Annotated in this window: 49 protein-coding genes, 1 tRNA gene and 3 pseudogenes (1 of these 53 only partly in view); 29 read left to right on the top strand and 24 right to left on the bottom strand. The window is 63.6% G+C overall.

Features of this window, described 5'->3' with window-relative positions; all coding sequences use genetic code 11:
- Positions 1–743, top strand: the 3' portion of a protein-coding gene (locus AB3X89_RS29530; protein ID WP_368586439.1) for an acetyltransferase. 238 nt of this gene lie to the left of the window's left edge; 743 of the gene's 981 nt are visible here — the last part of the coding sequence; its start codon lies off the left edge, out of view; its stop codon occupies positions 741–743.
- 312 nt (positions 744–1,055) lie between these two features.
- Positions 1,056–1,745 carry a CBS domain-containing protein gene (locus tag AB3X89_RS29525; protein WP_368586438.1) on the top strand — a complete coding sequence of 230 codons (690 nt, stop codon included), beginning with the start codon at positions 1,056–1,058 and terminating at the stop codon, positions 1,743–1,745.
- Here the strand turns inward: AB3X89_RS29525 and AB3X89_RS29520 are convergent.
- Positions 1,709–2,095, bottom strand: coding sequence for a hypothetical protein (locus AB3X89_RS29520; RefSeq protein ID WP_368586437.1), 387 nt, complete (start codon positions 2,093–2,095; stop codon positions 1,709–1,711). The two genes, AB3X89_RS29525 and AB3X89_RS29520, sit on opposite strands and share 37 nt — an antisense overlap.
- A gap of 32 nt (positions 2,096–2,127) precedes the next feature.
- The gene (locus AB3X89_RS29515) at positions 2,128–2,649 is read right to left on the bottom strand and encodes a universal stress protein (RefSeq protein ID WP_368586436.1); all 522 of its coding nucleotides are present in this window, start codon (positions 2,647–2,649) and stop codon (positions 2,128–2,130) included.
- 182 nt (positions 2,650–2,831) lie between these two features.
- Here AB3X89_RS29515 and AB3X89_RS29510 point away from each other — a divergent pair, with 182 nt between their 5' ends.
- From AB3X89_RS29510 to AB3X89_RS29500, 3 genes are all read left to right on the top strand, one after another.
- A complete protein-coding gene (locus AB3X89_RS29510) occupies positions 2,832–3,509 on the top strand; it encodes a phosphoribosyltransferase (RefSeq protein ID WP_368586435.1) in 678 nt (225 codons plus the stop codon).
- A 55-nt stretch (positions 3,510–3,564) separates the two neighbouring features.
- Positions 3,565–4,014, top strand: a complete 450-nt coding sequence (locus AB3X89_RS29505) for a CBS domain-containing protein (protein ID WP_368586434.1) — start codon at positions 3,565–3,567, stop codon at positions 4,012–4,014.
- Positions 4,015–4,165: 151 nt separating this feature from the next.
- Positions 4,166–4,735, top strand: coding sequence for a hypothetical protein (locus tag AB3X89_RS29500; protein WP_368586433.1), 570 nt, complete (start codon positions 4,166–4,168; stop codon positions 4,733–4,735).
- 49 nt (positions 4,736–4,784) lie between these two features.
- On the opposite strand, the gene AB3X89_RS29495 is transcribed toward AB3X89_RS29500, so the two are convergent.
- Positions 4,785–6,506, bottom strand: a complete 1,722-nt coding sequence (locus tag AB3X89_RS29495) for a ShlB/FhaC/HecB family hemolysin secretion/activation protein (protein ID WP_368586447.1) — start codon at positions 6,504–6,506, stop codon at positions 4,785–4,787.
- Positions 6,507–6,885: 379 nt separating this feature from the next.
- Between AB3X89_RS29495 and AB3X89_RS29490 the strand changes: the two are divergent.
- Positions 6,886–7,137 (top strand): annotated as a pseudogene (locus AB3X89_RS29490) (endopolygalacturonase); the annotation flags it as partial.
- 78 nt (positions 7,138–7,215) lie between these two features.
- Here AB3X89_RS29490 and AB3X89_RS29485 read toward each other — a convergent pair.
- A complete protein-coding gene (locus tag AB3X89_RS29485) occupies positions 7,216–9,969 on the bottom strand; it encodes a putative bifunctional diguanylate cyclase/phosphodiesterase (protein WP_368586432.1) in 2,754 nt (917 codons plus the stop codon).
- A gap of 327 nt (positions 9,970–10,296) precedes the next feature.
- Between AB3X89_RS29485 and AB3X89_RS29480 the strand changes: the two genes are divergently transcribed.
- Positions 10,297–10,866: a cytochrome b gene (locus tag AB3X89_RS29480; protein WP_368586431.1), complete on the top strand. Its 570-nt coding sequence runs from the start codon at positions 10,297–10,299 to the stop codon at positions 10,864–10,866.
- Positions 10,867–10,888: 22 nt separating this feature from the next.
- Here AB3X89_RS29480 and AB3X89_RS29475 read toward each other — a convergent pair whose 3' ends face one another.
- The 8 genes from AB3X89_RS29475 to AB3X89_RS29440 all read right to left on the bottom strand — a co-directional run bounded on the left by AB3X89_RS29475 (position 10,889) and on the right by AB3X89_RS29440 (position 17,892).
- Positions 10,889–11,602 carry a cytochrome c gene (locus AB3X89_RS29475; RefSeq protein WP_368586430.1) on the bottom strand — a complete coding sequence of 238 codons (714 nt, stop codon included), beginning with the start codon at positions 11,600–11,602 and terminating at the stop codon, positions 10,889–10,891.
- 34 nt (positions 11,603–11,636) lie between these two features.
- Positions 11,637–13,022 (bottom strand): cytochrome C, encoded by a 1,386-nt coding sequence (locus tag AB3X89_RS29470; RefSeq protein WP_368586429.1) that lies wholly within the window; start codon positions 13,020–13,022, stop codon positions 11,637–11,639.
- A gap of 305 nt (positions 13,023–13,327) precedes the next feature.
- Positions 13,328–13,858 (bottom strand): cytochrome b, encoded by a 531-nt coding sequence (locus tag AB3X89_RS29465; RefSeq protein WP_176385292.1) that lies wholly within the window; start codon positions 13,856–13,858, stop codon positions 13,328–13,330.
- A 64-nt stretch (positions 13,859–13,922) separates the two neighbouring features.
- Entirely contained in the window at positions 13,923–14,360 is a 438-nt protein-coding gene (locus tag AB3X89_RS29460; protein WP_368586428.1) for a DUF6691 family protein, read from the bottom strand.
- 1 nt (position 14,361) lies between these two features.
- Positions 14,362–14,907, bottom strand: a complete 546-nt coding sequence (locus AB3X89_RS29455) for a YeeE/YedE family protein (RefSeq protein ID WP_368586427.1) — start codon at positions 14,905–14,907, stop codon at positions 14,362–14,364.
- Entirely contained in the window at positions 14,834–15,637 is an 804-nt protein-coding gene (locus tag AB3X89_RS29450; RefSeq protein WP_368586426.1) for a sulfite exporter TauE/SafE family protein, read from the bottom strand. The genes AB3X89_RS29455 and AB3X89_RS29450 overlap by 74 nt, the downstream gene beginning before the upstream one ends.
- A gap of 31 nt (positions 15,638–15,668) precedes the next feature.
- Positions 15,669–16,976, bottom strand: coding sequence for an FAD/NAD(P)-binding oxidoreductase (locus AB3X89_RS29445; protein ID WP_368586425.1), 1,308 nt, complete (start codon positions 16,974–16,976; stop codon positions 15,669–15,671).
- Positions 16,977–17,010: 34 nt separating this feature from the next.
- Positions 17,011–17,892: an MBL fold metallo-hydrolase gene (locus AB3X89_RS29440; protein WP_368586424.1), complete on the bottom strand. Its 882-nt coding sequence runs from the start codon at positions 17,890–17,892 to the stop codon at positions 17,011–17,013.
- 258 nt (positions 17,893–18,150) lie between these two features.
- Here AB3X89_RS29440 and AB3X89_RS29435 point away from each other — a divergent pair, with 258 nt between their 5' ends.
- The 3 genes from AB3X89_RS29435 to AB3X89_RS29425 all read left to right on the top strand — a co-directional run bounded on the left by AB3X89_RS29435 (position 18,151) and on the right by AB3X89_RS29425 (position 21,837).
- Positions 18,151–19,566, top strand: a complete 1,416-nt coding sequence (locus tag AB3X89_RS29435) for a sigma-54 interaction domain-containing protein (RefSeq protein WP_368586423.1) — start codon at positions 18,151–18,153, stop codon at positions 19,564–19,566.
- A 173-nt stretch (positions 19,567–19,739) separates the two neighbouring features.
- On the top strand, positions 19,740–20,057 hold the full coding sequence (locus AB3X89_RS29430; protein ID WP_368586422.1) for a hypothetical protein: 318 nt from the start codon (positions 19,740–19,742) through the stop codon (positions 20,055–20,057).
- Positions 20,058–20,256: 199 nt separating this feature from the next.
- A complete protein-coding gene (locus tag AB3X89_RS29425; protein ID WP_368586421.1) occupies positions 20,257–21,837 on the top strand; it encodes a response regulator in 1,581 nt (526 codons plus the stop codon).
- 39 nt (positions 21,838–21,876) lie between these two features.
- Here the strand turns inward: AB3X89_RS29425 and AB3X89_RS29420 are convergent, their stop codons facing one another.
- From AB3X89_RS29420 to AB3X89_RS29410, 3 genes are all read right to left on the bottom strand, one after another.
- Positions 21,877–24,699 carry an ATP-binding protein gene (locus AB3X89_RS29420; protein ID WP_368586420.1) on the bottom strand — a complete coding sequence of 941 codons (2,823 nt, stop codon included), beginning with the start codon at positions 24,697–24,699 and terminating at the stop codon, positions 21,877–21,879.
- Positions 24,696–25,829 (bottom strand): substrate-binding domain-containing protein, encoded by a 1,134-nt coding sequence (locus AB3X89_RS29415; protein ID WP_368586446.1) that lies wholly within the window; start codon positions 25,827–25,829, stop codon positions 24,696–24,698. The genes AB3X89_RS29420 and AB3X89_RS29415 overlap by 4 nt, the downstream gene beginning before the upstream one ends.
- 256 nt (positions 25,830–26,085) lie before the next feature.
- Positions 26,086–26,553 carry a hypothetical protein gene (locus tag AB3X89_RS29410; protein ID WP_368586419.1) on the bottom strand — a complete coding sequence of 156 codons (468 nt, stop codon included), beginning with the start codon at positions 26,551–26,553 and terminating at the stop codon, positions 26,086–26,088.
- A 105-nt stretch (positions 26,554–26,658) separates the two neighbouring features.
- Between AB3X89_RS29410 and AB3X89_RS29405 the strand changes: the two genes are divergently transcribed.
- Both AB3X89_RS29405 and AB3X89_RS29400 read left to right on the top strand, forming a co-directional pair.
- Positions 26,659–28,083, top strand: a complete 1,425-nt coding sequence (locus tag AB3X89_RS29405) for a homospermidine synthase (RefSeq protein WP_368586418.1) — start codon at positions 26,659–26,661, stop codon at positions 28,081–28,083.
- A gap of 25 nt (positions 28,084–28,108) precedes the next feature.
- Positions 28,109–29,419, top strand: coding sequence for an NAD(P)/FAD-dependent oxidoreductase (locus tag AB3X89_RS29400; RefSeq protein ID WP_368586417.1), 1,311 nt, complete (start codon positions 28,109–28,111; stop codon positions 29,417–29,419).
- A gap of 165 nt (positions 29,420–29,584) precedes the next feature.
- Here the strand turns inward: AB3X89_RS29400 and AB3X89_RS29395 are convergent, their stop codons facing one another.
- On the bottom strand, positions 29,585–29,968 hold the full coding sequence (locus AB3X89_RS29395) for a hypothetical protein (RefSeq protein ID WP_368586416.1): 384 nt from the start codon (positions 29,966–29,968) through the stop codon (positions 29,585–29,587).
- 243 nt (positions 29,969–30,211) lie between these two features.
- Between AB3X89_RS29395 and AB3X89_RS29390 the strand changes: the two genes are divergently transcribed.
- From AB3X89_RS29390 to AB3X89_RS29375, 4 genes are all read left to right on the top strand, one after another.
- On the top strand, positions 30,212–30,655 hold the full coding sequence (locus AB3X89_RS29390; protein ID WP_368586415.1) for an Hsp20/alpha crystallin family protein: 444 nt from the start codon (positions 30,212–30,214) through the stop codon (positions 30,653–30,655).
- Positions 30,656–30,681: 26 nt separating this feature from the next.
- Positions 30,682–31,089, top strand: a complete 408-nt coding sequence (locus AB3X89_RS29385) for an Hsp20/alpha crystallin family protein (RefSeq protein WP_368586414.1) — start codon at positions 30,682–30,684, stop codon at positions 31,087–31,089.
- Positions 31,090–31,157: 68 nt separating this feature from the next.
- A tRNA-Lys gene (locus AB3X89_RS29380) sits at positions 31,158–31,230 on the top strand.
- A 160-nt stretch (positions 31,231–31,390) separates the two neighbouring features.
- Complete coding sequence (locus tag AB3X89_RS29375) at positions 31,391–31,573, top strand: hypothetical protein (protein ID WP_368586413.1); 183 nt, start codon at positions 31,391–31,393, stop codon at positions 31,571–31,573.
- Positions 31,574–31,623: 50 nt separating this feature from the next.
- Here the strand turns inward: AB3X89_RS29375 and AB3X89_RS29370 are convergent, their stop codons facing one another.
- Complete coding sequence (locus AB3X89_RS29370; protein ID WP_368586412.1) at positions 31,624–33,387, bottom strand: ATP-dependent DNA helicase RecQ; 1,764 nt, start codon at positions 33,385–33,387, stop codon at positions 31,624–31,626.
- Between the two features lie 360 nt (positions 33,388–33,747).
- Between AB3X89_RS29370 and AB3X89_RS29365 the strand changes: the two genes are divergently transcribed.
- The 6 genes from AB3X89_RS29365 to AB3X89_RS29340 all read left to right on the top strand — a co-directional run bounded on the left by AB3X89_RS29365 (position 33,748) and on the right by AB3X89_RS29340 (position 41,372).
- Positions 33,748–34,956, top strand: coding sequence for a zinc-dependent alcohol dehydrogenase (locus AB3X89_RS29365; protein ID WP_368586445.1), 1,209 nt, complete (start codon positions 33,748–33,750; stop codon positions 34,954–34,956).
- A gap of 78 nt (positions 34,957–35,034) precedes the next feature.
- Positions 35,035–36,099, top strand: coding sequence for a cytochrome c oxidase subunit II (gene coxB, locus AB3X89_RS29360; RefSeq protein WP_368586411.1), 1,065 nt, complete (start codon positions 35,035–35,037; stop codon positions 36,097–36,099).
- The gene (gene ctaD, locus AB3X89_RS29355) at positions 36,096–38,723 is read left to right on the top strand and encodes a cytochrome c oxidase subunit I (protein WP_368586410.1); all 2,628 of its coding nucleotides are present in this window, start codon (positions 36,096–36,098) and stop codon (positions 38,721–38,723) included. The genes coxB and ctaD overlap by 4 nt, the downstream gene beginning before the upstream one ends.
- A 14-nt stretch (positions 38,724–38,737) precedes the next feature.
- A complete protein-coding gene (locus tag AB3X89_RS29350) occupies positions 38,738–39,067 on the top strand; it encodes a hypothetical protein (protein WP_176122875.1) in 330 nt (109 codons plus the stop codon).
- Positions 39,064–40,014, top strand: a complete 951-nt coding sequence (locus tag AB3X89_RS29345; RefSeq protein WP_368586409.1) for a cytochrome c oxidase assembly protein — start codon at positions 39,064–39,066, stop codon at positions 40,012–40,014. Before AB3X89_RS29350 ends, AB3X89_RS29345 begins: the two co-directional genes overlap by 4 nt.
- Positions 40,011–41,372, top strand: a complete 1,362-nt coding sequence (locus AB3X89_RS29340) for a cytochrome c (protein ID WP_368586408.1) — start codon at positions 40,011–40,013, stop codon at positions 41,370–41,372. The genes AB3X89_RS29345 and AB3X89_RS29340 overlap by 4 nt, the downstream gene beginning before the upstream one ends.
- An 18-nt stretch (positions 41,373–41,390) precedes the next feature.
- On the opposite strand, the gene AB3X89_RS29335 is transcribed toward AB3X89_RS29340, so the two are convergent.
- The 5 genes from AB3X89_RS29335 to AB3X89_RS29315 all read right to left on the bottom strand — a co-directional run bounded on the left by AB3X89_RS29335 (position 41,391) and on the right by AB3X89_RS29315 (position 47,881).
- Complete coding sequence (locus AB3X89_RS29335; RefSeq protein WP_368586407.1) at positions 41,391–42,143, bottom strand: endonuclease/exonuclease/phosphatase family protein; 753 nt, start codon at positions 42,141–42,143, stop codon at positions 41,391–41,393.
- Positions 42,140–44,419, bottom strand: coding sequence for a VTT domain-containing protein (locus AB3X89_RS29330; RefSeq protein WP_368586406.1), 2,280 nt, complete (start codon positions 44,417–44,419; stop codon positions 42,140–42,142). Before AB3X89_RS29330 ends, AB3X89_RS29335 begins: the two co-directional genes overlap by 4 nt.
- A gap of 154 nt (positions 44,420–44,573) precedes the next feature.
- A complete protein-coding gene (locus AB3X89_RS29325) occupies positions 44,574–45,539 on the bottom strand; it encodes an aliphatic sulfonate ABC transporter substrate-binding protein (RefSeq protein ID WP_368586405.1) in 966 nt (321 codons plus the stop codon).
- Between the two features lie 4 nt (positions 45,540–45,543).
- Positions 45,544–46,872: an LLM class flavin-dependent oxidoreductase gene (locus tag AB3X89_RS29320; protein ID WP_368586404.1), complete on the bottom strand. Its 1,329-nt coding sequence runs from the start codon at positions 46,870–46,872 to the stop codon at positions 45,544–45,546.
- 205 nt (positions 46,873–47,077) lie between these two features.
- A complete protein-coding gene (locus tag AB3X89_RS29315; RefSeq protein ID WP_368586403.1) occupies positions 47,078–47,881 on the bottom strand; it encodes a gamma-glutamylcyclotransferase family protein in 804 nt (267 codons plus the stop codon).
- A gap of 294 nt (positions 47,882–48,175) precedes the next feature.
- Here AB3X89_RS29315 and AB3X89_RS29310 point away from each other — a divergent pair, with 294 nt between their 5' ends.
- A complete protein-coding gene (locus AB3X89_RS29310) occupies positions 48,176–48,664 on the top strand; it encodes an NUDIX domain-containing protein (protein WP_368586402.1) in 489 nt (162 codons plus the stop codon).
- Positions 48,665–48,756: 92 nt separating this feature from the next.
- Here the strand turns inward: AB3X89_RS29310 and AB3X89_RS29305 are convergent, their stop codons facing one another.
- Together AB3X89_RS29305 and AB3X89_RS29300 are read right to left on the bottom strand one after the other, a co-directional pair.
- Positions 48,757–50,115 (bottom strand): 2-hydroxycarboxylate transporter family protein, encoded by a 1,359-nt coding sequence (locus AB3X89_RS29305; RefSeq protein ID WP_368586444.1) that lies wholly within the window; start codon positions 50,113–50,115, stop codon positions 48,757–48,759.
- Between the two features lie 582 nt (positions 50,116–50,697).
- Positions 50,698–50,979, bottom strand: a pseudogene (locus tag AB3X89_RS29300) (DUF3579 domain-containing protein); the annotation flags it as partial.
- Positions 50,980–51,601: 622 nt separating this feature from the next.
- Between AB3X89_RS29300 and AB3X89_RS29295 the strand changes: the two are divergent.
- The 6 genes and pseudogenes from AB3X89_RS29295 to AB3X89_RS29270 all read left to right on the top strand — a co-directional run bounded on the left by AB3X89_RS29295 (position 51,602) and on the right by AB3X89_RS29270 (position 56,946).
- Positions 51,602–52,729 carry a porin gene (locus AB3X89_RS29295; protein ID WP_368586401.1) on the top strand — a complete coding sequence of 376 codons (1,128 nt, stop codon included), beginning with the start codon at positions 51,602–51,604 and terminating at the stop codon, positions 52,727–52,729.
- A 124-nt stretch (positions 52,730–52,853) separates the two neighbouring features.
- Positions 52,854–53,075, top strand: a pseudogene (locus AB3X89_RS29290) (methyl-accepting chemotaxis protein); the annotation flags it as partial.
- A 248-nt stretch (positions 53,076–53,323) separates the two neighbouring features.
- Entirely contained in the window at positions 53,324–53,470 is a 147-nt protein-coding gene (locus tag AB3X89_RS29285; protein ID WP_368586400.1) for a hypothetical protein, read from the top strand.
- Positions 53,471–53,699: 229 nt separating this feature from the next.
- Entirely contained in the window at positions 53,700–54,020 is a 321-nt protein-coding gene (locus tag AB3X89_RS29280) for a transposase (protein WP_368586399.1), read from the top strand.
- Between the two features lie 165 nt (positions 54,021–54,185).
- Positions 54,186–55,253 (top strand): purine nucleoside permease, encoded by a 1,068-nt coding sequence (locus tag AB3X89_RS29275; protein WP_368586398.1) that lies wholly within the window; start codon positions 54,186–54,188, stop codon positions 55,251–55,253.
- A gap of 502 nt (positions 55,254–55,755) precedes the next feature.
- Entirely contained in the window at positions 55,756–56,946 is a 1,191-nt protein-coding gene (locus AB3X89_RS29270) for a sulfatase-like hydrolase/transferase (RefSeq protein ID WP_368586397.1), read from the top strand.
- Positions 56,947–57,036: the final 90 nt, after the last annotated feature.

Raw genomic sequence — 57,036 nt, 5'->3', positions numbered from 1 at the left:
ATCATCATTTCTCGGGCCCGATACCCGCAAACGCATTGCTGACGACGCATATCGATACCTCACCGGATATCTGCACGGCGCTGCTCATGGACCGCCATCTGCAAGGCCGGTACACGCGCTGGGCGGTGGTCGCGGCCTATGGCGACAATCTGTATCCGGCAGCGCACCGGGCCGCCGCTGCGTGCGCGATGAACCCGTCCGACGAGCGCAAACTGCGCGAACTTGGCGAAGCAATCAACTACAACGCGTACGGGGATAGCGTCGCCGATCTTGCCATCGATCCCGTCGACATGTATCGCTCGATCCAACCCTATGCGGACCCGCTCGAATTCATTGCGTCGACCAGCGTGTTGCCCGAACTGCAGGCGCGGCGCACGGAAGACCTCGAACTGGCCTTGGGACAAGTGGAAGTCCGGCGGCTCGCCAATGCAACGCTGCACATTCTTCCCGACGCGGCGTGGGCGCGGCGCGTGCGAGGCGATTTCGCGAATCTCGTCGCGCGACGCGACCCGGCGCGAGCGCACGCTGTACTGACAGCCGGCGCCGATGGCCGATACACGGGCAGCGTACGGGCTCCGCTCGATTGCCCGCGAGGCGCCGACGTCCTTTGCAGAAAGTTCGGCGGAAACGGCAGGGTCGCTGCCGCCGGTATCGATGGGCTCGATCGCGGGCGGCTCGACGAATTCGCGGCAGCGTTCAGCATCGCGTTTTGCGGCGATTCTCGGGGGGCGGGCGGCCGGTAACCGATTGCTGCATCGTCGGTTGGTCAGCGGGGGCGGGCTTGATGCAGGTCAACGATTGCCGGCCGCTGCGCATCGATCATTGGGCTGTACTGGAACCGGGGGCTGATCATCAGTGGCCGGTTCTTTGCGATACGCGCATCGCGCGGCGGAATCGACGCGTTGCAACGACGGGTCGACATGCCGGGCGAGCGGATTCGAAGTGGGTGCCGAAGGGAACACGGCGACGCGTCCTTCAGCGCCTGTCCATTGCGTCGCCTCGTGCCAGCCTGCATCGATGTGCGGCAGCGCAAGGCACTCGATACGGAGATCACTATGCAAGCCTCGGACATCATGACGACCCAGGTCGTGTCGATCGCACCGGACAGCTCGGTCTACGACGCGGCAAAGCTGCTGGCCGACAGCAAGATCAGCGGCATGCCCGTTCTCGACGACAAAGGCAGCGTGATTGGCATCGTCAGCGAGGGCGATCTGCTCCGGCGCGTCGAAACCGGCACCGAAACGCCGCGGCGCTCGTGGCTCGCCCAGTTCATCGCGCCTACGCGTCAACTCGCGGTCGAGTATCTGAAGGAGCGTTCGATTCGGGTGCGTGACGTGATGAGCGCCCCCGCCGTCACCGTCGACGAATCCGCGCCGCTGACGGCGGTCGCCGAACTGCTCGGGCGCAAGCACATCAAGCGTCTACCCGTCTTGCGCGACGGCAAGCTCGTCGGCATCGTCAGCAGGGCCAATTTGGTGCGCGCGCTCGCGAGTTGCGCGCCCGCGCAGCTCGATTCGCAACCGTCGGACGAGCAGATTCGCGCCGCGATCCTGAAGGAACTCGAAGGACAGCGTTGGGCGCTGGACGCCGACGACCTGATCGTCACGGATGGCGTCGCTCATTGCTGGGGGCCGATACGCTCCGAGGAAGAGCGCCAGGCGATCCTCGCCGCCGCCGCGCGCGCGCCAGGCGTAAAAGAAGTAAAGGATCATCTGGAGTATCCGGTCCCATTCACGCCGATGTGAACAGGGTCGCTTCGGTCACGCCACTGGGCCTCGCTGTCGAGCAGCGCGTCGAGCTTGTGAAGGCGCATCTCCCAGATCAGGCTCAATACATAAAAAGAGTCTTCCAGTCCTTGCAGGCAGTGTCGCGCAATGGGTTGATCGACTCTGCCAACGGCAAGTCCATGCACAAGCGCGCGTTGCCGCAGCAGACGTCGATGTGATATGGCGACCCGGGCCCGTGTGGCGGCTTCGTAGCGCAGCGCCGCGGACAGCTCCGGCGATTGCGCGTCGCTACGCGCAGTCGTGTCCGCGGCGCAGGCGAATGCATGATCACGGAGTTCGGTAACTTCTCCATTCATGACGGCATCCATTGTCTGTTTTGCGGATCATGCAGTGCACGTGGTCAGCCCCGAGATTGCCCGATACCTGAATGTGTCGTGGCGGCGGCGTCCGTCTGCTCCTCGGAGACTGGCGCGGTTCGGCGCGCGGGAATTGCCAGCACCGGGCGTGTGGTGCTGCGCAGTATCTGTTCGGCCACGCTACCCAGCGGTGCGTAGCCGGGGCCGCGTCGACCGTGCGTGCCTATCACGATGACATCGGCCTGCAGCTTCGCCGCGGCGACTTCGATGCGGTGGGCGACGTCCTCCTCGGGGCGCACGAGATCATCGATTTCCGGCGTGCCCTGCACACCGTGCCGCGCCATGGTCCCGACGCAGTGCTTCATGATCCGTTCGCCGTCCTGCTTGAGCGACTCGCGCATGGCTGCCGCGTTGATGCCCGGCACTTCAGGAAGCATGACCGGCAAATCGATGACGAACAACGGATGCAAGCGTGCGCCGGTATCAGAGGCGAACTGCAGCGCTGTCTCGAACGCCTGGGCGGCGCTCTCGCTGCCGTCCACCGCGACCAGAATGTTGGAGAACATCGTCGGCCTCCGGGTCTCGCGTGTTGTCGGTATTCATGATCAGCCACGGGTTCCGATCAACTACTGACCTACGTCAATCGAAATGCGCTTTGATTGCCCTGCGTCGAGGTACGCTTGATGCTGCCGATCGATGGCATAGTGATCGAGGCAACGCGCCCCGGCGTTGCGAGGGAGGAAAAGTGATGGGCAACCGGTTTCGCGACCGCGCCGACGCTGGCAGACAGCTGGCCCACGCGCTGCGCGACTATCAGGGGCGCGGCGATCTGGTCGTGCTGGCCCTGCCGCGCGGCGGTGTGCCGGTCGCGTTCGAAGTCGCGCGGGAGTTGCGTGCGAAGCTCGACGTTCTCGTCGTCAGAAAGCTTGGCGCGCCGCAAGACGAGGAACTGGCGATGGGCGCCATCGCCTCCGGGGGCGCCCTTCACCTGGAAAGGTCGGTACTTCGCGAACTGCAAATCAGTGACGCCCAATTGACCGCTGTGATCGCGCGCGAAAGGGCGGAACTCGCGCGCAGGGAAGTGGCGTACCGTGGGGACAGCCCCCCGGCGGCAGTGCAGGGCAAGACGGTGATCGTGGTCGACGACGGCATCGCGACGGGGGCCTCGATGCATGCGGCGATCGAGGCGCTCCGTGGCAGACATCCTGCCCGGATCGTGGTGGCGGTCCCGGTGTCGCAATCCGATGCGGCGATGTCATTCGAAGGAATCGCGGACGCGTTCGTCAGCGTATTGCAGCCGGACCTGCTGATGGGGATCAGCGGGTTCTATGTGAATTTCGACCAGACGACCGATGAAGAAGTCCGCGCGTGTCTCGCTGCGGCGCGCGGTTGGGAGCCCGAGCAGAGCTCGGACTCAGTCGGGTGACGGTGCAGCGAACGGATACACGGCGGCAGGCCGTGTCGAACCTGGGGCATGTATCGTGAATTCAGGAACCATTTGTACGCGGGACGTCACCGCCTGCCGACGGCAAGCGACGATTCTCGAGGCCGCGCAGCTGATGCGCGAACAGCATGTCGGCGACCTCGTGGTGGTGGAGACGATCGGCGGACACAGCGTGCCTGTCGGGATGCTGACCGATCGCGACATCGTGCTGGCGATCGTGGCCAAGCAGGCCAGCCCCGAGAAGATCTTCGTGAACGACGTGATGTCGTCACCGCCCGCGCTCGTCGCCGAGGGGGACGATCTCTGGCTTGCCGCCTCGCGCATGCGTCTGAACGGCGTGCGGCGCCTGCCGGTCGTGGACAGCGCTGGCGCGCTTACCGGCATCGTGTCGCTCGACGATCTGCTCGAGGCGCTGGCTGGACTTCTGACCGAGCTATCGCTGGTGACGGATCGCCAGCCCCACATCGAAGAGAAGAACCGCGCGTGACGCCGACCCGATGCACGCATTGACCCGGATCAACATCCGCGCGGCGAGGCGCCGTAGGCTTGTAAGTGGAACGCCGGTCGGACAGCGGCCAGCAGGACGACGCGATTGACCGGATGCGATTCGACTGTCTTGATCGAAGGCACCGCAAATCATGGAAGACGCACTCGAAAGGCGCGCGCTGCTGCTTCATCTGGGGCGCGTGATGCAATTGATCGTTCGGCTCGACGATATGGCGCCGGGCGCGGCAACCATTGGCGAGCTGATCGCGCGATACCCGATTCTCGATGACGAGCCGCTGCTCGCGCAGCTGCGCCCCGATATGCCCGTGGACGCGTTCAGAACCCGTGCGCTTCACGCCTTCTGCCTGTGGCCGCAACAGTTGCTTGACAACCCGCTCGACCGGGAGGCGCTGGCTGCATCCGTGCGCGCGTCCCTGTTCAGTGACCATCCGCGGGGTTGGCGTGCCTACGTGGTCGGCTTGCGCCGCGACATCGCGTGGTTCGACGCGAAGCCGGCTAAGCGGCGCGCTTCGCGTGGCGTCGCGGACGTGGCGCCGTCGCTTCCGGACGACGGCCCGCCGGCACTCGACGCGCCGGCTGGCCGAGGCATCGCGACGGACATCGAGCGCGGCTTCGGCGCCGCGGGTCATCCGATTGAAAGCGTGGAAGGGGCGAAACGGCTAGACGAAGGCCGCGCCGACGAGCAACGGGGCGCGCAGTGAGACTAGTGCTCAGGCATCGTCGACTGTCGGGAGATGACGTGTCGATGGCTCATGTTCCGAGCGACACGTACAAGAGCACGATAGGTGCCTTCGAACCATTCGGCGTCGCCGAGCGTAATGGCGCGCCGTAGGTGCAGCGAAAATCGACGAATCTCGACCATTGGAAGCGCACGCCGGCGCCGACGCCCGCGAGCAGACCGGGATTGTTCTCCGCTGGCTGATCGATGGTGGTCCATACGCGGCCGGCATCGAAAAACACAAAGGGTTGCACGACTGCGTTGCTCGCGCCGAGAGCGATCGCAGGCGTGCGCACCTCGGTCTGGATGTTCCAGCCGCGATCGCCGAGCGTCACGTACGGGTCGTAGCCTCGCACACTGGACTCCCCGCCGAGCCCCATCTCCTCGCTCGGCAATAACGTGTTCGGCGTCCACTGCAACGTTCCGTTCGTGACCAGTGTGAAGCCCGCCCCAAGCGCGGTGGCGCGCGACGCAGTCAACTGCATATAGATGTAGCGGGCCGTCGCGCCCTGCCGCGCGGCGTTGAATGCCGCGTCCTGGTTGCTGCCATCCCATCCACCCGGACTGGCGACGAGTGTCGCCGCGGCATGCGCCGTGCCCGCCTCGGTCGGTTTGCTGATGTTGTAAGCCAACACGAACTGATGGATGTGCGTGTTCGAGTTGAAAACCTGGGAGCCGCCGAATTCCAGATCGTTGTTGCTCCGCTTGAAGTCGTATCCGATCTGGACGAGCTGGGTCGTGTCCGTGATCGTCGGCAGTCGCAAGTCATAACGGAAGCTAAGCTGCGCGGAAATGCCCGTTTGCCCATACGTGTCGGGCAGGCGTGGCGTGCTCTGCGCGTACACGCCGAACAACTCGATCGTGTCGAGCCAGGGCAGCGGCGCTGCGTAGTTCAGCGCGTGCGCGGTGAAGCGGGCGCGGTTCGGGCGGCCTTCGATATCCGGATTGCCGCTGAAAAAATCGTTGCTGGCCGTGAATTGATAGGCGATCTGCTGATCGAGCCCGAACAGGTTGCCGTAGCCGATGCCCGCAAAGAACCGGTCACGGCCGAGGTCCGGCACGCCTTGATTGTCGTAACCCGCGCTGACCCGAAACGGCAGACGGTCTTCGGTTTGCAGCACGACGTCGGTCGTGTCCGCTGCTTCACCGGGTGCAAACACTGCATCGACCCGTCGATAAGGATTCGCGTTCAGCACAGCGAGTCCCTTCGAGACCGTCGCTTGCGGGATCGGTGCGCCGGGTTCGAGCGGCATTTCACGTTCGAGAAGCCTGCTCGAAAAGTAGCTGTTGCCGCTGGCATGAACCCGCCCGAGCTTGAACTCCGCAACGGCGATACGCACGACCCCCGAGCTGACGTCCTGTTCCGGCACGTAGACGTCGACGAGTGGCTTTCCCGCCGCCCGATACCGCGCGACCACCGCGCGGCGAATTTCGGCGAGGCGGCCGAAAGTCAGCGGCTTGTCCAGGTCCGTGGCGAAGCTCTCCAGGAACGCGTCGTCGAGTACGGGCAGTCCTTGCGCGACGATGCGTTGTTGCTGCGTCGGTGATGCCGTCGCGTGCTCACCGGCCGGTTCGAAGACGAGCCCGGCAAGCCGCTCGACTGCGATCCGTGCGGAGTCCGCCTGGCTTTCCGGGGAGGAGGGCGGCGGCGCGCTTCGCGGCGCCTGCGGGGCGGGTTGAGGCGCGACATCGCGCCATGCCTGTGCCGCTGCGGGCGAGGTCTGCATGATGGCCGCAACGCACGACGCGATCATCAGGACAGCAGTGCAGTCGGCGGATCGCGGTTTCATCGATCGTCTGGCTGCAAAGCGCTGAACCCAGTGACAGCGGACTGCGGCGACCAGGCGCGCGCGTCGCGCTGCAAGCGATGCCATCGCGCATGTAATACGAGCCTGCCGTTGTTCATCGCGATACCTGTTGACGGGTGTGGTGCATCGAATGCGGAGCCGCGCGTCGAAATCATTCTAGTCGAACCGTCTGGCGCGAAATTCCAAAAGAATCGGGAATCCTCTGAATGCCGCCAGCTACTTCCTGCCGCGTCTTGGGTATGCAGGAGACATTCAGTAAGGGTATCCACCATGTGTAACTGCTGCTGATCTTGTCCTTACTCTTCCAGACTTGTCATGCAACTATTCGTGTTTCCAGGCCATCGTTGCACAAGGTCCAGTCGCGTTCGACTACAACGGTCCGGCGCCTGCGCCGACCGTCCCGGCAATCACCGGAGTGACGATTTCCAACTGTGATTTCGGCACGCCCGCTGCCGCGGGGCCTGCTAGCGCCAGCACGCCGGGACCGATCTACCTCTACAACGTGCACGACATCACGTTGCAGAACGTGGTCATCGCTGGGCAGACGCTCAATCAGACGCTGTCGGATCCGCGTTAAAGGCGACGCGCCAAAGAGCGGCGAGGCGCCGCTCTTTGGCGTCGCAAAGCCGAAGTGAAGCCGTCGCGTGCGGGGCTCTCACGACGCGGTGTTCTGCAACTCGTGCGACTCGCCGAGCAGACTCGCCGCGTAGGCTGGAACATTCGCCGCTGGCAGTGGCGCGGCGAAGTAGTATCCCTGAACGATCTCGCAGCCGGCCTCGGCAAGAAAAGCCAGTTGCTCCGCTCGTTCGACGCCTTCCGCGACGACTTCGAAACGCAGGTTGCGGGCAAGTGCGATGATCGCACCGATGATCGTCTCATCCGCACGACTGCTGCCAATGCCGCGGATGAACGACATGTCGATCTTCAGACGGTCGGCGTGGAAGCTGCGCAGATAAGCCAGGCTCGAGTAACCGGCGCCAAAGTCGTCGATCGCTATGGACACGCCAATGTCGTGCAGCGCGCGCAGCGTGGGCAGGGCGCCAGGGGCAACCAGGCCTCCTTCGGTAATCTCCAGTTCCAGCCGGTCCGCGGCCAATTGCGACGCGGCCAGAGCACGGCGCACGACTGCGCCGAAATCGCTCAACGTAAGCTGGCTCGGCGACACGTTGACCGACATGCGCAGCCCCGGCAGCACTTCTTCCCAGCGCTTTGCCTGTGCACAGGCAGTTTGCAGCACCCATTCTCCGATTGGCGCGATCAAACCGATGTCTTCGGCCAAGGGGACGAACGTCGTCGGGCTGACCGTGCCGAAGTCCGCGTCGTGCCATCGGATCAGCGCCTCGACTCCGCTCAGCCGGTAACTGCGTATGTCCACTTGCGGCTGGTACACCAGCTCGAAGCCGTTCTGCTCGACGGCATTGCGCAGCTTGTGAGATAGCGCGATGCGCTGAGCCGCTTCATGTGCGAGCGAAGGCGCAAATCGCTCGACGCCGTTACGCCCGCCTGCCTTGACGCGATACATCGCGAGGTCGGCGTGTTTCAGCAGGGTTTCGCAGTCTGTGCCGTCCTGCGGATAGCAACTGACCCCAACGCTCATCCGGACCCGCAGTTGCATGTCGTCGATTTGCACCGGCTCGTCCAGCGTTTGCGTCACGCGCGCCAACAGCGCGCAGAGTTCGGCATCGCCGGTTGAACCCTTCAGCATCGTCACGAACTCGTCGCCGCCATAGCGGGTGACCACGCCATCCGATCCGACCGAGGCCGACAGCCGCCGCGCAACTTCCTGCAACAGGCGATCGCCGGCGCCGTGGCCCAGGCTGTCGTTGATGTCCTTGAAATGATCGAGGTCGATGAACAGCAGCGCGAACTCGTGACCCTCGAAGATCGCCGTGTCGATCAATTCACGCAGCGTCACGCGGTTCGGCAAGTCCGTCAGCGCATCGCGGCGCGCCTGCCTGACCAGCAGATCCCGCGACTCGATGAGCTCCGTCAGGTCGCTCACCACGCTGATGTGATGCGTCACCTTTTCCGACTCGTCGCTTACCTGTGCAACGTAGAGCTGATACCAGAACTCCGTTCCGTTCGCGCGACGGCTTTTCGTCAGCGTGGTGGCCTCGCGTTTCCCGGCAATCGCCGTACCGATCTGTTGCCACAATCCGGGTGTTTCCGGCCGCGCTGAGTGATCGCCTGCATTCTGCGGGCGCGCATAGCCAGTTATTTTCTCGAATGCCGGGTTCGCGTATTCGACCACGTCGCCGCTCGGATCGGGTCGCGTGATGAGCACGCCGTTGCCGATCGCGTCGAGTGCACGGCTTCGCAGCAATAGCGCGAGTTCGGCATTCTTTCGCTCCGTGACGTCGACGGCCGTGATGAAGCACGCTCGATGACGGCCATAGGTGAGGAAGTGGTACGACAGTTCGACGTAGACGGGCGTGCCGTCGCTGTGCCGATGCCGGCATACACCGGCCGAGCCGCTGGTGGTGGCCGCAGCCAGCTGCGCGTGCAGATCGCGCAGAAATGACGGCAGGTCGGCTTGCGCATACAGGGCGGCCATGTCGAGCGAGCATAGCTGACGGCGCGTGCGTCCGTACTGGGATGCGGCGGCGCGGTTCGCAGCGAGAATCGATAGCGTCTCGACGTCGAAAATCAACATCGGCAGTGGATGATGATCGAAGTACTGACGGAACCGGCGCTCGCTTTCTGATGCGATGACGCGCGCGCTTTGCCGCGCGAGACGGGCGCGATAGTGAGCAATCAATGCATAGCAAAAGAGAAAACAGGCCGCCAGCGCCGTGGTCGCAAGCACGGTCCGTTCTATCACCAGGTGGCGCGTCGCGCTGTCGGATGCAGCCCTCAGGGAAGCGGTCTGCGCGTCGCGGAGGGTCACCAGCTCGGTGACGATGTTCGCCAGCATGCGGTTCGCTGCGAGCAGCTCGGGGCTGTCCACCGAGGCGTGGCCATCCGCGACGTGCGCACGTACCGCGATGTCGGCCAGAAGCCACGCCCAGCCGGCCGTCTCACCGCGCAGACGCCGTACCGCCAGTTGGCTTCGCGGGTCGCTCGCGTAACTTTGTTCCAGCCGGTCGAAGCAGGTGGCGGCCAGCACGACACGCTGCACCGGCCACGCGAAGGATGCCACCCGTGCACTGTCGAGCCCCACCAGGAAGTCGGCGTTCGCCTGAATATGCACTGCTTGCAGCGTTTCGATGTCATCGCGGGCACGCAGCGCGTGAATGCGCTCTGCAACGGACCGCTCGTGCCATATCAGCGTGTAACCAATGCCGACAGCGAAAATGACGAGGCCGGTCAACACCAGTGCGACGGTGATGATCAGTTGCCGGTCGACGCCATGTCGCCGCCTCCACCGGCCTATGACGCCAGCGATGCCGAAGCTTGAAATATATTGCATCGATTCAGAATCAGCGCGCGTGAGTGCAGAACATTGATACTCGACGGCGGCATGGCTGTGCGTCAGCATCTTTTACCGGTTATTGCGCGCGGTAACCGGGCTATTGTCTCCTCAGTGAAGGTATCGGCAGCGAGACGAAGAACTTGAGAATCAAGCTGCTTCGGCCGTAGTTTCGACGACCGGCCGTTCGACGGAGAACGTTCAACAGTCACCAGAGAAAAACGCGCAGAGTTTGAGCGTAGAATCCATTCTCGAATCCAGCATGCCAGCGTACGGCCTGTGCTAGTGCCTGGCGTTCGTCGAAGGTCGGATAGGGGAGACGCTATTGTGAAAAGCTCTGCCACCAGCTACGGTTCGATTGCCCAATTCCTTCACTGGTGCACGGCGATAGTCGTGCTCGTAACGTTCATGTATGGGCCCGGCGGACATGAGCAGCGCGTTTATTCTGCGGCGCACGATTTCGACCGGCAATTGCACGAGACCTTGGGTCTATGCGTGTTCGCGCTCACCCTCATCCGCCTGCTGTGGCGGGCGTTCGACACCCAACCTGAGACACCTCCGATGTCTCGCTGGATGGCTGTTCTGGCAACAACCGTTCAGTGGTTGCTGTATCTGCTTCTCCTCGCCTTACCGCTTACCGCCATCTCGGGCGCGTGGCTCGAAGGGCATCCTCTGACGCTCATCGGTGGTCACGAGATTCCGTCTTTACTCAGTACATCGCATGCAGCAGGCTCAGCCATCTCATCGCTTCACACATGGCTCGGCGACGCCATTATGTGGCTTGCAGGGTTCCACGCATTCGCGGCTATTGTTCATCATGTCCTCCTTAAAGACGACGTCCTGGTCGGCATGCTTCCGCGCTGGTTTCCGACCGGACGGGCGCGTACTGGCCGATAAGCCCGATGGCAAGACTGCCCGTTTAGCGGTCCACAGCGGGATCGGCCGCCGCCTCAGCCTCTGCGGGAAACGCCTCCATGAAGGCAGCAACGGCTCGAATGTCCCGATCCGACAAGTTGTCGGAGATAGTCTTCATCACTTCGCCACGCGGGCGTAGCCCGGCGCTCCGGAACACCAGGATCTGTTTTTCAACGTAATCCGCGTACTGTCCGGCGAGGCGAGGAAATCCCCCTGTCCCTTCTCCATGCTGGCCGTGACAGGTACTGCATGCCGGTACGCCTTTGTCCGGAATGCCCAACAAAAAGATCGTCCTGCCCGAATCGATGAGCCGATGATCGGCCGTCGCTCGTGGTACCGGAGGCGGCTGGCTGGAGAAGTACGCGGCGAGTTGCTCGATTTGCGTTTCACTCAGATGCGTGAAGCCCCACATGAATCTTCTGGCATTCGGGTCGCTTCGCACATGAGCCTTGAAGTCCGTTAGCTGATTGACGAGGTATTCCCGTGGTTGGCCCGCGAGTTTCGGAAACGTGGGAGATACCGAAACGCCATTTACGCTATGGCAATTCGAACACACCTGCAATGCGATCGTCCTTCCGGCGACGGCGGGATTGTCGATCTGTCTGGACTGCTCCAGGTTGTGGCAGCCGGTTGCGCCGAGCGATAGCGCGACGAGGATCAATCGCGCACGTGGCCAGCGGCACGTTGAATCCTCAATGGAATGCGCGGGATGTTTCATCGATGGGCCTTCTAAAAAACGTGAGCCGATACCGTCACCAGTACGCGGCCCAGAGGTATAGAAACAGCGTGTCGTTGTCGCTTGCATTGCGTCCATGGCCGTCGTAATTCGACCGTGCGCCGAGGTATTTGGTGAAATGCGTGTATTGAAGACCGACGCGGATGTTCTGCACAGGAATCCAGAAGATCTCGGGCATCCACCCTTGCGTGGCCGGCGACGAGTTCGCGCTGCTGGCGTACGCCACGCTATCCGTGGTGCCGGTCACGTTGAAGAACGAAAGGCTCACGCCATATTTGGCCTGATAGATGTACGAGGCTTTCAGGCGTAAGGAATTCAGATTCGCTGACTGGCTGTTGCCAAACACGAAGTTATTCGGGTCGCTGATGTTTTCATGGATGTAGCGCGCCTGTGCGGTAACGGTGTTCGGCTCGAGGATGTACTGATACTGCGCATCCACACCGATGTCGCGATAGCGGGTGACGCCCTGGGTGAAGATCGGCATCGAGTTCGCGTCGTTCGGATAGACGTTCGCATTGATGCCGAAGGTCCCCACCATGACGTTGTGCGGACCCCACTCATGAGTCAGGGCCAGACGCCAGTACGGATTTTGACCCTTCAGATAGATCTGCGGGTGGTTGGGGTCGCCGGCCTTGTTGCCCTTGCTCATGAACGACCAGATGCCATCAGCGGTGCTATACAGCGACACCTCCGCATAGACTGTCCGGTTCCAGTACAGGTAGCCGCCCGCACCCACGACCTGCTGCGCGAGCGTGCCTTCGAGGATCGGCAGAAACTGGGGTGAGCCGACCGTGCTGATCGAAGAGGAAATGTACGGGTAACTCCATGCCGGAGAACTGTTCCACACATCCTGCACGGTCGGATTGTTGTGCAGGGTGGTGCCGAGAATCAGGTCGCTGGCGTTCCCGATGATCCTGTCCACATAACGGAAATCCATGTTGTCCGATGCCCAGTGGCCGATCCAGTGTCCGTCGCTTCCCTGATGGTCGTAGTTCGAGTAGGTGAATTGCGTGAACGCACCGATCCTGTCGGTGATCTTGCCGGCGAGGAAGATGCTGGCTGAATCGAATATCGGCAGACCGTCTTTGGGCGACACGATATTGCCGCTGGCATCGTGGTTGAGCCTCGTCCTGGTCATGTCGAGCATCGCCATCACGGCGATTGGAACCGTACGTTCGCCGAAGGTATAGCCATTGAGCTTGAACATTCGGCCGTACGGCGTCAGTTCAGGAAACTGTCCGCCCGCGTGACACGCGACGCAGCTTTGCCCTGTTTGACGGGCGAATATAGGCAGCGCTCGAACGACTGGAGCAACCACCAGGCAAAGCACGGCGAGCGCCAGCATCCAGATGGGACCCGTCAGCCGATGGGCGGCATCATCGCCTGCAAATGCCTTTGACATGTCCGTCTCCCCGACGGCCAGTTCCGCATTCGGTCATGCGCAGCGCGCACGAACCCCTGCCCACTGCGGAAACTGGGCGACAGCATCGCACTTCGCGCTCGGCATGACCGGCGTCGCGTTTACATCGGCGTAGTGGGGCAAGCTGATGCCGCGTTGCGGTTGATGCTTGCCTGCGCGGAGCGCTTTCTCCAGACTCCAGAACGAGCGCGCACGCCGATTTATTCCCGCGCATGCGCTTGAACGCGCAAGGCGGGAGATCGAGAGGGACCTTGTTGAGTTGCCGCGGCTTTGGCTATACGCGATCGCTAGATCTTCATGCGCTGTAGAACGCGGTCGCCGGAGACGAACTGATGAAACATTGCCGCAGCGATATGCAGGCAGATGACACCGAACAGCACCCACGCGAGAACGCCGTGCACATCGCCCATCGCATGCCCGAACGAGGAGCCCGGTGCCGACAGTGAAGGCAACGAAACAAGGCCGCCGAGGCGGACCGTCCACGTGCGCGACGAAGCGTTGATCCAGCCGAGCAGCGGCACCAGCACGAGCAGCACGTACAGCGCAAGGTGGGTGACTTTTGAAGCGACGCGAAACAGCGGCGGCAGATTGTCCGGCGGCGACGGGTGAGTCACGCGCCACAGCACCCGCAACACCATCGCGGCGAGCAATGCGGTGCCGACGCCAAGGTGCCAGGCGATTTCACCGTCCGGCACCGTATCGCGGTGCACGTCCGGCATCGTCCAGCCGATCACGAACTGCGCGGCAACCAGCCCGACGACGAGCCAATGGAGCAAACGTGCGACGATGTCATAGCGGTGTTCAGTCGAGACTTGCATAGGGGGCGCCTGTGAGTTGGTTTCTGGTGAAACAGATCGTACACTGCCGCGCCTTAAGCTCAGGTTAAGAACCCGTCGCCAAGGCCGTCTGCCTGCGCCGTTCGAATAACTCGAAGATGGCCATTCCCGCGATCATCGCGGCCACGAACACCCACGCTTTGGCCGACCCGAGCCCGAGCGCGACGAGCGCGGGGCCGGGACAGAACCCGGCAATTCCCCAACCGACGCCGAACGCGGCACTGCCCAGCACCAGTCTTGCCGTGACGTGGGTCGACGTGGGAATCCGCATCGGCGATCCGAGCAGCGACTTGTCGCGGCGCTTGGCGATCGCGAAACCGATTGCCGCGACGGCCACCGCGCCCATCATCACGAACGCGAGCGACGGGTCCCAGCGTCCGGCGATATCGAGGAAGCCCTGCACTTTCGCAGGGTTGGCCATGCCCGACAACAGCAGGCCGATGCCGAACATCAGCCCGCATAGGAATGAAACAGCTGTTGCCATCTTAGGCTCCGAGAAGATGTCGAATGATATAGACGGTGACGAAGCCGGCCGCCATGAACGTCGCCGTCGCGACGAGCGAGCGCGTGGCGCCGCGTGAAATGCCGCACACGCCGTGTCCGCTCGTGCAGCCGCTGCCGTAGCGGGTGCCGATGCCGACCAGCAAGCCGGCCGCGATCACGGCGGGCCACGATGCGTCGACGGTGATCGCGACGGGCGCATCGACCGCGCGCGCGATCAGCGCCGCAACGATCAGCCCGGCAACGAAGGCGACGCGCCATGCGCCGTCGCGCTTCGTCCAGCGCAGCAGGCCGCCGACTATCCCGCTGATTCCGGCGATGCGGCCCAGCAAAAGCACCATCGCCGCAGCCGCGACGCCGATCAGCAGGCCTCCGCACAGGGAGGCGATCGGGGTGAAATGGTCGAAATCTATCATCGTTCGCTCTGTTTGATTGTTGGGTGGGTTGCGGCAGCGCTTACATCTGCGCCGCTTTGACCAGCAGGCCGAGCGCCACGCACACGAGGATGCTCGCAAAGCCCAACTGCACATGATGGGCGGCGATGTGATGCGACGCGAGCCGTCCGCTGAGCATACCGGCGGCGGTGGCGCCAGTGAACCACAACGCGACTTCGAGTGGAAGTGTCGCGCCGTGCGTGGCCGTCGCGAGAACGCCGCCACTGCCGACGAGCGCGATCACCATCAGCGAGGTCGCGACGATGCCGTGCATCGACACGTCAGTCAGCTTGCGCATCATCGGCACGATGATGAAGCCGCCGCCGACACCGAGCATACCGGTCATCAATCCGGTCAGCGAACCGGTGGCCGCGAGTGCGGCTGCGGTCGGCCAGGTCCAGCGAAAACGGCCGGTGGCCGGGTCGACATGCGCGACGCACATCGACGATTGCGGCTCGCGCGACGTGCGGCGCGCGCGCGTCTGACGCAGCAGCCGGAACGCGACGACCAGCATCACCGCGGCGAACAGCGCGAGCAACACGCGGTGCGGCAACGCATGCGCGAGGCGCGCGCCGGCGGCGGTGGCGGGCACCCCCGCGGCGGCCATCAGCAGCGCGGCGCGATAGCGGACGAGCCGCTTGCGAAACGCCTCGAGCGCGCCCACCGCTGCGCTGCCGGCCACCGCGACGAGCGCGACCGGCGTGGCCTGCTGCAGCGGCCAGCCCATGCCGAACACGAGCGCGGGCACGGCAAGAATGCCGCCGCCGGCGCCGGTCAGCCCGAGAGTGGCGCCCACCAGCGCGCCGAGAACGAGAGACAACAGCATCGAAGACCCCGTGAGCAGTGCGTGCCGGCGCTCAGTCCGCCAGTTGCGGATTAGCGAGCCATTCGCGTCCCTTCAGCATGCCGCGCCAGTAGAGCGGCGGCAGGATCCGCTCTTTCAGCAGCCACGCGAGCCGCGATGGCTTTTTGCCGTCGATGAGCCACGCCGGAAACGTCGGCGCGACCTTGCCGCCATACAGAAACTCGGCGAGCACGATCTTTCCGCGCTCGACGGTGAGCGGGCAGGAGCCGTAGCCGTCGTAGATCGCGACGCCGCTCGCCGCGCCCAGCGAGGCGAGCACGTTGTGCGCGACGACCGGCGCCTGCTTGCGCGCGGCGGCGGCGGTCTTCGCGTTGGACGTGTTGGTCGCATCGCCGAGTCCGAAGATGTTTTCGTGGCGCTTATGCTGCAACGTGGCCTGATCGACGTCGAGCCAGCCGGACGCATCCGCGAGCGCGCTGTCGCGGATGAAGTCGGGCGCCTTTTGCGGCGGCACGGCGTGCAGCATGTCGAAGCCGGTCTCGAAGGTTTCCTTGCTGCCGTCGGCTAGCGTATGCGTGAATCTCGCCATCTTTGCGTCGCCATCGACCGCACTCAGCGTGGAGCCGAAGTTCAGCGCGATGCCGTAACGCTCGACGTATTGCATCAACGCGGGCACGTAGTCGGCGACGCCGAACAGCGCCGCGCCGGCGTTACGAAACTCGACGCCGATATGTTGCAGCCGCCCGCTGCGGCGCCAGTGATCGCACGCGAGATACATCGCTTTCTGCGGCGCGCCGGCGCATTTGATCGGCATCGGCGGCTGCGTGAAAATGGCTCGACCCGTTTCGAGCTGCTGCGTCACCTTCCACGTGTACGGCGCGAGGTCGTAGCGGTAATTGGACGTGACGCCGTTGCGCCCGAGCGTGTCGACGAGGCCGTCGATCGCGTTCCAGTCGAGTTTGAGGCCGGGGCACACCACCAGCTGGCGGTATTCGACGGCGCGCGAGCCGTCGAGAATCACGAGGTTTTGCGCCGGCTCGAAGTGCGTGACGGCAGCCTTGATCCACTTCACGTTCGCGGGCAGCACGCTGGAAATCGGACGGGCCGTCGTTTCCGGGTGGAATACGCCGGCGCCTACCATCGTCCAGCCCGGCTGGTAATAGTGCGTGTCGGCGGGATCGATGACCGCGATGTCGAGATCGGGGCTGCGCGTAAGCAGGCTCGACGCCGTTGCGATACCGGCCGCGCCGGCGCCGACGATCACCACGTCGTGCCGGTGCGTCGGCCGCATCCGTTGCGATGCGGCGGCGAGCGTGTCGGCCGCTGGGTTCGAAGGGTCCGTGAGTTTCGTGTTGCGCATGTAGGGTCCTCTTGTTTGTTCCAGGCCGCCGCGCTCACAGCGCATCGACCGGTACCTTGATGTACGACACGCCATCGCTTTCGGGCGGCGGCAGGTGGCCCGCTCGCATGTTGACCTGCACCGACGGCAGGATCAGCGTGGGCATCGTGAGCGTGGCGTCGCGGGCCGTGCGCATCGCGATGAACGACGCTTCGTCGATGCCGTCGCGGACGTGGATGTTCTGCTCGCGCTGCTCGGCCACCGTGGTCTCGAACAGCAGCGGCCGGCCGCCCGGCTGGTAGTCGTGGCACAGATACAGGCGGGTTTGCGGCGCGAGACCGAGGATGCGCTGAATCGAGCGATACAGCGCTGACGCATCGCCGCCCGGAAAATCGCAGCGCGCGGTGCCGTAGTCGGGCGTGAACAGCGTGTCGCCGACGAACGCGGCTTCTTCGCTGCCGTCGCTCGCGACATAGGTCACGCAGGCGGGCGTGTGGCCTGGCGTGTGCATCACGCGCACGGACAGATCGCCGACGTTGAACGTCTCGTCGTTGTCGAACAGGCGATCGAACTGCGAGCCATCGGTGCGAAACCCGGGACCCGCGTTGAACAGCTTGCCGAACACGGCTTGCACGCGCGTCACCTGCGCGCCGATTGCGATCTGACCGCCGAGCCGCGCTTTCAGATAGGGCGCGGCCGACAGGTGATCGGCGTGCACGTGGGTTTCGAGTATCCATTGCACGCGCGCGCCGAGCGACTCCACGCGCGCGGCGAGGCGATCCGCGGTTGCGGTGCAGGTGCGTCCCGACTTCGGGTCGTAGTCGAGCACGGTGTCGATCAATGCGCAATTCCTCGTGCCTGCATCCATCAGCAGATAGCTGACGGTCGATGTCGCAGGATCGAAGAAGCCCTCGACGGCGAGCTTGCCGGTTGCCATTTCGGTGGTTCCTCACGATAGCGGACTAAGCCAGTCCGAGGCGCCCACCAATGCAGGAGTCGTGCCACCAAGCCGCAGCGTCACGGCCCTCGGTTGTAATGCACTGATTTTTAGAGGTTTATCGCGCGCGATATGGCGAATTGAAGAGGCGTCTGCACGACGCTCGGCCTCACCCGTGGCAAAGAGTCACTGCCATTTGGCAGTCGTGGCAGAAATGGCAGTTCCGGCGTATATTGCGGCAGCCAAGGAGTAATCACGATGATCCCGCCCGACATTGCGCCGCCCCCTTCGACCGAGCTTCCGTCGCAATCCCCTGGCGCGTCTGACGGCGTGCCCACGGTGGTACCCGACGTGAGCACGCTCGTGTCATATCTGGAGCACGATCCGCAACCGGCGATCGTGCTCGATCCGCACTATCAGATTCTGGCCGCGAACAGCGCCTATCAGCGCCAGTTCGGCGTCGAAGGCCAGGCGCACATCGGCCGCCGCTGCTATCAGGTTTCGCATCACTACGACGTGCCGTGCGATCAGGCGGGCGAGCACTGCCCGATGAAACGCGCGACGGAAAATCGCAGCGCGGATCGCGTGCTGCATATCCATCACACACCGAGAGGCCCGGAGCACGTCGACGTCGAGTTGCGGCCGATCTTCGACCGCCACGCGCGCATCGTCGCCTATGTCGAGCGTCTCGCCACGGTCAGGAGCGCGTCCGCGCGGCCAAGCTCCGAAGGTCTGGTCGGGCGCGCGCCGGCGTTCAACGAGGCGATTTCTGCTTTGCAGCGCGTCGCGCCTTCGATGCTGCCCGTTCTGCTGCTCGGCGAATCGGGCACCGGCAAGGAGCTGTTCGCGCATGCGCTGCATGAGGCGAGCAGCCGCGCCCAGGGGCCGTTCGTCGTGGTGGATTGCTCGGGCATTACCGAGACGCTGTTCGAAAGCGAGTTGTTCGGCTTCGAGAAGGGCGCGTTCACCGGCGCGACGAGCCGTAAGCAGGGTCTCGTCGAAACCGCGCAGGGCGGCACGCTGTTTCTCGATGAAATCGGCGACGTGCCGCTATCCATTCAGGTGAAGCTGTTGCGGCTGATCGAAACGGGCACCTTCAGGCGCGTGGGCAGTACCGATATGCTGCGTGCCGACTTCCGGCTCGTCGCGGCCACGCACAAGCCGCTCGAGCGGATGGTCGCGGACGGCCAGTTCCGCGCTGATCTGTATTTCCGGATCAGTGCGTTTCCGATTCATTTGCCCGCGGTGCGCGAGCGTGTCGACGACATCGCGCTGCTCGCGGATTCGATCCTGACGCGCATTGCGTCGACGCGAAGCGGGTCGTCGCATAAGGCGTCGATTTCGGCGGAGGCGTTGGCGCTGTTGGGTGCCTATGCGTGGCCCGGCAACATCCGCGAATTGCGCAACGTGCTCGAGCGCGCCAACCTGCTCGCCGACGGTGGTGTGATCCGCCCGGAACACTTGCCGGAGGCGGTCCGCGATAAGACTTCCGGCGCGGCGAAGGAATCGCTGGCCGTGGGTCCGGGCCTGCCGCGCAAGCTCACCGATGCGGAGCTCGCGAGCGCGGCGGCGCAATTCCGCGGGAAACGCAGTGAGCTTGCCGCGCAATTGGGTTTGAGCGAGCGCACGCTTTATCGCCGGCTTAAAGCGATCGCGGGCGGTGAGGGCGCCTAACCAAACCGGAGCGATGCTCGCAATGCCGGCCGGCTGTCGCCTCATCGTCACTCAGGGTTTCCTGACACGCGAATCAGGATCTCTAACCGTGGTTTTCCAGCCTGCGCTGAATGCGACACAACTTCCGCTCATAGATGATGACGTATCGGAATGCAATGTCGAATTGATGGGTCATGATGGGCTATCTGTCGGAGCGGGAGAACGTCGTCGAACAGATCGACTCGATATGTCTACGACTGTTCGACACGTGGTGCGAGGCGCGCAGCGTGAAATCGCTCGCATATTTGATGCACTGCTGGCCGCTGATCGACAGCACGCCTGCCGCGCTCAAACGGCTGGGCGAAACGATGCGCGAATTGCGTCGCAATCACGCGGAGCAGATCAACGAGTATGACTTTCGCGCGCTGTGCGAAGTAGCCGACCTGATCGACGAACTGACCGAGTCTCGCGCAGTCCGGCGGCTCACCGTGGTGGGAGGGCTGGCGGAATAGCGAACCGCAACGCAGCTAACAGCCCGGAAGAGCGGAGAAAATCGTGCGAGCGGCGTGCAGCGGCAGTGAGGCCGCGGCGCGGCTGTTTCATCGGTCGTTCCAGAGCCGGTGAGCGCGTGATGGACCAGGCTCTGGCATCGAGTGCAGAATAGGACACCCTGCAACTCGTTGAGCGGTCTCTCAAAGGGAACACCGCATCATGAGCCATTTCGCCACCCCGGTTGCGCAGACCGGCACCATTCTGATAGTCGACGATACGCCGGGCAATCTCGGCGTAGTCGTCGACAGTCTCGAAGCGCGAGGCATTCGCGTGCTGGTGGCGCTCGACGGTATCGAAGCGTTGGACCGCGCGGTCTTCTCTCAGCCCGATGTGATCCTGCTCGACGTGAAGATGCCGGGCATCGACGGCTTCGAGACCTGTCGACGCCTCAAGCTCGATGAGCGCACTCGCGATATTCCCGTCCTGTTCATGACATCGCTGACCGGCAACGAGGACCGCGTCGAAGGTTTTCTGGCGGGTGGCGTCGACTATGTGACCAAGCCGTTGCGCGTCGACGAGATGGTCGCGCGCGTCGGCGTGCATCTCGAACTGCGGGTGATGCACAAGCAGGTTCTCGCGCAAAACCGGCAACTGCTGGCGGAAGTCGCGATGCGCAAGGAAACGGAGGCTGCGTTATCGCAAGCGCGCGACGATCTCGAGCGGCGTGTCGCGTTGCGTACGGAAGAACTCGCGCGCGCCAACGTGTGCTTGCAGGCAAGCGAGGCGCGCTTTCGCGCGATTGTCGAAACGAGCCCGGTGCCGCTGTGCATCACGTCGATGCCTGATGGGCAGATCCTGTACACGAATCAGCCGCTGCGTGAACTCTTCGGCATGGACGAACACGTGTCCGTCAATATCGCGGATTTCTACGCCGACCGGGGGGAGCGCGAGCGTGTGATCGAGCATCTGCGCGCGGAGGGAAGCTTGCGCGATAGGGAGATACAGTTCCGGCGCGCGGACGATACACGGTTCTGGGCGATGGCGACGGCGCGCGTCGCGACTTACGACGATTCTCCCGCGATCTATGTCGGCCTGAACGACATTACGGGCCGCAAGCAGATGGAACAGGAACTCGTCGAATCGCGCGAGCAGCAGCGCGAACTGTCCGCGTATATGGAGGCGATTCGCGAGGAGGAGAGAAAGCGCATTGCGATGGAGATTCACGACGAACTGGGCCAATTGCTGACTGCGCTCAAGATGGACGTGTCGCTGCTCAAGATGCGCATAACGCACGACGCGGAAGCGTCGAAAAAAGCCGATGATATGCGTCAACTGGTCGAAGGCACGATCTCGATGGTGCGCAATGTCGCGAGCCATTTGCGGCCCGCCGCGCTCAACTTCGGCATCGTGTCCGCGCTCGAATGGCTTGTCGAGGAGTTCAACCGCCGCCATGCGATTGCGTGTGAATTGCGTATCGAAGGCGGTGACCCGGCGCTGTCCGACGCTCATGCGACGGCCCTGTTCCGCATCGCACAGGCGTCGCTGACGAACGTCGCGCGGCATGCCGACGCCACACATGTCGAGGTGACGCTCGTATCGACGGCGGCGAAGCTCTTACTGCAGGTGCGTGACGACGGCCGCGGCTTCGACCAGCAAGTCGTGAGGCGCGACTATTCATATGGCCTGCTCGGCATGAACGAGCGCGCGCGGCTGATCGGCGGATCGCTTTCGATCGAAACCGCGCCCGGCGCGGGCACGATGGTTTCGATTCACATTCCGCTCGATGCTGCTAGAACGTAAGACGAAGCGATTCCCGCTCCGCGGCGCAAATCTTCGGAGTTATTCTCCTTCCAGATATTGCTCGACGAAGTTGAGAATCGACTTGGACTGGTAAGCCTTCGCCAACCTGCAGAGGTGGTCCGCGAAGGGTCGATAGCGCTCGTCGAGCTCGGTCAAGTGCTGGGCATGTTGCGTAATGGCACGCATATCGCCGAGTCGCGCGAGGTAGTGCAGCGCTTGAATTTCCTCCGGCGGGGGCGCCTTCAAGTGGTCGGGAAGAGGCGCGGCGGCAGGTACAGCCGATGGGCCCGCTTCACTGACTTGTGCCTCTGAAGCTGCATCGATCCACTCGACATTCAGGAGCGCCGCGACGGCGGACAATAGCTGGCCGAAGTCGATCGGTTTGGCCAGAAAGGCATTTGCGCCGGCCTCCAGACTTTGCGCCGCGTCGGTTCTCGACGCGCGAGCGGAGACCGCGACGATCGGAAGATCCCGGAATTCGGCCATCTGGCGCAAGCGACGCGTGGCTTCGAGGCCGTCAGTCTCGGGCATGACCACATCCATCAGGACTAGCGCAGGATGCAGTGATTCGATTTTCTCCATCGCTTCAGATCCGTTAGCAGCTTCCGCCATGTCGAATCCGAGCGGACCGAGCATATCGACCATCACGGCGCGGTTCTCCGCCACGTCATCCACGACCAGGATAGTCTTGCGCGGCCCTTTGTAGCCGCTCACGATCCGTTCGGACACGGCGACAGCCGCGCAAGGCGCCACCACCTCGACGTCCAGCTCGATCGAAAACGTGCTGCCTATATCGCGGCGACTTTCGACATGGATCTCGCCTCCCATCAGGCGCACGAGTTGCCGGCTAATGGCTAGCCCGAGGCCCGTACCGCCAAAGCGATGACGGTCCTCGCTGACCTGCTCGAAAGGACTGAAGATTTCCTCCAGACGCCCTTGATCTATGCCGATGCCGGTGTCCCGGACTTCGAAACATAGTCGCGTCGGCGGGGTGAAAGCGACGCGCAGACGCACGGTTCCCTGCTCGGTAAATCTGATCGCGTTCGAGAGCAGGTTGAGCAACGCCTGGCGCAACCGTATTTCGTCCACCCGCACACACGCGGGCAGATCGGGCGGCATCTCGCAAGCGAAGGCCAGGCCTTTTTCCGTGGCCTTCACCCGTATCGTCTCGGCGATAAAGGAGACGAACTGTTCGAGCGGGACGTCGGACAAATTGAGTTCCATTCGCCCGGCCTCGATTTTGGCGATATCCAGGATGTCGTCGATGAGCGTAAGCAGGTGTTCGCCGCTGCGCTGAATGACTGCCAGTCCGTCGAGCTGGTGCTGATCGAGGGTCGTGTCGCGCTTGAGGATTTGCGCGTACCCGAGAATGCCGTTGAGCGGCGTGCGTAGCTCGTGGCTCATGTGCGCCAGGAACTCGCTCTTTGCCTGGTTGGCCGCATCGGCACGCTCCTTGGCAACGGCCAGCTCCGCTGTCCGCTCGCGAATCATGTCTTCGAGGTGCTCGCGATAGCGCCGCAACTCCGCTTCGGCATGCTTTTGCTCCGTGATATCACGTGAGATGCCGAGCAGGAACCGGGGCTCGCCGCGCACATCGACGATCGGGATCTTCATCGTGTGCAGGACGCGAAGTCCATGTCGCGTATGAACCGGCTCCTCCGGTATGTCGATCATTTGCCGCGACTCCAGCACCGCGCGATCCTTCAGCGTGAAGAAATTGGCCTCGTCGGCGGGAAACAGGTCATGGACGGAGCGGCCGAGGAGTTCCTCGCGCCGGTAGCCGAGAAGTTGCTCCGCCGCCCTGTTGAAGCGCACGAAATGCAAGGTCTCGGCCTCCTTGACGAAGACCGTGTCCGGGATGTTTTCGATGATGCTGTTAAGAAAGTTCTCGCTTTCCCGAAGCGCATCTTCGGCGTGCTGACGTTCGGCGATTTCGTCGGCCTGACCCGCTAGCGCCGTACTGAGTTCCGCCGTGCGCTGGGCGACGCGCGCCTCGAGTCCGGCGTTGAGCTCCTTTAGCGCCTGCTCGGCCTGGCGGCGTTGGCGTCGGTCTTCCAGGAACTGCTCGACAGCACGCGCCATATCGGCAATCTCGTCGCCGCCGTGCACGGGCACGCCGGCTTGCGTGTTCCCGGCATCGCCATGTCGCAGAAAATGGCTGACGCGGCGCAGGCGCGCCACGACATGGCGCCCGAGGAATTCGCGGGCGATGAGCCAGGTGAGCAACAGGCTGACAGCGAGTCCGCCGGCCACCCATTTGCGTGTGCGATCTGCGCGAGCGGCCAGATCCTGGACTGCTTCGCGGTATTCGCTCGTCAAGTCATCCGACTGCCGGTGCGCCGCGGCGGCGAGAGCGTCGGCCGCGCCGCGCAGATCCGCGTCGAGGCTGGCCAGCGACACACCCGCCGGTTGCGCCGCCGCCGAGGCACCCCGGCGGGCGAGCGCGGTCTCGCGCACTTGCGCCTCGATGTTGACGATGTTGCGAAAGCGTTGGCTCGACCGATAAAGTGTCAGCGGGTCGACACCAGGGTCTTCGCTCGTGGTCGCCGAGGCCAGCCGGTCGACCAGGCCGTCGAACGATGCCAACTGTTCGAGCACCTGCCGATGCGTGTCGCGCACCGCTTCGACCGTATCGTCGCTGGACAGCTGCAACGCGAGGCGTTCGATCGTCAGCGTGTGCTGCACCAGATCCTGCGCATCCACGAGGCGGGCGAGCCGCTCTTCGGCCAGCTGACGGATCGAGAAGGCCGAAGTGGCCAACGAATAGATCGACGTGGCGCCGACCACGACCACCAGCGCGGCCAGGCACGAGGCAACGAGCGCAAACTGGGCGGTCAGCGATTGTGGGAATGGCAGTTTCACGGGCGTTGCCAGATCCGACGATAAATGTCGCGATAGCCGTTGTCAGGATCGTAGAGCAGGCGATCGCCGCCGTCAGCGGCGATGTTGTCCGCCGTTACGAGATGCACGGGGCTCACGTAACCCGTCACGCCTTCTCCGGCGAACAGCCGGTTCAGTTCGTCGACCAACTGCCAGCCGTGCAGATTCAGGGGTTCGGCGACGGTCCCCGTCTGGAACGTACCGGTGCGGATGCGCAGGAAGGCGGACTCGCTGCCGTCGCCGGCCGACAGCATGATCATTGCGGCGTTTGGTATGCCCGCCTGCGTCAACACCGGCACGGCGTAGTCGAAGTAGATGTCGTTGATCCCGAGCGCACAGGTCCAGCGCGGGCCGTAACGCGCGAGCAGCGCGCGTGTCGCCTCTGGCACCAGCTTCTCGCTGCGCGAGATCGCCACGTCGCGCACTTCGAGCAGGGTACAGCCGCTGCACGCGCGAACCACAGCAGCCATTGCGTCCGCCTTTTCCTGTGCGATCCGAAAACCGGTATCCGTGAAGATGGCGACGCCCGCATGTCCGGCCGACTGCACGATGGCCGCGAGCGCGGTCACCCGCGCAACCTCGAGCGGGTCCGTCGAGACGTTCATCGCGACGGGCGTGCCCGGCACCGGTCCGGCCCGCCCCGCCACGTGCCAGCCGACGATCGGGATGTCGCTGTCGGCAAACGGCCGCAGTGCGGGGAGCAGCGCATATGCGTCGCCCCCGGCGAGGATCAGACCGTCCGGGTGGCCTGCCAGCGCATTGGCGAGCATCTTCAGACGGAGGTCGGTCGTACCGCCGGAATCGAAGATCTTGACGCGCCAGCCTATGACCTTGGCCGCCTCCAGCACACCATCGACCACCCCGAGGATGCCGCCGTTGCGCAAATCCTCGGCGACCACCGCGATACGTTTTCCGGATTGCGCGCGCGGGCCGTTGCGCGGCCCGCTCCAGGGTGCAGCGGGTCGCGAAGCGGCGTCGACCACTCGCTTCGCCATGGCCAGGAAGTCCGTCGCGGCGACCGGCGCTGCAGTCCTGGGGGCAGGCGATAAATCCTGCGCCGTGGCCGCCGACAGCTCGCACGCGCATGCCAATGCCAGAAGGAAGCCTCTCATGCTGTCCCTCCATGGGGCTCCGTCGAGCTCCATTGGTGTCGCCCAAGCCGCTCGCGGAGCAGCTGCTGGTTAGCATATTACAACCGGGTTCCCGCGCGGCATGGGTCGTGCGCAGGTGCGCAACGTCACGCTGCCGCTGGACGTGTATGAACGGCGGGAAGTCTCGGCATCGACTTTCCCGCAGCTGCGACGAGCCTTGCGCGTCACGCGACGGCTGGCCCGCCTTCGGCAAAAGAGCGCGCGCCGGCTCGGGCCATCAAACCTCATGGCGTGTGCCGGGCTGCGCGACCGGCTCGCGCAGCCTGCGCCTTTGAGACGGCGTCGACAACATCGAATCGATATAGGTGTGCGCCCGATTTTCTCCATACCTGAACGCCTCCCGCTCAGTCAGAAAATCGAACTGTTCCGGAAAACTGACCACTTCCTGGTGCGGATTGCCGGGCAACGTCACGGTCCATGACACACGAAAACGGCGATATTTACCGCCGAGCCAATGCGTCTTCGATAGCGTGACGTTCACCTCGATATTGCAGCCGCGATACGGCGCATATTCCTGAATGGACATCGCTTTTCTCCCGCCAATGAACGGGTCGCGCCGTTCGGCCGCGACAAGTGCGCAGCCCATGGCTGTCTCCGTTATGCGTTTCGTATTGACGATGCACGTCGAGCAACGAGCGTTCCCGGCGAACCGCCGCGGCCGTAAGCGCGAGGCGGGCAGCAGCATGCGGAATGCGGAATGCTAGCGGGTTGGTACGGACCGACACGAAGGATCACAACGACCGGGCACGAGAACAGGCGCATACCGAAGCGCTGTGGTTGGGGAGCAGAGATGAGCGCGCAGGTGAATTGGACAAAGCACGCCGTTTGTCACGGCAATATTGTGATCATTGGATTAGGAAGCATCGCGAGTTCGCTGTTACCGATTCTTTTCAGACACATCGAGGTTTGCCCGGAACGCGTGACCGTGTTCTGCCCGCCCGGCAACGATACGACGATCGCTCGCGAATGCGGGCTGAGCGTCGTCGAGCAGGCGCTGTCGGAGAACAACTTCGAGGTGCTGCTCGCTGGCTACGTCAAAAGAGGCGACCTCGTGCTGAATCTGTCGGTGAACGTGTCGAGCGAATCGCTCGTGCGCTTCTGCTGGTCTCGTGGCGCGCTGTATCTCGACACATCCATCGAGCCATGGGAAGGGGAGTCGACCGATCCCGATCGTTCCGCCTCGAAGCGCAGCAACTATGCGCTTCGGGAAGCTTTGCTGGCCTTTCGCCTCGACAAGCGCGACGGTCCGACCGCCATTCTCACGCAAGGCGCTAACCCCGGACTGGCTTCGGCGTTCGTCAAACAGGCGCTGCTCGATATGGCCTCCAACAGCGGCATCGAGCCAACGGCGCTGCGCAGCTACGAGGACTGGGCTGCGCTCGCACACCGGCTGAACATCAAGGCGATTCACGTAGCGGAGCGGGACTTCCAGGTCGCCAAGTGCCGCAAGGCGCGAAACGAGTTCGTCAATACGTGGTCCGTCGATGCTTTCGTGGAAGAGGGCATGCAGCCGGCGGAACTTGGATGGGGTACGCATGAACGGCATTGGCCTGCGGACGCGCGCCGGCACGGATTCGGCAGTGATGCGGCGATCTACCTGCAACGCCCGGGACTCGCGACCCGCGTACGCAGTTGGACACCGCTCGCCGGTAGTTATCACGGGTTCCTGATTACCCACGGAGAGTCGATCTCCATCGCCGACCATCTGACACTTCGCAAGGATGGCGAAGTGATCTACCGTCCGACGGTGCACTACGCTTACCGGCCCTGCGACGATGCGTTTCTTTCAATCGACGAATTCGCCGGACGGGGCTGGCGCCTGCAGGACCATAAGCGGATCATGCGCGATGAGATCGTCGATGGCGCCGACGAACTCGGCGTGCTGTTGATGGGAAACGACAACGGAGTCTACTGGTACGGCTCCCGTCTGACCACGCCCCAAGCCCGTCGACTCGCGCCGCATAACGACGCAACGAGCCTGCAAGTGGTGGCCGGTATCCTGGCCGGCATCGTATGGGCGCTCGGGAATCCGGACGCCGGTGTAGTCGAGCCGGACGACATCGACTACCAAACCGTGATGCGGGTCGCGCGACCCTATCTGGGCGAGATGATTGGCGTCTATGATTCATGGACGCCGCTCGCGCAACGCTCGCTACTTTTCGATTCGCCCTGCGACGACGATCCCTGGCAATTTCTCAACATACGCGTTCCATAGCGAGAAGACCTTCGGAGACCGGCTTATGTCGTCACTGTTGAACAAGGAACAGGGCGTTGTCGAGGACTCGTATTACGAGGCGAGCGTCACCCGTGCGCAGCCTGGGCCACCATTGCAGGAGAAGCTCAACGCGGACGTGTGCGTGATCGGCGGTGGCTATGCGGGGCTTTCGTGTGCGCTGGAGCTAGCCGAGCGTGGCTTCGAGGTGGCATTGCTGGAGGCGCAGCGCATCGGCTGGGGGGCGTCCGGGCGTAACGGCGGGCACGCGATTGTCGGCTTCGGCGCCGAGGGTGAAGATGCGATCGAACATCAGTGCTCCCGCGAGGTCGCGCGAAGGGCGTGGGACGTGTCGCTGGAGGGCATGCGACTGCTGGAAGATCGGCTTGCGCGCTTCGGCATCGATTGCCATTATCGGCGCGGATATCTGACGCTTGCCGTCAGCGATCGGAAGGCCGAACAGCTGATGAACTGGGTGCGGCGCACGCGCGACCGCTACGACTACCCGCTCGAATGGCTGGGCCGCACGGCGCTCGGCGCTCATATAACGTCGCAGCGGTTCGCCGCGGGCGTGTACGACGCCGGGTCTGGCCATCTTCATCCGCTTCTTTATTGCCTTGGTCTGGGCGAGGCGGCGCGTCGCGCGGGCGTCAGGATTTTCGAAAATTCCGCCGTGTCGCGGCTCGATCGGGGCGCTCGGCCTGTCGTGAAGACAGCCGAGGGAGAGGTGTCGTGCGACCGTGTGGTAATGGCTGGAAACGTTTATCTAGGAGAGTTCGGCGATCATCCCGCACCGGAGATCGAAGCCCGCATCATGCCCGTGGGCACCTACATGATCGCGACGGAACCGCTTACCAGTGCGCGGGCCGACGCGCTGATGCCGGGCCGCGCCGCGGCGTCCGACAACAACCTGATACTCGATTACTTCCGGCTCAGCGCGGATCATCGTTTGCTGTTCGGTGCAGGCGAATCGTATGACGCCACCACGCCGCGCAATCTGATCGACCGCATGCGCAGACGCATGACGGGCGTTTTTCCGCAGCTCGCCGATGTGAAGATCGAATATGCATGGGGCGGCTTTGTCGACATCACGATGAACCGCGCGCCGGATCTCGGTCGTATCGGCGACAACCTCTACTATGTGCAAGGCTTCTCCGGACATGGGCTGGTGTTCGCGGGAATGGCCGGCAAGATTCTGGCGGACGCGATCGGCGGCGATGCTTCCCGCTTCGACGTATTCAGCCGCATCAGGCATCGGCGGTTTCCGGGCGGCAAGAGACTACGCACACCGGCCCTGGTTCTGGGCATGTGGTATTACAAGCTTCGTGAACTCATCTGACCGACGCGCTACCCCCATGCCCGGCCGAACGAGCTAGTCGGCAGGCGAGTCGCAGCGGACCGTCGTAGCGTTGGTTCTTTCTACCGTCAGATTGATCGATCGTAACCGTCGCGAGCGGCATCTATCGTGGTGAGAAATTCGATTGGCTCAATCATCCATCTCTCCCTACTGGATCGGCGGCACAACGCCGAGTTTTTCGGCCAGCATTCTTTCGTAGACGCCGAAGTGCAGGTCGACCTCTTCCTGCGTAACCACCGTCACGAAGATATTGATCTGGTCCAGCTGCAAGCCCAACACCGTCGCGATCGCCGCTTCCAGCTGCGGCACGCAAAGCCGATCGTCCGCGAAAGTGGTGCCGACAGAGATTTCGTAAGCCGACTCCTGCCGGAATACCACTTCTACCAGCCGCGCGCGGGCGCTCATATTGTTATCGATCGCCAGCCGGATGACTTCGGCGGCCGAGCGCATCGTCTCGGTTGGAAAACCCTTCGTTGAGCGCAACCGGATTCGGTGCCGACCAAGGGTGAGCCAGTCATGTTCGAATTCCATGAAGTCCTCGCATGGTTCGTCGGAGTGTCGTAAAAATAGTGCGCACTGAGCCGAATTCAAGATCAAAATTTTGCGCCACCCACCTTGAAATTTTCACCGTGCATACTATTCTAAATTCCGCTCAGGCAGTCGCGCCCGCCATGCGGCGCGCTGCGTGTTTCGATTTGTTTGCCGCAGCCCGGCAGACGGACTGGAGCGCGTAGGCCGGTTCGTTTCCGTGCTGCATCGAAGGAGGAAACGATCATGAGTGACCTTTACTTCGGGGCCGATCTGTTCAGCGAGTTCGACCGTCTGCAACGGCAGATGGCGAGCCTCTTCGGCGGCTTCCCTTCCAGTATCCGTTCGGGCCGCGCTGGCGCCTTCCCGCAGATCAACATCGGTTCGACCGACGACTCGATCGAGGTCGTCGCGTTCGCGCCGGGGGTCGATCCGGCCAGGCTCGAAGTATCGCTAGACAAGGGCTTGCTGACCATCAGCGGCGAGCGCGCGAGCTCGCAACCGGAAACCCGCGGCGACGATGCGCGCACCTATGCACAGGAGCGATTCGCCGGCAGTTTCCGGCGCGTGGTCGAGCTTCCGCAAAACGCGGACCCTGGCAAGGTGAGCGCGCGGTACACCAATGGATGCCTGATGGTGAGCATCGGCAAAAGCGAGGCGTCGAAGCCGCGCGCGATCACCGTTCAGTGAGCACCGACAGGACTACGGAGGACATCATGAACGACACGACTGAACTCGCCAGAAAGGAGCAAACGGCGGTGACCCAGCGCGACGGTGAGGCATCGCAACGCCGGATCACGTTGACGCCGCCGGTCGACATCTTCGAGGACAGCCACGGCATCACGCTGTGGGCGGATCTGCCGGGCGTGACGAGGGAGCGGCTGGAGGTCAAGGTCCACGATGGCAACCTGTACATCGAAGCCGAGGCGATGGTGCCGACCCCGGCGGAACTGCGTCTGCAGCATGCGGAGATCCGTCAGCCGCACTTCGCGCGGGCGTTCTCGATGAGCGCTGACTTCGATGCGTCGAAAATCGAAGCCAATCTGAAGGACGGCGTATTGAAGCTGACGATACCGCGCCGCGACGAAGCGCGACCGCACCGCATCGAAGTGCGTACCGACTGAACGAGCCATCGACATCGGCTAGCACCGACGCCAGGATTACCCCGCAGCGGGTGACGATCTGGCTCGCCGGGCCGTTAGCTCAACTGGTAGAGCAGCGGACTTTTAATCCGTTGGTTACTGGTTCGAATCCGGTACGGCCCATACGAGTTCCAGCTATCTGGCGCACACGACAGGCAATTCGCGCCTGCTTGTGAGTGCGAACTTCGTGGCGATGAAACGTCTTGCGCTCCCGGGCATCGTCCATGCTGAGTGATGTTCACGCGCGGCATCACGCGCCGTGTGACACTGCAAGGAGCAAATCATGACGACCCAGCAACAACAGCCGAAAACGCCGAAACCTGCCGACGCCGACACGGGCAACGAAGGCACGTTCGAAACGGACATTTCCGAATCCGGCGATGACGGCACGAACGTGCGGCAAGCAGAAGTCAAAGAAGAAGACCTGTCCGAAGTGAAGCCATCGCGGGAAAAGGGCGCCCAATGATGATGCGCACAGCGTCTCGCCTGTAGAACTGTCCGTCGCGTTGCCGCCCATCACTCGATCTCGGCCTTCACGAACCTCGCCATGAAGGTGCGGGTCGTGCCATCGGGAAACAGCACCGCGACCTGCTCGTCGGTTGAAAACACCACGTGGCCCGAGCCGTATTTGCGCACGCGGACTGCGTCGCCGCGGCCGAAGCGCGCCTTTGTGCTGGCGTGGCGTGGCGGCCGTTTATCGTCGGCGGCGGTTCGTTGCGCTTCGAGCGTCGCTGTGAGCGGGTTCAGGCAGTTGTCGCAAGTGCCGCAACGCTCGAATCCCTGCGCATCGCCGAAATATTCGAGCATCACGCGCCATCGGCAGCCGCCGGTTTGCGCGTAATCGATGATCTGCTGGAGTGCATCTCGATCGCGGGTCGCGAGCTGCGCATAGCGTTCGACCGCGGCCTCGATCGCGCTGTCCTCGGCATTATCGCGTCCACGCCCGGGGCCGCGCTCGCGTAGCCGATACCGCTGTAGCCGGCTGCGCGATACGTGCCCCGAGTCGGTCAGCATCTTCAGCGCCACGGCGAGCTTGTTGCGGCCCACGTCCGGCACCGCGTCGAGCAGCTCGCGCGCGGTCACGCCAGCAGCGGGCGCTTTCGCGCGCTGCGCGAGCGCGTCGCAGATCCGCCGCAACAGCGCAGCATCGGGATAGCGGCCCAGCGCGAGAAACTGCTGCACGCGCCGATCGTTCAGATCGAACAGCAGCTCGCAGCGCGCAACCTTGCCGTCGCGTCCCGCGCGTCCGCTTTCCTGGTAATACGCATCGATGCTGCCGGGAATCTGGTAATGGACGACGAAGCGGATATCGGGAATATCGACGCCCATCCCGAACGCGTTGGTTGCGATCATCACGCGCACGTCGCCCGACACGAAACGCTCCTGCGCATCGTGCCGCTCGCGTGCGGACATGCGGCCGTGATAGCAGGCGGCGGCAACTTCCCAGCTGCGCACCGTCGCCGCGAGTCGTTCGGCTTCGCGCACGGTCGCCGTGTAGACGATGCCTCGGCCGGATCCGCTCGCGAGCAGCGTACGCAACGCGGCCGTCTTCGCCTCTCTCGCGCGCGTCGATGCCCGCTGTCGACCGCCACCCACCGACACCTGCGTCACTCGATAGTGAAGGTTGTCGCGATACACACCGGTGTTCACGATGCGCGGCTCGTGAAGCCCGAGCGAGCGCACGATGTCCTCGCGGATGTCGGGCGTCGCCGTCGCGGTCAGCGCGAGGATCGGCGGCCTGCCGAGCGCGTTGACCGCATCGACGATGCGCAGGAACGCCGGGCGAAAATCGTGGCCCCACTGCGATACGCAGTGCGCCTCATCGACGACCACGAGCTTGATGCGCTGGCGCGAGCCCGCCTGCAATGCGTCGAGCAGCTCGGACCGCGTCAGCTGCTCGGGCGTGACGAACACGATGCCGCGGCGCATGCCGCACAACGCGTCGTAAGTCTCGCGCAGCTCGGCAGCCGGCACCGCGCTATTGATCCGCCAGGCGTCGATGCCGGCCTCGCGCAGCTTATCGAACTGATCTTTCATCAGCGCGATCAGCGGCGACACGACGAGCGTCCAACCGTCGAGGTGCAACGCCGGCAACTGGTAGCACAGCGATTTGCCGGCCCCCGTGGGCATCACCGCGAGCGTGTCGCGCTGTTCGAGCACGCTGCGGACGATCTCCCGTTGGCCGGGGCGCAGCCGGCTGATGCCGAACACCTCACGCAGCGTCCTGCGCATCGCGTTCAGACGGGCAGACGTGTCGTGCGTGGTGTCGGTGTCAGTCATGAAGATCGGGAAGTCCGGTTGGCCTGGGGTGCAGCTAGTCAGCCAGCGACGTAGCAACCACCGTACCTCGACGGGGACACGGGCGGGCTCGCGCCGTGCTCGTACCTGCTGACGTGACATGGGCAATCCCCGGACCGTGCGGCAGATCGGAACGAGCGGCGCGACGAGTGGCTCGGTATGGGGTTTGCTCGACGGGGGAACCTGGTCGATCCAGGAACCGCATGAATGACCGCACAACGGATTCCCCTTCCGGCGAAGCGGAAGTCGTCGCTGCGCGCGGAACCACGAGAACACCGGGCAGTCGCGCGGTCAGGACAGGATCTGACGGACGCTAACGCCATCGAGCATCGGAGGTGAATGATGAAGGCAGTGGTATTTCACGGGATCGGCGATATCCGGCTCGACAACGTGCCGGACCCGCAATTGCAGCAGCCGAGCGACGCGCTCGTGCGGCTCACGTCGAGCGCGATTTGCGGCACGGACCTGCACATGGTGCGCGGCACGCTCGGCGAGATGGAGCCCGGTACGATCCTCGGGCACGAGGGACTCGGCATCGTCGAGGAAGTAGGGCGCTCGGTGCGCAATCTGCGTCAGGGCGACCGCGTGCTGATCCCGTCAACGATCTCGTGCGGTTTCTGCTCGTATTGCCGCGCCGGTTATACCGCCCAATGCGATACCGCGAATCCGCATGGGCCGGCGGCCGGCACCGCATTTTTCGGCGGTCCGAAATCGACTGGGCCGTTTCAGGGTTTGCAGGCACAGTTCGCGCGCGCGCCGCTCGCGAACGCGAGCCTGATCCGGTTGCCCGACGAGATCGACGACGACCGCGCAATCATGCTGTCGGATATTTTTCCGACCGGCTATTTCGGCGCACAACTGGCGGGCATTCATACCGGCGATACGGTCGCGGTGTTCGGCGCGGGACCCGTCGGGCAATTCGCGATCGCGAGCGCGAAGCTGATGGGCGCGGGCCGGGTGTTGGTGGTCGATCGCGTTGCTTCCCGGCTCGACATGGCTTGCGCACAAGGGGCCGAAGTGATCAACTTCGACGACGAAGACCCGGTCGACATGATCCTCCAACTGACCGGCGGCATCGGCGTGGACCGCGTGATCGACGCGGTCGGCGTCGATGCGGTGCGCGCGGAGCACGGACCCGCCGCACAGAAAGCGAAGGACCAGCAGAAGCAGTTCGATCAGGAGGTCAGGGAGATCGCGCCGCAAACGAGGCCCGACGGGGACAACTGGCAGCCCGGGAGTGGTCCGTCGCAGGTATTGCAGTGGGCGGTGCGCGCCGTCGCGAAGGCGGGCACGGTGGCGATCATCGGTGTATATCCGCCGACCGATCGGGTGTTTCCGATCGGCGAGGCGATGAACCGCAACCTGGTGCTGCGCATGGGCAACTGCAACCATCGCGCGGTGACGCCGCGGTTGATCGAACTCGTACGCAACGGCACCTTCGATCCGCTCGCGGTGTTGACCCAGCGCGAGCCGCTAGTCGATGCGATCGCGGCGTACCGCGAGTTCGACCGGCGGGAGCCTGGTTGGATCAAGGTGAAGCTGGTGCCTTGACTAGCATTCGAGCATGAGAAATCCGGCTCAACTGATTCTCCGTCGCGGGACCGTCGATATCGCTGGACCCATCTGACCATGGCTCCTCATTCCAACTCGCTCGATGCGCGAAAGCTCACGGCTGCGCTCGCTTGCTGCGTGGCCGAAGCAGCTCGCGCACAGCCCTCGCCACAGGATGCGCTGCATCCGGCCGGCATCCAGGCCGCGCACATCGTGCGGCTGTGGAACCTGTCGTTGATCGTATGCGGAGCGGTATTCGCCGCTGTTCTATTAGCGATGTTGATTGCACTAGTGCGCCGGACCGACAGAGGCGCCAATACAGAAGGCGACGAGCACCCGCCGCTCGCTAGCCCGAGCGAACGCGGACCGCAGCGCGTGGTAGCCGCAGTCAGTATCGCCTCGGTCGCGCTGTTGCTCGGGCTGATCGTCGCCGACGTGTTGACGGATCGCGCGCTGTCACGCTTACCCGTCGACAACGCGTTGCACCTCGAAGTCACCGGCGAGCAGTGGTGGTGGAAAGTCGACTATCCCGGCGATGCCCAGCAGCCGGGGTTTTCGACCGCGAACGAATTTCACGTGCCCGCGGGACGCCCGGTGATCATCGCATTGAAGACGACCGATGTAGTCCACAGCTTCTGGATGCCGAATTTGCACGGCAAGAAGGACATGCTGCCGGGCATCGATTCGACGATCGAATTCCGCGTCGATCAACCCGGCATTTATCGCGGCCAGTGCGCCGAATATTGCGGCGCCCAGCATGCATGGATGGCAATGTTCGTGACCGCCGACACGCCCGAAAAATACGCACAGTGGCGCGCACAGCAGGCCACGCCCGCGGTGACCGAGGCGCTCAGTCCGTCCAGTGCGCTCGTGCAACGCGGTCTGCGGATCTTCGAGCAGTCCAGCTGTGCGAACTGCCATACGGTGCGGGGCACGTCGGCGCAAGGCACGCTCGGCCCAGACCTGACACACCTGATGAGCCGGCAGACGATCGCGGCAGGCGTTCTGCCGAACACGCAGGAGAACCTCGCGGCGTGGATCCGCGACCCGAACGCGACGAAGCCGGGCACGACGATGCCGACCGTGCCGCTTCCCGCATCCGACCGGCAAGCGCTGGTCGCCTGGCTCGGAACGCTACGATGAGCACGCTCGAACGCCCGCCCGTCTTGCACGTCGACCTTGCGATCAAGGACGGACCCGACGCGCCCGCCGACACGCGCGCGCTGCTCGCCGACACGTGGCGCGATCCGCCGGGCGTGATTGGCTGGTTCTCAGCGATCAACCATAAAACGATCGCGCGGCGGTTCATCGTCACGACGTTCGCGTTCTTCCTGCTGGCAGGCTTGCTCGCGCTCGCGATGCGCACGCAACTCGCGCGACCGAACAACCGCCTCGTCGGTCCCGACCTCTACGACCAGCTGTTCACGATGCACGGCACGACGATGATGTTCCTGTTCGCCGTGCCGGTGATGCAGGCGGTCGCCGGCTACCTGATTCCGCTGATGATCGGTGCGCGCAGCGTCGCATTTCCGCGTATGAACGCGTACGCGTACTGGGTGTTCCTGTTCGGCGGACTGACGCTCTACATCGCGTTCGCGATCGGTGCGGGGCCGCGCTCGGGCTGGTTCAGCTACGTGCCGCTGGCGGGCCCGGACTATGCGACCGGCAAGGGCTCCGACATCTGGGCGCAGATGATCACGTTCACCGAGCTGTCCGCGCTGCTCGAAGCGATCGTACTTATCGCGACCATTCTGAAGATGCGCGCGCCCGGCATGTCGCTGAACCGGTTGCCTTTGTTCGCGTGGGCGACGCTCGTCACGCAGTTCATGGTGCTGTTCGCCATGCCTGCCATCATGCTCGCAAGCACAGCGCTGATCCTGGACCGGCTGGTGAGCACGCAGTTCTATAACCCTTCGCTCGGCGGCGACGTGCTGCTGTGGCAACACCTTTTCTGGTTCTTCGGACACCCGGAGGTGTACCTGATCTTCATTCCGGCGCTCGGCTTCATGTCGTCGATCATCGAGACGTTTTCGCGCCGGCCGGTGGTCGGCTATCCGGCGATGGTGCTCGCGCTGATCGCGACCGGATTCCTTGCGTTCGGACTCTGGGTGCATCACATGTTCGCGACCGCGGTGCCCGAACTGGGCAAGAGTTTCTTTACGGCGGCGAGCGTGCTGATCGCGGTACCGTCGGGCATCCAGGTCTATTGCTGGCTCGCGACGCTGTTGACCGGCAAGCTCAGGCTCCGCGCGCCGATGCTGTTCGTGCTCGCGTTTTTCTTCATTCTCGTGCTGGGCGGCATGACCGGCATCATGCTCGGCTCCGTCTCGCTGGATCTGCAGGTGCACGACACTTACTTCGTGGTCGCGCATCTGCACTACGTGCTGATCGGCGGCGCGGTGTTTCCGCTGTTCGGCGCGTTCTACTACTGGTTTCCCAAGATCACCGGACGCATGCTCGGGGAGCGCCTCGGGCGCTGGCACTTCTGGCTGTTCTTCATCGGCTTTAACGTGACCTTCTTCCCGATGCACTGGCTTGGACTGCATGGGATGACGCGGCGCATCTGGACTTATCCCGCCGGGCTCGGCTGGGGAACGATGAATCTGGGGGCGACGCTCGGCGCGTATCTGATGGGCGTCGGCGTCCTGCTGTTCCTCGTCAACGTGGTACGCAGCCGCCGGCGGGGCGCCGCTGCGCCGGCCGATCCGTGGGGCGGCGGCACGCTCGAATGGAACGTACCGAGCCCGCCGCCGCCGCACAACTTCGACGTGCTGCCGATCGTGCATGGCCGCCATCCGCTGTGGGAGCCGACGCAGCAGCCGGCGTCGGTGTCGGGCCTCACTGCCGGCGCGCGCGAGGTGCTGACGACGAGCGCGCTCGATGCGATTGCCGAAACCCGCCCGCTGTTTCCGACGCCGTCGATCTGGCCGTTTGTGAGCGCTGTCGCGACGACGATCTTCTTCATAGGCTCGATTTTCACGCCGACGGCCGTATGGTGGGGCACCGTCCCGGTCGCCGCGGCGATGATCGTGTGGTTCTGGCCAACGCGGGCAAGTAATGCGCTGGCGCGCGCGCTGGAGCGCTGGCCGTCGCCACGCGCCGGTGCAGCGCAGCACGAAGCGCCGCACATCCGCGCGCTCGCCGGGTCGGATGATGCGCCGGCGCTCACCGTCTCGACCCTCGACGTGCGCGCGCTGCCGAGCTTCGACTTCAGCCATCGCAGCCTGATGTGGTGGGCGACCGCAGGTCTGATGGCGATCGAAGGCACCGTGTTCGCGATCGCGGTCGCGATGTACTTCTATCTGCGCGGCGTGAACGCGGCGTGGCCGATGCACGCGCCGCCGCCCGCGCTGCTGTGGGGCACGCTGAACACGGTGGTCCTGTTGCTGAGCCTCGTGCCGAACCAGCTCGCAAAGCGCGCGGCGGAGCGTGGCGAACGGGCTCGCGCGTGCCTGTGGCTCAGCGTTTGTCTCGCGTTCGCGCTGGCCTTCCTCGTGCTGCGCGGCTTCGAGTTCACGGCGCTGAACGTGATGTGGTACGCGAACGCTTACGGGTCGATCGTCTGGTTGCTGCTCGGGCTGCATACCACGCACCTCGTGACCGATACCGTCGATACCGCGGTGCTCGCGCTGTTGCTGAAGATCGGTCCATTCGAAGGCAAACGGCTGCTCGACACCAGCGAGAACGCGATCTACTGGTACTTCGTCGTGTTGAGCTGGCTGCCGATCTATGCGGTGCTGTACCTGGCGCCGCGCATGCACGGCTGATTCGTGAGGTGCCGATGGACATCTGGCTAGGTTTGCTCGCGGCACCCACGGCGGTGCTCGCCACACAGAGCGTCGACTATGCGCTGATCCGGCTCGCCTGCGCGAGCGGCGCCGCGTGGCCGATGCATGCGGTCAGCGCGGCCGCGTTCGCGTTCTGCGCGCTTGCCACGTGGCTCGCCTACGGCCGCTGGCGTGCCGAACGATCGCGCGGCGCGCCAGCGTATGCTCCGCGCGCCGCGCGCGCCGGTTTTTTCGCGCTGATGGCGATGATCGTCGGTGCGCTGTCCGCGCTCGTGCAACTCGCGATGTGGTTTCCGCAATGGCTGCTGCCCGCTTGCCGATGAGAAGGCAACTTCGCTGGTTCGCATGCGCGGCCTGGCTGCCCGGCACGGCGGCTGCCGCGCATGAACTGTCGTCCGTTGATCGTTCGACCCTGTCGTTCGGCTGGAGCTTCGAGCCGTGGGTCGTTGCGTTGATGGCGCTCAGCATCGGCGGGTATCTGATCGGCTATGCGCGGCTGCAGCGACGCTCGCGCGCGCAGCGGCGCGGCGCCGGCTCGCGCAGGCTGCATCTGCTGGCCTTCGCCAGCGGCTGGAGCGCACTCGTGCTCGCGTTGATGTCGCCGCTCGATACGTTGTCCGGCGCGCTGTTTTCCGCGCATATGGTGCAGCACGAATCGATGATGCTGATCGCGGCGCCCCTGTGCGTGGCCGGGCGTCCGCTCGCCGTATGGATGTGGGCGCTGCCCCGGCGCGCGCGTCTGGCGCTCGGGCGGGCGGTGCGCGCTCGCCCGGTTGCGCGTGCGTGGCGCTGCCTGAGCGCGCCGCTCGTCGCGTGGGCGCTGCACGCGGTCGCTCTGTGGGGGTGGCATGCGCCGACGTTGTTCGACGCCGCGCTTGCGCATCGCTCCGTGCATACGTTGCAGCACGCCAGTTTTTTGCTCAGTGCGCTGCTCTTCTGGTGGACCGTGACGGGCGACGGCGCGCGCCGCGGCAATGGCGGACACGCGATGCTGTCGCTGTTCACGACGATGGTTCACACCAGTGCGCTCGGCGCGCTGATCACGCTCGCGCCGGGCCTGTGGTATCCATCGTATGTCGAGCCGTGCGCGGCGTTGGACATCGATCCTCTGCACGATCAGCAACTGGGCGGACTGATCATGTGGGTGCCGGGCGCGCTGGCCTATCTGACCGGCGGGCTGCTCGTCGCGGCGCGCTGGCTGAGCCGCGCGGACCGGCAGCCGGCTTTCACGCACGACGCGGCGCGGGCCCGCGGGGAGGGCGCGCGATGATGCGAAGGCGCACGGTGGTGCGAGCGGCGGCAGCGGGTGCGTTGCTGGCGGTGGGCGTTGGGCTGCTGGCGATCGCATTCGGCGGAGGGGCGGCCGCGACGGATGCGGCGGCGGCGAGCACTGACGCGCCGGCTTCGGGCGGCGCGGCGAGCTTCGATCCGTCCCGGCTCGCGCGTGGCGAGTACCTGGCGAAAGCCGCCGACTGCGCCGGCTGCCACACCGCGCCGCAGGGCGGCGCGCCGTACGCGGGCGGCCTTGGCATGGGTTCGCCGTTCGGCACGATCGTGTCGAGCAATATCACGCCGGACCCGCAGTACGGCATCGGCCGCTACACCTACGAAGACTTCGAGCGCGTTCTGCGCGAAGGTGTCGCACGCGGCGGCAAGCGGCTCTATCCGGCGATGCCATACGTGTCATTCTCGAAGCTCAGCGACGAGGACGTGCACGCGCTATACGAGTACATGCTGCACGGCGTCGCGCCGATCGCGAAACCGACGCCGCGCTCGGACGTCGCGTTTCCGTTCAACCAGCGCTGGGCGCTGCGCTTCTGGCAGATGGTATTCGTGCCATCGAAGCCATACGTGCCGCGCCCGCAAAGCGACGCGATCTGGAATCGCGGTGCTTATCTGGTGCAAGGCGCGGGACATTGCGGCGCATGTCATACGCCGCGCGGCATGTTCTATCAGGAAAGCGGCCTTGACGAGTCGTCGAGCCACTATCTGGCGGGCGGCGTCAACGATCACTGGTTCGCGCCCAACCTGACCGGCGACATGGGCTCGGGACTGGGCCGTCTCTCCGCCGCGGACATTGCCGCGTTCCTGAAGACCGGCCACGGCGCGGGCGTCGTCGCGTACGGCAGCATGGTCGAACAGGTCGAGGACAGCTCGCAATATCTGACCGACGAGGACCTGCACGCGATCGCGCATTACCTGAAGTCGCTGCCGGCCCAGCGGCCGTCGGGCACCTATACGGACGGCGCCGATCCCGCGCGTTCGAGTGCGAACGGCAGCCGCGTGGCCGACTCGCTGAGCGTCGGCTTCAACGTCTACCGGTCGTTCTGCGCGAGCTGTCATCACGCGGACGGACGCGGCGTGCCGAACGCGTTTCCCGCGCTCGCCGGCAACCCTTCGGTGATCGCGGAAGATACGACTTCGCTGATCCGGCTGCTGATCGAAGGCGGCAACAGTCCGACGACGCAAAGCGGCCCACCGCGTCAGTCGATGCCGGCGTTCGCGACGACCCTCGCCGACGTCGAGATCGCCCAGGTGTTGACGTACATCCGCGGCGCCTGGGGCAACAATGCGCAGCCCATCACCGCCAACGACGTGGCGACGTTGCGCAGCGAGTTGCACAAATAGCGGGGAGCCGCGCGCGGATCATTCATTGACCGACGCGCTGATATGCGCGATCAACGGATAGTGATCCGACGCGATTCGCGAAAGCGGCGTGCGATGCACGACGACACGCAACAGCCGTTCGCCAGGATGCACCCAGATGCGATCCAGCGCGAACAGCGGAAAGCGCGTAGGAAACGTACGCAACGCGGTCGCGCGATGAAAATGTGTGACGAGCCGCCTGAGCGTACGGCCGTACACGAACCACTCGTTCAGATCGCCGAGCAGGATGACGGGCAGCGCGGGCGTGTCGAAGCTCTGCAATACCTGCTCCACCTGCGCGCGCCGTTCGCTGGAGGCAAGGCCCAGATGCGTCGCTACGACGCGCCACAGGTCGCCGTTGCAATCGATATCGGCGTCCAGCGCGCCGCGCGGCTCGCGGCTCCTGAAAGACAGGTCTAGCGTGCGCACCGCGCGCACCGGATAGCGCGTCAGCACGGCGTTGCCAAAGCGTCGCGCGGGCGTGTCTAATGTTGGGCCGGAGACGGCTTCCAGGCTCGTCATGCGTTGCAGCACGGCAAGCACATCGGGGGAACTCGCGCCGCCCAATGGCACTTCCTGCAGAGCGAGGATATCCGCATCGATTTCAGCGAGCACCTCGCCAATGCGCTCCGGCGCGAACTTGCCGTCGATCCCCACCGCGCCATGCAGGTTGTAAGTCCCGATGCGCAGTTGGCGTTCGCGCGCAAGCGTGATCCGTGGCCGCTCGATGCCAGGCTCGTGCATCAGGGTCATGAGCTGGCCTCGTCCTGACATCGTGATGACGTTTTGCCCGCGGCATCGCGAGGCATCCCGCTGTGCTCACGCAAACGCTGCGCGCGTTTGGCTTCATCGCTGGCGCGCGGCTTGTCAGCATCGCTCGGGGCGCCTTCGTGCGTGTCGCTCGTGCCCGATCTGCCGAGAAAGCGCTGCAACAGCACCGACAATCCGATCAGCACCGCGCCAATGCCGATCAGCACGGCGAACGAGCCGGCTGTCGGACGCCGCAACGAAGCGACCAACTGATGCGCGAATGCGACCGTCAGGAAGATGCCCGGACCCATGCCGAGCATCGTGCCGATGATGAAGTCGCGCATGCGCACGTGTGATGCACCTGCAACTAGATTGACGATCGCGAACGGCGCGACCGGCAGGAGCCGCAACACGACGACCGCGACGATTCCGCGTTTCGCCACACGCTCCGACAGCCGGTTCACGCGTGCGCCCGCGAGTTTGCGCACCGCATCGCGACCGAGCCGGTGGCCTATCCAGAACGACGTCGCAGCGGCCACGGTGGTGCCGATGAACGCATACAAGCCGCCCCACGCCGCGCCGAACACGACTCCCATCGTCGCGATCAGCAAGGTCACGGGCGCGGAGACGACGGCCGCCGCGACATAGGCGAGCACGATCCACAGCGGCGCAAGCGGCAGCGCCTCGATCTGCCGCGTCGCATTCGCGAATGATCTCAGGTTGAGGTAGCTGGCGAGCGGCGACCAGTGCCACGCCGCCGCGAGCCCGACGACCAGCAACGCGAGCACGCCGAGCAACGCATATCGTCCAATCAGCGGCCGCGCCTTCTCGGCGGGCACGAACTGATCGATGAGCTCGTTCGCGGCGATGGGTGTTTCGGGATCGATCAGCGCATCTGGCGGAATCAGTTGATCGAGTTCGGGCGAGACCTGCGGATCGAGATCGACGAGCGTTCGATGCTTCGTGCGATCGCGCTGCAACGCATGAATCGCCTCTGTCACGCTGCCGCGCGCATCGCGCTCGCGCACGAAGTCCGCGACTTCGCAGCCGAGATGCTCGGCGAGCAAGGTATCGCGCATCTTCGCGATCGCACGGCGGATGCGTGCATCGGCACCCGCATCGATCGACACATTGCACTCGCTGTCGAGCACCATCGAGCGATTGTTCAGGTTCGCGGAACCGACGATCAGCAATTCGTCGTCGACGATCATCAGCTTGCTGTGCACGTTGACGATGGATTCGCCCAAGCCCGGTACGTCGGGACTCAGCAGGCGATAACGGCCGTACTTGTCCGCGGCCTTGAGAATGCCGTGCAGGCGCGCGCGCAGCACGCCCATCGTCACTTTTTGCAGCCAGCCGGTCTGATTGCGAGGCACGACGATCGTCAACTCCGGACCATCCTCTCGCGCGAGCGATTCGCTCAGCGCCGCGCCGATCGATGCCGACGTGAAGTACTGGTTCTCGATATAAATGCTGCGGCGCGCACGCGCGATCGCATCGAGATACTGGGTGCGGATTTGCTGCTTGCTCTCGCGGCCCAGGTATGCGGGCTCGGTGAGCGAGATCGCAATGTCGACATTTTCCAGCTCTACGCTGCGTGACGGCGGCCACGGGTCCTGCGTCGGCGGCACGGGTTGAGTGTGGATTGCGTGCTGTCTCTTGCACGCGCGTGCCCACCGCTCGCGCGCGAGCATGCCGATTTCGCGCGCCGCCTCGCCATCGAACATCGAATGGACATCGTGAGACGGCTGATACCGTGCGCCGTTTGCATCGCGGCGCAGCGGATCATCGGCCCGATGCTGTTGCGTGTCCCAGCGCGAACGCGTGAGATCGAGTCCGCCGACGAACGCGAGACAATCATCGATTACGACGATCTTCTGGTGGTGCGAGCCGCCTAACGGATGCTTGCCGTCCATCTGAAACGCGATGCGCCGGTGCGTGCGCCAACCCATCTTGAACACCGGTAGCCATTCGCGCTCGAACGCGTAGAGCATCGCGAAGTCCCACGCGAGAATGTAGACGCGCAGCAGGCGCTTTTGCGCGGCGACTGCGTGCAGAAAGTCGCCGAGCGCTTCGGGAAAGCCATCGTTCGAACCTTCGGGCGTGAGCTTCATGCGGCTGTCGATATCCCAGCCGAGGATGAACACCGTGCGCTCAGCGCGCGTGATCGCCTCGCGCAGCACGCGGAAATAATCGGCTCCGTCGATCAGCAGGGTGAAGCGATTCGCATGACGCACGCTCTCGCAGTTGCGTCCCGGCTCGAAGAAGGATTCATTCATGACAGGTTCGCGGTCACATTGCGGAAACGATCCGCAAGATACGTGCCGCGGCGTGCGTCAGCCGCGCTTGCGATGCCTGAAAGGCTATCGAGATTCGTTCGGGAAGTCGCGACAGATCGGGCGGAAGGCGGATACCGACATGGCGGGTCGAGATCTACCGGATATCGACGATGGCTTCGCGTACATCGATTTTGCGCGGGATCACATGCTCCCGATAAGCGAGATCGGCGCAGTCCTGCTGAGCCTTGACGACTTCGTCGGTGAGCGGATAGTGGACGCCCCATTCGAGCCGCGGCAGCGCCCGCGTCCAGATTTCCAGGCGAACACCCGTGTTCTGCGACAGGAACTGCGCCGTCTGCGCGGGATGCGCCAGCTCAAGCGCCGTTTGCCGGTCGAGCACATCGAACAGCAGACGCAACGCGGCGGGATAACGCTGCGCGTACTCGCGCGAGCCGATGTAGAAGCCGTACTGCGGCACCGACAATTGCCCGATCGACAGAATCGTGCGCGCGCCCGTCGCGAGTTCGGTATCCGCATAGCGCGGGTCCGGCACCGCCCACGCATCGATGAAGCCGCGCTCGAACGCGGCGCGCGCGTCGCTGTAGTTCAGATAGACGAACTGCACCGCCGACGCCGGCAGTCCGGCGTCGGCGAGCGCCTTCAGCACGAACAGATGTCCTTGCGAGCCCTTCGCGAACGCGATCTTCTTGCCCTTAAGATCTTCGATCCGCCGCGCGGGCGAATTCGCCGGCACGATCAGCCCGTAGCTCTTTTGCATGCGCGGCGCGGACGCGACGTAGACAACGCCCGGCGCGGCGCCCGCCTGCGCGAGGATAGGCGGCGTCGCGCCTACCGCGCCGACGTCGACGTCACCGGTGTTGATCGCTTCGACGAGCGGCGCGCCATAGACGAACTCCATCCACTTGACCGCGACACCGTGTTGCGCAAAAGCCTTTTCGAGTTCGCCGGATGCACGCAATGCGACGAGCGGATCGCCTTTCTGGATGCCGATGTTGATGGTCGCGGGCCAGGCGGGGTCGGCGTGAGCCGGGACCTGACAGCCAAAACAGACGACGAACGCCGCGAACGTTCGCCACCACAAGCCGCGGAGTGGACGCATGGTTTCAGTTCTGGAAATACGGGTTGGCGGGCCGGCCGAGTCCGTAATGGCCGCGCAGCGTATCGGCTTCGTATTCGCGTCGGAACAGCCCGCGCTTTTGCAGGATCGGCACGACGTGATCGACGAAGATATCGAGCTGTGCCGGCAGCACGGGCGGCATGACGTTGAAGCCATCGGCCGCGCGGCCCTCGATCCAGTCTTCGATGACGTCCGCGATGCGCTCCGGCGAACCCGCCACCGTGAAGTGGCCGCGCGCGCCGGCGAGTTGGCGCAGCAGTCCGCGCAGCGTCGGCCGTTCGCGCGCGACGAGATCGGTGATGACGGCGGCGCGGCTTTGCGCGGCCTGCACCGTCGCAGGGTCGGGAAAGTCGTCGCGAGAGAGCGGCTGATCGAGCGGCAATGCGGAGAAGTCGTACCCGCCGAAGCGGTTCGACAACCGGCTCAGGCCGACTTCGATATCGGTCAGCGCATTGAGTTCTTCGAGCAGCGTGTGACCTTGCGCATCGGTCGGGCCAATCGCCGCGCTCAGACCGGGAAGGATCACGATGTCGTCCGCACGTCGGCCGGCGGCAATCGCGCCTTGCTTGAGTTCGGTGTAGAAATCCGCCGCTGATGCCTTGCTCAGATGCGCGGTGAAGACCGCTTCCGCATGACGGGCGGCAAACGCCTTACCCGTCGCCGACGAGCCCGCCTGCACGAGCACCGGCCGTCCTTGCGGCGGGCGCGGCAGATTGAGCGGACCGGCGACGCGATAAAAACTGCCTTTCCAGTCGATGCGCCGCACCCGTTCCCGATCGAGGAAGCGTCCGGTTTGCGGGTCGTCGATGATCGCGTCGTCGGCCCAGCTGTCCCACAGCGCCTTGACGACGCCCACGTATTCGTCGGCGCGCGCGTAGCGCTCGGCATGCTCGGGCGCGCGCTCGTAGCCGAAATTCGGGCCGGCGCCTCCGACCCACGAGGTGACGATGTTCCAGCCAATGCGCCCGCCCGAAATATGATCGAGCGACGCAAACTGGCGCGCCAGATTGAACGGCTCAGTGTATGTCGTCGATGCCGTCGCAATCAGGCCGATGCGGGTCGTTTCGCGCGCGAGCGCGGCAAGTGCCGTGATCGGCTCGAGTGCGCCGCTCGCGACGTAGCGGGCACCGTCGCCGAGTTCGAGGGCATCGGCGAAGAAGATCGAATCGAAGCGGCCCGCCTCGGCGCGCTTCGCAAGATCGGCGAAATAGGTGATGTCGGTCAGCGCCTTACGCGTCGCGCCCGGATGCCGCCAACCCGCTTCGTGATGACCGCGGCCGTGAATGAACAGATTCAGATGGATGGGGCGGGGCATGGGCGAGCTTGGTCCTGCGTGTGCGCAGGGACGCGACGATGATGGAGCGACTCATTCTATTGCCGCTCGCCGGCGGCTCAAACGAACGAAGTCATATATCGATATCAAGGCGCGCCGCGATGCGGGCGGAACGCTCGCGTTGTGCTGGCAACGCTTTGTGTTTCATCTATTTGGACGCATTGATGCCCGGATCGCGACGCCCGGTCTAGCGACCGTGATTCACCAGACTGCACACAGGGCTTTTGCGTTTGGCGATCGCGGCGGCATAGTCCTCGGAGAACGCCCGCTGCGCGAAGCACGGTGCCGAGGTCGCGAGCAGTGCATCGACCTGCGCATATTGTTTGTTGAACACCCATGGCCGGCGTGCGAGCGTGCGATCGTCCAGCCAGTAGGGACTCCAGTCCCGGGTCGTCTCGATGACCTCGCGCGCGAATTCCGGCCCGTACTCGAGCGCGCCCTCGATAACAACATCGATATACGACTCGACGAGCGGGAATTTCGCGTCAGGCACCGGAAGCCCTTCTCCCGGCGCTTTGCCCTCGGCCTTCGGCACGTAGACCCAGACGGTTCCCTGCGTCGGCAGCGGCTGCCACGACACCGCCTCGATAAGCGCCCGCGGCACCTCGACGCGCACGTACCCCTTCTCGCGCTCGTCGAACGCGGACATGTCGTTGCCGGCAACGGGATAAATCACTCCATTGATCGTCATCGGCGTCTCGCCGTCGAACGGACGCCGCAGGCCGAGCGCCGTGAACCCGGAGGTTGCGCGGTCGCTCCAGCTGCGCACATAGCCGAACGCCGCCGACACGCGCACCGGAATCGCCGCAACCGGCTTGCCGGCCGTGGCGGCGCGCGATGGCGTGTTGATGAGCGATCCGTAGCCGAAAATGAACTGCGTCGGCTGATCGGGAAGACGCGTTCCCCAGAAGTCGGTGTTCTGCGCGTGCGCTGCCGAGCCAAGCAGCGCTAGTGCTACAACGAATCCTCGAAGCTTTGCCATCGCCGACATCGTCATATCTCCGTCCAATGGGTTACCGCAGATGATCGCTTCAGCCAGACGGCCCCGGCAAACGCGCGCGCCAGGCCTCAGGGTCGCCCAACGCTTTATAGGCCATCACCAGGTGTGAAGCATAAACGAGTGCCGCGGCATCGAAGTCGACGACGCGCTGGATTTCCGAGCCAACTGAAATCGAATCTGGCGGCTGGACCGACGCACGCAGCGATTCTAAGTCGAAAGCGTCTTGTGGGAGCCGGCACGTACAATCCGGAGATCTTTTGACAATGACAGGAAAGGACGGGCCCGATGCCGAACTTTGAGCGCACGCGGCTCACTGCGCTGATCGACTCTGTGTGGCGCATCGCGTTTCGCGTCGGATTTCCGCTCGCCCGCGCGTGGTGGCACTTGCGGCGGCCTCGCCATGAGGGCGCGCTAGTCGCTATCTATGTCGGTCAGTCGCTGTTGCTGCTGAAGTCATCATACCGGGCCGAATGGGGGTTCCCGGGCGGCAGCGTCCGGGCCGGTGAGACACCTGCTGCCGCGGCGCTGCGCGAGATGGCCGAGGAGATCGGGCTTGCGTTTCACCCGTTAGTCCCGGCAGGCAGCGTGGCCGGCGAGTGGGACGGGCGAAGGGACCGGGTGCATTTCTTCGAAATGCGCGTTGATCACCTACCCGAACTGCGGCTGGATCATCGCGAGATCGTCGCCGCGCATCTGGCGTCGCCGCAGGAATTGCCTGGCTTCGCGGTGACAGGCGCGGTCGCCGCGTATCTCGGCAGGGATGTGCGCGGCTAGTCGAGCCGTTAGTTTTCCATGACCGTTCTAGTCTGCGCGACGCTGCGCGATGCGCGTTGCGCGACCATCGCGCAGCCATGACCAATAACGCGTCATCCGATATGCGCGAGCACGATCAGCGTCAGCGTGACGACGATAGCGCCGCCGATTCGCGTGGCGATCTGCGCGAAGGGCATCAGTTGCATCCGGTTCGCCGCGGTCAGGATCGCGACGTCGCCTGTGCCGCCCTGGCCGCTATGGCATGCATTCACGATCGCGGTGTCGATCGGGTAGAGGTTGAGCCGGCGCGCAACCAGGAAGCCGGTGCCCATCAGTGTTGCCACGGTCGCGACGATCGTCACGATATTGGCCAACGTGAACGCAGCGATCAACTTGTCCCATGGGGTCATGGCGACGCCGATCGCGAACAGCAGCGGATACGTCACCGCGGTCGAAAAGAACTTGTAGACGACGAATGCGCCTTCCTGCAACTGCGGCGAGACCGCGCGCGCCAGCTTGACCAGCACCGCGAGGAACAGCATCGCAACCGGCGCGGGCAGACCGAAGAGGTTGCGGCACATCAAGCCAAGCAGGTACAGCGTGATCGCCGTGATGCCGGCCGCCGCGATATGCGTCACGTCGATATGACCGCGAATCTCCTCCTCTTCAGGGTCCATTTCATCTGTCTCTCCGGGTTGCAGGCGGCCCTCGCCGGTGAGATGGGGAAAGCGCTTGCCGAGCATGTCTAGCGCGCCGGCGAGCACGATGGCGGTGAGGCTGCCGAGCATCACCGGGGGCAACACTTGTGCAAACAGCTCGCCCTGCGGCAGATGCATGATTTCCGAATAGCCGACCGACAGCGGAATGGCGCCTTCACCGACACCCCCCGCCATGATCGGCACGACGATATACAGCAGCGTATGACGCACGCCGAGTCCGAATGCCGAGCCAACCGCGATACCAACCACGCATGCGGCCAGGGAACCCAGCGCGAGCGGTACGAAGATCTTGAGAAAGCCCTTGATCAGCACACGCCGGTCCATGCTGAGAATACTGCCGACGATGATCGACGCGATGAACAGATAAAGGAAATTGCTCTGCTTCGTGAACTCGGTCGTGAGGCCGAGAATTGGCTTGGGCAACAGGTGATAGTAAGTCAGTGCGGAAGGCACGAACGTCGCGCAGATCGCGGCCGCGCCGATATTGCGCAGAAGCGGCAGGCGCTTGCCAAGTTCCGCGCAGGTGAAGCCGAAGAACGCCAGCACGGCGATCGCCATCGAGATCTCGCCCGGGATCTTGCCCGTCACCGCGAATCCGGTGATTAGCGCGAGCAGAATGAAATAAACCGGCAGCGGGATGATGCCGATTCTGTATTCCATCAGCTTCCACCAGCCTTCGGGCCAGAATCGGGTGGCATTGTCGGGCCGCTGCGCGGCCGCCGCCGGTGAGTGCTTCGGCGTCGGTGAGGTGATGGACAAAATAGACTCCTTGATTTGGCGCCGGCAATGTATGCCGGCTTCGCGTTTCGATACAGTCGAAGTGGTATCCGATGAGTGAACGGAACCGGAATGACAAATCGCCCCGGGCTAAAGGCGCCCGCGCGCTTACCCGGGCATTACGCGATGCCGGATCGAGCAACGGATCAACTCGGAATTGTTTGCGATGCAGAGCTTCTGCATCATCCGCGTCTTGGGTGTGCCGATAGTCTTCGCGCCGAAAAGACTTCTGAAACTTGCTCCCGGGCGGTTGCGTCATCAACGCTGAGCCACACCTGTCCGTCGCACCGCGCGCAAATGGCCAGCTTTCTCGCATGTGACGTGTCCGGACGAACTACGCTCCCGTGGTATCCGCATGCTGCACACGCGTAGGTGTAACGTACTCCAGTGAGTGTCTCCATCAGCCTTCTCCTGGCGGTCGCATCAGCCGCTTGACTCTGTAGCGACGGTAGCGGCAGTTGGAACCGCCAACTCATTCATTCGATCCTCTACCTTGCTTCCGTTTGTCTGCCGCTCAGGTTGCGGATCTCGTCCGGGCTTATCGTCGAGCGCGCGGCAGATATCGACACTCAGGTCGTTGTCGCTCGCGAAGCGCATCACAAAATCAAATCCGTCCGGACAGATACGTCGCAGTTCGTTCGAGATGCGTAGGCATTTGATGTCCTGCTCCACAACCGGCATCGCAAGCCGTGTGCTGGCTATAGGGTTGCCTGCGCAGCGTTCGCCTACGAACAGTGCAACGACTCCCGCAAGGCGCTCGGCCCAGTCGCCTGGCCGGAAGAGCTTGCACTGCGACGTCACACCGCGAATCAGGTGGCGTTCGATGCCATCGTTAGTCATGTTGCGGCTATCGCGGCATGCGCGTCGTCAGGTAACAGGGGTGAGCATTGTGATTGCGTGGGCTCGTCCAGCATCGCGTTCCGGCATTGAAAGCACGATGGGATCACCGCGATCGATGCTGCAATTCTAGGAACGCGGAACCTTCTGAACGCTTTCAGCCATGGCACGTTCCGATGGGGGTTTTCCATGAGCCAATCCGGTGGCCGCTGAATTTGTCGTCTACGCGGAGTCTTGCTGATTGCAACGCTGTCGTGCTTGCGCGGATACGCAGGCCGTTTCATGGAAATCCCCTAAATGCAGCTCCCGGCCGTGAAAGCCGGGGGAAGGGTCGGCGCTCCGACAATCCCGCCATCGATGCAAGCGAAGTTAAGCGTGTTTCGTCATTGCCGTATACGAACGAGTTCGTCATGTCGAAACAGGACTGGGAATAATTAGTTCAAGCGTCGTCGCGTATATCAGTAGAGCCACTGAGTTGCATAAATGACACGGGAAAGGAGCGTGAAGGATTGGGATAACTAGCATCGCCGACATTCGCATACCGAACCGGTTGCAGGGACCTTGAGACGGACGCAACCGTGCGCAGGGAAAACACAATTTCAACGCAGTAGTTTGAGGAGACATCTTGAAGACGAAATATCTTTCGCTGGCGGTCGCGGTCAGCGCACTCGGGGCGAGCGGCGCGCACGCGCAGTCGAGCGTGCAACTTTACGGGCTGATGGATCTGAGCGTGCCGACTTACCAGTCCCACGCGGATGCCAACGGGAATCACGTCATCGGCATGGGCATTGGGGGCGAGCCGTGGTTTAGCGGCAGCCGCTGGGGCCTGAGGGGCGCCGAAGACATTGGCGGCGGTTCGAAGATCATCTTCCGACTGGAGAGCGAATACGTTGTCGCCAACGGTCAGATGGAAGATCCTGGTCAGCTCTTTGACCGCGATGCGTGGGTCGGTATCGAGAACGACACGTTCGGCAAAATTACCGCAGGCTTTCAGAACACCATCGCGCGCGATGCGGCGGCGATCTATGGCGATCCGTACGGCAATGCGCGGCTGACGACGGAAGAGGGCGGCTGGACCAACGCCAACAACTTCAAGCAGATGATTTTCTACGCGGCAAGCGCGACCGGGACGCGTTATGAAAACGGCGTCGCGTGGAAGAAGCTGTTCAGCAATGGCATCTTCGCGAGTGCGGGTTACGCGTTCGGCAACCAGACGAGTTTCGGCACCAACGCGAATTATCAGGTTGCGCTGGGCTATAACGGCGGCCCGTTCAATGTGTCGGGCTTCTATAGCCACGTGAACCGCGAGGGCAACACGAACCAGTCGTTCTCGGTCGGCGGCAACTATACGTTCGGTATTCTGCGCGCCAACGCCGGCTACTTCCGTTACCTCGGCAATCAGGGCGCGCTGGGTCAGCGTCAGGATAATGCCTGGACCGTGTCGCTCAAGCTGTCGCCGAAGGGGCCGCTCGATTACCAGCTCGGCTATCAGCAGATGCGGGTGAAGAATGCCGCGTACAACGCCGACGGCGACATTCCGAACGCGAACATCGGCGCCTTCGATCCGACCTCGGGCTTGCACAACGGTTACAAGGAAACCCTGTACTGGTCGGCGTTCTATCACCTGTCCAAGCGCACTGAAGTGTATCTGGCCGGCGACTATATGAGGTTGCATGGCGGCTATACGGTCGGCAGCACGTTCGGCGCGACCAACCAGCTCGAACTGACCACGGGTGTGCGCACCCGATTCTGATCGGGAACACGGCCTCGCAGCGCATCCGTTTCAACAATGTTCTCCGGCTCGCGGTCGCGGACTTATCCGCGGCCGCTTTTTCATTTCAGCACGCGAGGGAGAGGCATGTTCCGCAATACGACTCGAGCAGATCAGCCGCGCGGTCACGCACATGGACAAGGCGACCCAGCAGAATGCCGCGCTCGTCGAGCAGACTGCTGCTGCGGCGGCGTCGTTGGAGGAGCAGGCGGGCGCGCTCGACGGCGCGGTCGCGGTGTCCCGGATGAGCGAACCGCGCGCGTCTTGCAGCCAGCCAACCGGGGAGGGGCCGGAGCTGTTTGCCACACTTTCGCCCGCGTGCGCATGACGATGCGCAAGCCATCGCAGCGCAACCTGTGAGGCAATTGAAAATCCAACCGCATGACAGTGACGTGCGTGGAGGTGCAACATGGACACTCGAGCGATGCTGCGTCGCATTGCGACCGGTTTGCTTGCCGGGATGGTTCTCTTTGGCTTAAGTGGTTGCAATGCGTTGAGCGGACCGCCCGCGCCAGAGTGGCCGGGTCCTCACGCACCGTATCCGTTCCCCGACGATGTACCGCATCGAACGCAGTGATGACGAGCACTGCCGATCTCGGCGCTTGCCTGTCGATGCTCGAGGCCGGGAAACCCAATCGTGGGTTCGGCTGGCGTCAGTGCCGCCGCCTTGAAATAGTCTTCGAGCCGGTCGGCAATCGCCGCGTCGAGCGAAGGAAATCCTGACAGGCAAGCCAGCCATTTCCGACGGCAGAATCCTCCGGCACCGATGGAAGTCGGATTTACGGCTGCCTACGATGTTTTCGCGCAAGCTGCGGAGGCAATGGTGGAACCGCGGAGGGTGAGATACAACTCCGTGGTTGCATGAGCCGTTGGCATGAGCACGCCGTAGCAGAGGAACTGGTACGTCCCACGCGATTCCGAAAAAGCAAGTCGATGATGCGATCAATATTTGATGGAACCGAATTGGAGCCCTCGGCAGAGAAGACGATTGAATGATATGCCCGCATTCATACCACTGAGCGACACGGACTGGGCCCGTATCGCCAGCCTCTTCCGGTTCGATGAAGCAAGGCGGTTTGGAAAAACACCAAGGCATCCGCGCGAAATATTGAACGCGATACTATGGGTCTCGACCCACCAAAAGACGTGGGCCAATTTGCCGCCCGAGATGCCACCAGCAGGGACCTGCTACATAAAGTGCCTGCAATGGCGGCGTGATGGGACTTTGCAACAGGTGGAGGCCATTCTCGGACTGCGCATCGATTTCCGCTAGCGCTTGCCAATTCATCTCTTTCTCTGCTTATACTGATAGCCACCTGAACGGTGCACGCCCAGGTCCCACGCTGCACGCCGACAAGAAGCCACGACATCGGTCGAGAACACGGCACGCGATCCACGTTTTGGAACCGCAGTTCTTACATATCGGGTGTGACCTCTTATGCTAAATCGTGCTTTTGGTGCTGTAATTTCATCGTTGCTGCTGGCAGGCGCAGCAGTTTCACCGGCCATCGCGCATACCGACGACGGCTTCGCGCAGGACGATGGCGCGTCGCATGGCCGTCCGGTCAAGGTGATGATCATCTCGATGTTCGGTCCGGAAGGCCAGGTGTGGCTCGATCATCTCGGACCGTGGCAGGACATCCCCGTCGCGGGTCTGTCTCCTGACTATCCGGCAGTGCACTGCAATCGCCAGGAGGTGTGCGTGATGACGACGGGCATGGGACACGCGAATGCCGCCGCGTCGATCATGGCGCTGACGTTCTCGCCGCGTTTCGACTTGCGTCATACGTACTTCATGGTGGCGGGCATCGCAGGTATCGATCCGCTGCAAGGGACCGTCGGTTCCGCTGCGTGGGCCAATTGGCTCGTCGACTTCGGGATTCAATGGGAAATCGACGGGCGCGAAATTCCGCCGGGCTGGGACACCGGCTATCTCGGCATCAACACGACGGGCCCGACGCAGAAGCCGCCGCTCGACTATCGCACCGAAGTGTTCCAGCTCAATCGGGCGCTTTCGAATGCCGCATTCGCGCTGTCGCGCAACGTGACGCTCAGCGACGACGCACAGGCGCAGGCTGCCCGCGCCAAATACAACTATGCGCCCGCGAACCGTCCGCCCACAGTGATCCAGTGCGACACGCTGGCGGGCGACACCTGGTGGTCGGGCACCGAGCTCGGCGAGCGCGCGCGGCAATGGACGAAAATCCTGACCGACGGCAAGGGCACCTATTGCACCACGCAGCAGGAAGACAACGCCACTTTCGAGGCGTTGACGCGCGCGGCGAGCGCGCATCGCGTTGACCTGGAACGTGTAGCGGTGCTGCGCGCCGGCTCGGACTTCGATCGGCCTTACGCGGGCCAGTCGAGTGCGGACAATCTGCTCAACTACGCGTCACAGGGCGGCTTCACGATCGCGATCAACAATCTGTTCCTGACGGGCAATCCGCTCGTGCAGGACATCGTCACGCGTTGGGGCGAGTGGCGCGACGGCGTACCGCGGCGGTAGCGGGTCTGCGGCGTGGTGAAGCGGAGCGCGTGCCGGTCTGTACAGCGATTCTGTCGACCGTTGTGATGGGCTGGCGCGCGGCTACGTGCTCGGCATGCAGAACCGTTCTGCAACGGTTCTGGATCGAGCGTATGGCCGGACCCATTGCTTACCAGTTGTAATCTACAAGTCAGGCTGGAATGCAAAGTTGATTCCGCTGCGACGTTCTTGTCCGGACAGAACAATGTGCGCTACCGCACATATCTCGACGTTTTCTCTTCCGTCGCCAGCAGAAGAAACTAGCATCAAACGCACAGCCTTCCCCGCATCCTCTCCTTGCCGGCTCAGGTCTGAAAAACATCAATTCAGAAAAGCGGACCGCGCATACCCTTAACCTGACAATCCAGAGGAGACCGAGCAGAGGTCTCTTCATATAAATCCACGCTGATTGAATCGCCTCCACTGCGCTGCAACGCGACAGGGCAGATGCCTTCGTCGTTCTATCTAACATGGAGAAACGATTATGGATCGTCGCGAATTTATCAAGAAGACATCGGCGATTGGCGCTGCACTGACTACGCCAAAGCTTGCGCTTGGCGCGTCCGGGTCGGCCACGGGCGACGCCGCGCACAAGGGAACCCCCAACATTCTGTTCATTCTGCTCGACGAGATGCGCTACCCGCGCGTGTTCCCGGCGGGAATCAACAGTCCGGGCGACTTCCTCAGGCATTTCATGCCTCAAACGCATTCCCTGTGGAGAAAGGGCGTTAAGTTCTCCGGACACTACACGGCCGCCTCCGCATGTACGCCAGCACGTGGCACTTTGGTCACTGGTCTTTATTCGCAGCAAACCTGGGTGCTGACGACTATCTTCGATAACCCGTCAAGTAAAGGTTCGCTTCAACCAACGCTCAGCCGGGCGTTTCCGACTTATGGCAAGCTGCTACGCAACCTCGGTTATTCGACGCCCTACATCGGGAAATGGCATCTGTCGGTCACCGTCCAGGGGCAGCGCGAGCTTCAGGAGTACGGATTTCAGGCGATGACTTTCCCTGATCCAACTGGCAGCAACCTGCAGGGCACGGTCGGCGATATTCCCAACCTGTACTACAGCGACGAGTACATCGCCAATCAGGCGGTAGCGTGGCTCGGCCAGCGTAAGCCGAACGAAGCACCCTGGTGTTTGACCGTAGGCCTCGTGAACCCTCACGACAAAGAGTTCTTCCCGGCGGGAACGGAATTCCAGACTTACCATGATTATTTCGCGAACTCGAACTACAACCCCAACGGTTATCAGCAATGGCGGGACTACACGGTAGGGCCGCCGAACTACGATTGGAATACCAATCCGCTCAAGAATCCACCGACGCTGGCGTACGCGGCGGTCCCGCCGAACTGGGAGTCGGCGGATCGCATCCAGCGCACCAAGCCGGCAGCGCAGGCGTTCAACAGAATGATCCAGGAGGCTATATGGGGTGGTGTCCAGGATGATCCGGATAGCGCTGACTTCGTCATCACGGAATATCCTGTGCCGATCCAGGGCGTGACGAAAGGGATCGGCAAATCGCCATTCAGTTACTGGAAGCGTAGCCTCGAGTCGTACACGCAGATACTGACAGACGTCGACGAACGGATTGGTGAGATCGTCCATTCTCTGCCTCACGATGTCGCGCGCAAGGCGTCCGGCCAAGATCCGGTCAAATTGCTATCATAAGCTTTATGGTTATGAAGTCAGAAAAACCTATTCGACTAAGGAATAAGGTGCTTACGCCGTGGACGCCCGCTTGCCGTAGGCGTCGTTGGT

This window comes from Paraburkholderia sp. BR14320 (assembly GCF_040948665.1).
Lineage (GTDB): Bacteria > Pseudomonadota > Gammaproteobacteria > Burkholderiales > Burkholderiaceae > Paraburkholderia > Paraburkholderia youngii.
The sequence above is the reverse complement of the archived record's forward strand: the minus strand, read 5'-3'. Positions and strand labels throughout refer to the sequence as shown.

Excerpts from the sequence above, each read along its gene's own strand:
- AB3X89_RS29525 (WP_368586438.1), top strand. The coding sequence starts at position 1,056 with ATGCAAGCCTCGGACATCATGACGACCCAGGTCGTGTCGATCGCACCG.
- AB3X89_RS29520 (WP_368586437.1), bottom strand. The coding sequence starts at position 2,095 with ATGGATGCCGTCATGAATGGAGAAGTTACCGAACTCCGTGATCATGCA.
- AB3X89_RS29515 (WP_368586436.1), bottom strand. The coding sequence starts at position 2,649 with ATGTTCTCCAACATTCTGGTCGCGGTGGACGGCAGCGAGAGCGCCGCC.
- AB3X89_RS29510 (WP_368586435.1), top strand. The coding sequence starts at position 2,832 with ATGGGCAACCGGTTTCGCGACCGCGCCGACGCTGGCAGACAGCTGGCC.
- AB3X89_RS29500 (WP_368586433.1), top strand. The coding sequence starts at position 4,166 with ATGGAAGACGCACTCGAAAGGCGCGCGCTGCTGCTTCATCTGGGGCGC.
- AB3X89_RS29495 (WP_368586447.1), bottom strand. The coding sequence starts at position 6,506 with ATGATCGCGTCGTGCGTTGCGGCCATCATGCAGACCTCGCCCGCAGCG.
- AB3X89_RS29485 (WP_368586432.1), bottom strand. The coding sequence starts at position 9,969 with ATGCAATATATTTCAAGCTTCGGCATCGCTGGCGTCATAGGCCGGTGG.
- AB3X89_RS29475 (WP_368586430.1), bottom strand. The coding sequence starts at position 11,602 with ATGAAACATCCCGCGCATTCCATTGAGGATTCAACGTGCCGCTGGCCA.
- AB3X89_RS29470 (WP_368586429.1), bottom strand. The coding sequence starts at position 13,022 with ATGTCAAAGGCATTTGCAGGCGATGATGCCGCCCATCGGCTGACGGGT.
- AB3X89_RS29465 (WP_176385292.1), bottom strand. The coding sequence starts at position 13,858 with ATGCAAGTCTCGACTGAACACCGCTATGACATCGTCGCACGTTTGCTC.
- AB3X89_RS29460 (WP_368586428.1), bottom strand. The coding sequence starts at position 14,360 with ATGGCAACAGCTGTTTCATTCCTATGCGGGCTGATGTTCGGCATCGGC.
- AB3X89_RS29455 (WP_368586427.1), bottom strand. The coding sequence starts at position 14,907 with ATGTGCAGTTGGGCTTTGCGAGCATCCTCGTGTGCGTGGCGCTCGGCC.
- AB3X89_RS29450 (WP_368586426.1), bottom strand. The coding sequence starts at position 15,637 with ATGCTGTTGTCTCTCGTTCTCGGCGCGCTGGTGGGCGCCACTCTCGGG.
- AB3X89_RS29445 (WP_368586425.1), bottom strand. The coding sequence starts at position 16,976 with ATGCGCAACACGAAACTCACGGACCCTTCGAACCCAGCGGCCGACACG.
- AB3X89_RS29440 (WP_368586424.1), bottom strand. The coding sequence starts at position 17,892 with ATGGCAACCGGCAAGCTCGCCGTCGAGGGCTTCTTCGATCCTGCGACA.
- AB3X89_RS29435 (WP_368586423.1), top strand. The coding sequence starts at position 18,151 with ATGATCCCGCCCGACATTGCGCCGCCCCCTTCGACCGAGCTTCCGTCG.
- AB3X89_RS29430 (WP_368586422.1), top strand. The coding sequence starts at position 19,740 with ATGATGGGCTATCTGTCGGAGCGGGAGAACGTCGTCGAACAGATCGAC.
- AB3X89_RS29425 (WP_368586421.1), top strand. The coding sequence starts at position 20,257 with ATGAGCCATTTCGCCACCCCGGTTGCGCAGACCGGCACCATTCTGATA.
- AB3X89_RS29415 (WP_368586446.1), bottom strand. The coding sequence starts at position 25,829 with ATGAGAGGCTTCCTTCTGGCATTGGCATGCGCGTGCGAGCTGTCGGCG.
- AB3X89_RS29410 (WP_368586419.1), bottom strand. The coding sequence starts at position 26,553 with ATGCTGCTGCCCGCCTCGCGCTTACGGCCGCGGCGGTTCGCCGGGAAC.
- AB3X89_RS29405 (WP_368586418.1), top strand. The coding sequence starts at position 26,659 with ATGAGCGCGCAGGTGAATTGGACAAAGCACGCCGTTTGTCACGGCAAT.
- AB3X89_RS29400 (WP_368586417.1), top strand. The coding sequence starts at position 28,109 with ATGTCGTCACTGTTGAACAAGGAACAGGGCGTTGTCGAGGACTCGTAT.
- AB3X89_RS29395 (WP_368586416.1), bottom strand. The coding sequence starts at position 29,968 with ATGGAATTCGAACATGACTGGCTCACCCTTGGTCGGCACCGAATCCGG.
- AB3X89_RS29390 (WP_368586415.1), top strand. The coding sequence starts at position 30,212 with ATGAGTGACCTTTACTTCGGGGCCGATCTGTTCAGCGAGTTCGACCGT.
- AB3X89_RS29385 (WP_368586414.1), top strand. The coding sequence starts at position 30,682 with ATGAACGACACGACTGAACTCGCCAGAAAGGAGCAAACGGCGGTGACC.
- AB3X89_RS29375 (WP_368586413.1), top strand. The coding sequence starts at position 31,391 with ATGACGACCCAGCAACAACAGCCGAAAACGCCGAAACCTGCCGACGCC.
- AB3X89_RS29370 (WP_368586412.1), bottom strand. The coding sequence starts at position 33,387 with ATGACTGACACCGACACCACGCACGACACGTCTGCCCGTCTGAACGCG.
- AB3X89_RS29365 (WP_368586445.1), top strand. The coding sequence starts at position 33,748 with ATGAAGGCAGTGGTATTTCACGGGATCGGCGATATCCGGCTCGACAAC.
- coxB (WP_368586411.1), top strand. The coding sequence starts at position 35,035 with ATGGCTCCTCATTCCAACTCGCTCGATGCGCGAAAGCTCACGGCTGCG.
- ctaD (WP_368586410.1), top strand. The coding sequence starts at position 36,096 with ATGAGCACGCTCGAACGCCCGCCCGTCTTGCACGTCGACCTTGCGATC.
- AB3X89_RS29350 (WP_176122875.1), top strand. The coding sequence starts at position 38,738 with ATGGACATCTGGCTAGGTTTGCTCGCGGCACCCACGGCGGTGCTCGCC.
- AB3X89_RS29345 (WP_368586409.1), top strand. The coding sequence starts at position 39,064 with ATGAGAAGGCAACTTCGCTGGTTCGCATGCGCGGCCTGGCTGCCCGGC.
- AB3X89_RS29340 (WP_368586408.1), top strand. The coding sequence starts at position 40,011 with ATGATGCGAAGGCGCACGGTGGTGCGAGCGGCGGCAGCGGGTGCGTTG.
- AB3X89_RS29335 (WP_368586407.1), bottom strand. The coding sequence starts at position 42,143 with ATGACCCTGATGCACGAGCCTGGCATCGAGCGGCCACGGATCACGCTT.
- AB3X89_RS29330 (WP_368586406.1), bottom strand. The coding sequence starts at position 44,419 with ATGAATGAATCCTTCTTCGAGCCGGGACGCAACTGCGAGAGCGTGCGT.
- AB3X89_RS29325 (WP_368586405.1), bottom strand. The coding sequence starts at position 45,539 with ATGCGTCCACTCCGCGGCTTGTGGTGGCGAACGTTCGCGGCGTTCGTC.
- AB3X89_RS29320 (WP_368586404.1), bottom strand. The coding sequence starts at position 46,872 with ATGCCCCGCCCCATCCATCTGAATCTGTTCATTCACGGCCGCGGTCAT.
- AB3X89_RS29315 (WP_368586403.1), bottom strand. The coding sequence starts at position 47,881 with ATGTCGGCGATGGCAAAGCTTCGAGGATTCGTTGTAGCACTAGCGCTG.
- AB3X89_RS29310 (WP_368586402.1), top strand. The coding sequence starts at position 48,176 with ATGCCGAACTTTGAGCGCACGCGGCTCACTGCGCTGATCGACTCTGTG.
- AB3X89_RS29285 (WP_368586400.1), top strand. The coding sequence starts at position 53,324 with ATGACGAGCACTGCCGATCTCGGCGCTTGCCTGTCGATGCTCGAGGCC.
- AB3X89_RS29280 (WP_368586399.1), top strand. The coding sequence starts at position 53,700 with ATGGAACCGAATTGGAGCCCTCGGCAGAGAAGACGATTGAATGATATG.
- AB3X89_RS29275 (WP_368586398.1), top strand. The coding sequence starts at position 54,186 with ATGCTAAATCGTGCTTTTGGTGCTGTAATTTCATCGTTGCTGCTGGCA.
- AB3X89_RS29270 (WP_368586397.1), top strand. The coding sequence starts at position 55,756 with ATGGATCGTCGCGAATTTATCAAGAAGACATCGGCGATTGGCGCTGCA.